52 protein-coding genes and 2 tRNA genes (1 of these 54 cut by a window edge) are annotated in these 56,896 nt (G+C 59.9%); 34 read left to right on the forward strand and 20 right to left on the reverse strand.

What is annotated here, in order from left to right:
* Positions 1-224: transposase (locus ACVWXE_RS03845; protein ID WP_457489628.1), on the reverse strand; the 224-nt coding region annotated here is incomplete at its 3' end.
* 97 nt (positions 225-321) lie between these two features.
* Between ACVWXE_RS03845 and ACVWXE_RS03850 the strand changes: the two genes are divergently transcribed.
* Complete coding sequence (locus ACVWXE_RS03850) at positions 322-1,221, forward strand: DUF7933 domain-containing protein (RefSeq protein WP_457489629.1); 900 nt, start codon at positions 322-324, stop codon at positions 1,219-1,221.
* Here the strand turns inward: ACVWXE_RS03850 and ACVWXE_RS03855 are convergent.
* From ACVWXE_RS03855 to ACVWXE_RS03865, 3 genes are all read right to left on the reverse strand, one after another.
* The gene (locus ACVWXE_RS03855; RefSeq protein WP_457489630.1) at positions 1,218-2,225 is read right to left on the reverse strand and encodes an aspartate-semialdehyde dehydrogenase; all 1,008 of its coding nucleotides are present in this window, start codon (positions 2,223-2,225) and stop codon (positions 1,218-1,220) included. The genes ACVWXE_RS03850 and ACVWXE_RS03855 overlap by 4 nt on opposite strands.
* Positions 2,226-2,259: 34 nt before the next feature.
* Positions 2,260-3,396: a 3-dehydroquinate synthase gene (gene aroB, locus ACVWXE_RS03860; protein ID WP_457489631.1), complete on the reverse strand. Its 1,137-nt coding sequence runs from the start codon at positions 3,394-3,396 to the stop codon at positions 2,260-2,262.
* Between the two features lie 453 nt (positions 3,397-3,849).
* Complete coding sequence (locus ACVWXE_RS03865) at positions 3,850-5,880, reverse strand: tetratricopeptide repeat protein (protein WP_457489632.1); 2,031 nt, start codon at positions 5,878-5,880, stop codon at positions 3,850-3,852.
* A gap of 521 nt (positions 5,881-6,401) precedes the next feature.
* Here ACVWXE_RS03865 and ACVWXE_RS03870 point away from each other — a divergent pair.
* The 3 genes from ACVWXE_RS03870 to ACVWXE_RS03880 are packed head-to-tail and all read left to right on the forward strand — an operon-like array spanning position 6,402 to position 8,973.
* On the forward strand, positions 6,402-7,964 hold the full coding sequence (locus ACVWXE_RS03870) for a hypothetical protein (protein WP_457489633.1): 1,563 nt from the start codon (positions 6,402-6,404) through the stop codon (positions 7,962-7,964).
* The gene (locus ACVWXE_RS03875; protein WP_457489634.1) at positions 7,964-8,386 is read left to right on the forward strand and encodes a thioesterase family protein; all 423 of its coding nucleotides are present in this window, start codon (positions 7,964-7,966) and stop codon (positions 8,384-8,386) included. The genes ACVWXE_RS03870 and ACVWXE_RS03875 overlap by 1 nt, the downstream gene beginning before the upstream one ends.
* Positions 8,365-8,973 (forward strand): hypothetical protein, encoded by a 609-nt coding sequence (locus ACVWXE_RS03880; protein ID WP_457489635.1) that lies wholly within the window; start codon positions 8,365-8,367, stop codon positions 8,971-8,973. The genes ACVWXE_RS03875 and ACVWXE_RS03880 overlap by 22 nt, the downstream gene beginning before the upstream one ends.
* 119 nt (positions 8,974-9,092) lie before the next feature.
* Here the strand turns inward: ACVWXE_RS03880 and ACVWXE_RS03885 are convergent, their stop codons facing one another.
* Positions 9,093-10,154, reverse strand: a complete 1,062-nt coding sequence (locus ACVWXE_RS03885; protein WP_457489636.1) for a carboxypeptidase-like regulatory domain-containing protein — start codon at positions 10,152-10,154, stop codon at positions 9,093-9,095.
* 88 nt (positions 10,155-10,242) lie between these two features.
* Positions 10,243-12,219: a carboxypeptidase regulatory-like domain-containing protein gene (locus ACVWXE_RS03890; protein WP_457489637.1), complete on the reverse strand. Its 1,977-nt coding sequence runs from the start codon at positions 12,217-12,219 to the stop codon at positions 10,243-10,245.
* A gap of 457 nt (positions 12,220-12,676) precedes the next feature.
* Between ACVWXE_RS03890 and rpmJ the strand changes: the two genes are divergently transcribed.
* From rpmJ to ACVWXE_RS03965, 15 genes are all read left to right on the forward strand, one after another.
* The gene (rpmJ, locus tag ACVWXE_RS03895) at positions 12,677-12,793 is read left to right on the forward strand and encodes a 50S ribosomal protein L36 (protein ID WP_011433187.1); all 117 of its coding nucleotides are present in this window, start codon (positions 12,677-12,679) and stop codon (positions 12,791-12,793) included.
* 223 nt (positions 12,794-13,016) lie between these two features.
* Positions 13,017-13,400, forward strand: coding sequence for a 30S ribosomal protein S13 (gene rpsM, locus ACVWXE_RS03900; protein WP_011433188.1), 384 nt, complete (start codon positions 13,017-13,019; stop codon positions 13,398-13,400).
* Positions 13,401-13,484: 84 nt separating this feature from the next.
* Positions 13,485-13,871, forward strand: coding sequence for a 30S ribosomal protein S11 (gene rpsK, locus ACVWXE_RS03905; RefSeq protein WP_011433189.1), 387 nt, complete (start codon positions 13,485-13,487; stop codon positions 13,869-13,871).
* A 150-nt stretch (positions 13,872-14,021) separates the two neighbouring features.
* Positions 14,022-15,029: a DNA-directed RNA polymerase subunit alpha gene (locus ACVWXE_RS03910; protein ID WP_457489638.1), complete on the forward strand. Its 1,008-nt coding sequence runs from the start codon at positions 14,022-14,024 to the stop codon at positions 15,027-15,029.
* Between the two features lie 95 nt (positions 15,030-15,124).
* Positions 15,125-15,475, forward strand: coding sequence for a 50S ribosomal protein L17 (gene rplQ, locus ACVWXE_RS03915; RefSeq protein WP_011433191.1), 351 nt, complete (start codon positions 15,125-15,127; stop codon positions 15,473-15,475).
* Between the two features lie 13 nt (positions 15,476-15,488).
* On the forward strand, positions 15,489-16,346 hold the full coding sequence (truA, locus tag ACVWXE_RS03920; RefSeq protein ID WP_414331177.1) for a tRNA pseudouridine(38-40) synthase TruA: 858 nt from the start codon (positions 15,489-15,491) through the stop codon (positions 16,344-16,346).
* A 45-nt stretch (positions 16,347-16,391) separates the two neighbouring features.
* Positions 16,392-16,847, forward strand: coding sequence for a 50S ribosomal protein L13 (gene rplM / locus ACVWXE_RS03925; protein ID WP_011433193.1), 456 nt, complete (start codon positions 16,392-16,394; stop codon positions 16,845-16,847).
* Entirely contained in the window at positions 16,844-17,254 is a 411-nt protein-coding gene (rpsI, locus tag ACVWXE_RS03930) for a 30S ribosomal protein S9 (protein WP_011433194.1), read from the forward strand. Before rplM ends, rpsI begins: the two co-directional genes overlap by 4 nt.
* 76 nt (positions 17,255-17,330) lie before the next feature.
* On the forward strand, positions 17,331-17,555 hold the full coding sequence (rpmE, locus tag ACVWXE_RS03935; protein WP_011433195.1) for a 50S ribosomal protein L31: 225 nt from the start codon (positions 17,331-17,333) through the stop codon (positions 17,553-17,555).
* A gap of 163 nt (positions 17,556-17,718) precedes the next feature.
* On the forward strand, positions 17,719-18,801 hold the full coding sequence (gene prfA, locus ACVWXE_RS03940) for a peptide chain release factor 1 (protein WP_457489639.1): 1,083 nt from the start codon (positions 17,719-17,721) through the stop codon (positions 18,799-18,801).
* A 102-nt stretch (positions 18,802-18,903) separates the two neighbouring features.
* Complete coding sequence (gene acnB / locus ACVWXE_RS03945) at positions 18,904-21,528, forward strand: bifunctional aconitate hydratase 2/2-methylisocitrate dehydratase (protein WP_457489640.1); 2,625 nt, start codon at positions 18,904-18,906, stop codon at positions 21,526-21,528.
* Positions 21,529-21,595: 67 nt separating this feature from the next.
* The gene (locus tag ACVWXE_RS03950; RefSeq protein WP_011433198.1) at positions 21,596-21,907 is read left to right on the forward strand and encodes a PepSY domain-containing protein; all 312 of its coding nucleotides are present in this window, start codon (positions 21,596-21,598) and stop codon (positions 21,905-21,907) included.
* A gap of 175 nt (positions 21,908-22,082) precedes the next feature.
* Entirely contained in the window at positions 22,083-22,523 is a 441-nt protein-coding gene (locus ACVWXE_RS03955) for an Hsp20/alpha crystallin family protein (RefSeq protein WP_414343518.1), read from the forward strand.
* Positions 22,524-22,768: 245 nt separating this feature from the next.
* Positions 22,769-23,890: an ABC transporter ATP-binding protein gene (locus ACVWXE_RS03960; protein ID WP_457489641.1), complete on the forward strand. Its 1,122-nt coding sequence runs from the start codon at positions 22,769-22,771 to the stop codon at positions 23,888-23,890.
* Positions 23,891-23,942: 52 nt separating this feature from the next.
* Positions 23,943-25,214: a class I SAM-dependent methyltransferase gene (locus tag ACVWXE_RS03965; RefSeq protein ID WP_457489642.1), complete on the forward strand. Its 1,272-nt coding sequence runs from the start codon at positions 23,943-23,945 to the stop codon at positions 25,212-25,214.
* 30 nt (positions 25,215-25,244) lie between these two features.
* Here the strand turns inward: ACVWXE_RS03965 and ACVWXE_RS03970 are convergent, their stop codons facing one another.
* Together ACVWXE_RS03970 and ACVWXE_RS03975 are read right to left on the reverse strand one after the other, a co-directional pair.
* Positions 25,245-26,123 (reverse strand): hypothetical protein, encoded by an 879-nt coding sequence (locus ACVWXE_RS03970; protein ID WP_457489643.1) that lies wholly within the window; start codon positions 26,121-26,123, stop codon positions 25,245-25,247.
* Between the two features lie 31 nt (positions 26,124-26,154).
* Positions 26,155-26,751 (reverse strand): hypothetical protein, encoded by a 597-nt coding sequence (locus ACVWXE_RS03975; protein WP_457489644.1) that lies wholly within the window; start codon positions 26,749-26,751, stop codon positions 26,155-26,157.
* A 138-nt stretch (positions 26,752-26,889) separates the two neighbouring features.
* Between ACVWXE_RS03975 and ACVWXE_RS03980 the strand changes: the two genes are divergently transcribed.
* The 3 genes from ACVWXE_RS03980 to ACVWXE_RS03990 are packed head-to-tail and all read left to right on the forward strand — an operon-like array spanning position 26,890 to position 30,468.
* Complete coding sequence (locus tag ACVWXE_RS03980) at positions 26,890-28,404, forward strand: FkbM family methyltransferase (RefSeq protein WP_457489645.1); 1,515 nt, start codon at positions 26,890-26,892, stop codon at positions 28,402-28,404.
* A 21-nt stretch (positions 28,405-28,425) separates the two neighbouring features.
* Entirely contained in the window at positions 28,426-29,292 is an 867-nt protein-coding gene (locus tag ACVWXE_RS03985; protein ID WP_457489646.1) for an FkbM family methyltransferase, read from the forward strand.
* 21 nt (positions 29,293-29,313) lie between these two features.
* The gene (locus tag ACVWXE_RS03990) at positions 29,314-30,468 is read left to right on the forward strand and encodes a hypothetical protein (RefSeq protein ID WP_457489647.1); all 1,155 of its coding nucleotides are present in this window, start codon (positions 29,314-29,316) and stop codon (positions 30,466-30,468) included.
* On the opposite strand, the gene ACVWXE_RS03995 is transcribed toward ACVWXE_RS03990, so the two are convergent.
* Entirely contained in the window at positions 30,455-33,298 is a 2,844-nt protein-coding gene (locus tag ACVWXE_RS03995; protein ID WP_457489648.1) for a tetratricopeptide repeat protein, read from the reverse strand. The two genes, ACVWXE_RS03990 and ACVWXE_RS03995, sit on opposite strands and share 14 nt — an antisense overlap.
* Positions 33,299-33,386: 88 nt before the next feature.
* On the reverse strand, positions 33,387-34,790 hold the full coding sequence (locus ACVWXE_RS04000; RefSeq protein ID WP_457489649.1) for a hypothetical protein: 1,404 nt from the start codon (positions 34,788-34,790) through the stop codon (positions 33,387-33,389).
* A 387-nt stretch (positions 34,791-35,177) separates the two neighbouring features.
* Here ACVWXE_RS04000 and ACVWXE_RS04005 point away from each other — a divergent pair, with 387 nt between their 5' ends.
* From ACVWXE_RS04005 to gatA, 9 genes are all read left to right on the forward strand, one after another.
* Positions 35,178-36,371 carry an RNA-guided endonuclease InsQ/TnpB family protein gene (locus tag ACVWXE_RS04005; RefSeq protein WP_457489650.1) on the forward strand — a complete coding sequence of 398 codons (1,194 nt, stop codon included), beginning with the start codon at positions 35,178-35,180 and terminating at the stop codon, positions 36,369-36,371.
* A gap of 163 nt (positions 36,372-36,534) precedes the next feature.
* Positions 36,535-36,834, forward strand: a complete 300-nt coding sequence (locus ACVWXE_RS04010; protein ID WP_011433206.1) for a ferredoxin — start codon at positions 36,535-36,537, stop codon at positions 36,832-36,834.
* A gap of 465 nt (positions 36,835-37,299) precedes the next feature.
* Positions 37,300-37,659, forward strand: a complete 360-nt coding sequence (locus tag ACVWXE_RS04015; RefSeq protein ID WP_457489651.1) for a hypothetical protein — start codon at positions 37,300-37,302, stop codon at positions 37,657-37,659.
* 107 nt (positions 37,660-37,766) lie between these two features.
* Positions 37,767-38,084, forward strand: a complete 318-nt coding sequence (locus ACVWXE_RS04020; RefSeq protein ID WP_011433208.1) for a hypothetical protein — start codon at positions 37,767-37,769, stop codon at positions 38,082-38,084.
* Between the two features lie 46 nt (positions 38,085-38,130).
* Complete coding sequence (locus ACVWXE_RS04025) at positions 38,131-38,769, forward strand: Uma2 family endonuclease (RefSeq protein WP_457489652.1); 639 nt, start codon at positions 38,131-38,133, stop codon at positions 38,767-38,769.
* Between the two features lie 299 nt (positions 38,770-39,068).
* Positions 39,069-39,141, forward strand: a tRNA-Ala gene (locus tag ACVWXE_RS04030).
* 102 nt (positions 39,142-39,243) lie between these two features.
* Positions 39,244-39,603 carry a hypothetical protein gene (locus ACVWXE_RS04035; protein ID WP_457489653.1) on the forward strand — a complete coding sequence of 120 codons (360 nt, stop codon included), beginning with the start codon at positions 39,244-39,246 and terminating at the stop codon, positions 39,601-39,603.
* Positions 39,604-39,710: 107 nt separating this feature from the next.
* Positions 39,711-39,986 carry a hypothetical protein gene (locus ACVWXE_RS04040; RefSeq protein ID WP_457489654.1) on the forward strand — a complete coding sequence of 92 codons (276 nt, stop codon included), beginning with the start codon at positions 39,711-39,713 and terminating at the stop codon, positions 39,984-39,986.
* Positions 39,987-40,152: 166 nt separating this feature from the next.
* Complete coding sequence (gene gatA, locus ACVWXE_RS04045) at positions 40,153-41,685, forward strand: Asp-tRNA(Asn)/Glu-tRNA(Gln) amidotransferase subunit GatA (RefSeq protein WP_457489655.1); 1,533 nt, start codon at positions 40,153-40,155, stop codon at positions 41,683-41,685.
* Positions 41,686-41,702: 17 nt separating this feature from the next.
* On the opposite strand, the gene psb28 is transcribed toward gatA, so the two are convergent.
* The 4 genes from psb28 to gyrA form a co-directional block, all read right to left on the reverse strand.
* The gene (gene psb28 / locus ACVWXE_RS04050) at positions 41,703-42,017 is read right to left on the reverse strand and encodes a photosystem II reaction center protein Psb28 (RefSeq protein ID WP_414414133.1); all 315 of its coding nucleotides are present in this window, start codon (positions 42,015-42,017) and stop codon (positions 41,703-41,705) included.
* Between the two features lie 31 nt (positions 42,018-42,048).
* The gene (locus ACVWXE_RS04055; protein ID WP_457489656.1) at positions 42,049-43,248 is read right to left on the reverse strand and encodes a glycerate kinase family protein; all 1,200 of its coding nucleotides are present in this window, start codon (positions 43,246-43,248) and stop codon (positions 42,049-42,051) included.
* 38 nt (positions 43,249-43,286) lie between these two features.
* The gene (locus ACVWXE_RS04060) at positions 43,287-43,658 is read right to left on the reverse strand and encodes a DUF760 domain-containing protein (protein WP_414330541.1); all 372 of its coding nucleotides are present in this window, start codon (positions 43,656-43,658) and stop codon (positions 43,287-43,289) included.
* A gap of 186 nt (positions 43,659-43,844) precedes the next feature.
* Entirely contained in the window at positions 43,845-46,373 is a 2,529-nt protein-coding gene (gene gyrA / locus ACVWXE_RS04065; protein ID WP_457489657.1) for a DNA gyrase subunit A, read from the reverse strand.
* Between the two features lie 409 nt (positions 46,374-46,782).
* Here gyrA and ACVWXE_RS04070 point away from each other — a divergent pair, with 409 nt between their 5' ends.
* From ACVWXE_RS04070 to ACVWXE_RS04080, 3 genes are all read left to right on the forward strand, one after another.
* Positions 46,783-47,091, forward strand: a complete 309-nt coding sequence (locus ACVWXE_RS04070) for a hypothetical protein (RefSeq protein ID WP_457489673.1) — start codon at positions 46,783-46,785, stop codon at positions 47,089-47,091.
* Positions 47,092-47,150: 59 nt separating this feature from the next.
* Positions 47,151-48,857 (forward strand): SulP family inorganic anion transporter, encoded by a 1,707-nt coding sequence (locus tag ACVWXE_RS04075; RefSeq protein WP_457489658.1) that lies wholly within the window; start codon positions 47,151-47,153, stop codon positions 48,855-48,857.
* Positions 48,858-48,926: 69 nt separating this feature from the next.
* Entirely contained in the window at positions 48,927-49,766 is an 840-nt protein-coding gene (locus ACVWXE_RS04080; protein ID WP_457489659.1) for a DUF6671 family protein, read from the forward strand.
* Between the two features lie 127 nt (positions 49,767-49,893).
* Here the strand turns inward: ACVWXE_RS04080 and ACVWXE_RS04085 are convergent, their stop codons facing one another.
* The 6 genes from ACVWXE_RS04085 to groL form a co-directional block, all read right to left on the reverse strand.
* Positions 49,894-51,474: an iron uptake porin gene (locus ACVWXE_RS04085; protein ID WP_457489660.1), complete on the reverse strand. Its 1,581-nt coding sequence runs from the start codon at positions 51,472-51,474 to the stop codon at positions 49,894-49,896.
* A gap of 266 nt (positions 51,475-51,740) precedes the next feature.
* Positions 51,741-52,958, reverse strand: coding sequence for an RNA-guided endonuclease InsQ/TnpB family protein (locus ACVWXE_RS04090; protein ID WP_457489661.1), 1,218 nt, complete (start codon positions 52,956-52,958; stop codon positions 51,741-51,743).
* Positions 52,959-53,070: 112 nt separating this feature from the next.
* Positions 53,071-53,142 (reverse strand) — tRNA-Val (locus ACVWXE_RS04095).
* 40 nt (positions 53,143-53,182) lie between these two features.
* A complete protein-coding gene (locus ACVWXE_RS04100; protein WP_457489662.1) occupies positions 53,183-54,346 on the reverse strand; it encodes a GuaB3 family IMP dehydrogenase-related protein in 1,164 nt (387 codons plus the stop codon).
* A gap of 101 nt (positions 54,347-54,447) precedes the next feature.
* Positions 54,448-55,242 carry a DUF429 domain-containing protein gene (locus tag ACVWXE_RS04105; protein WP_457489663.1) on the reverse strand — a complete coding sequence of 265 codons (795 nt, stop codon included), beginning with the start codon at positions 55,240-55,242 and terminating at the stop codon, positions 54,448-54,450.
* Positions 55,243-55,580: 338 nt separating this feature from the next.
* Positions 55,581-56,896 carry the 3' portion of a chaperonin GroEL gene (gene groL / locus ACVWXE_RS04110; protein WP_457489664.1) on the reverse strand. Its footprint extends 313 nt past the window's final position, so the window shows 1,316 of its 1,629 coding nt (coding positions 314-1,629); its start codon lies beyond the right edge, outside the window — the gene reads right to left on this strand; it ends in the stop codon at positions 55,581-55,583.

Raw genomic sequence — 56,896 nt, forward strand, 5'->3', positions numbered from 1 at the left:
CACACTCCAAAACGACTCCACCGGTGGAATCTTTGATAGATGGTGTACCATTTGCCATATCCTTCTGGGAGGTAGCGCCAAGGAGCACCGGAACGTGCTATCCAAAGAACTGCTTCAATAAACTGTTTACAGTTTGCTTCTTTCCCAATGTTAACTCTCTCTTCTGTCTGTAAAAAAGCCAATATCTTCTGCCATTTGTTTTCATCTAAAAAAACCAACTTCATCCTCTTTCCTCTATAAATTGTTCTCTCTATCCTAACATAAGATCAACACGACCTAGGACTGACCGGCTGCGGTGGAGGCGGAAGCGGTGGGACGACAGTGCCTACACCTACACCGACACTCACACCGACCCCAACTCCAACACCCACCCCAACCCCGACACCTACGCCCACAACGAGTGCCCCGACTTTTAGCAAGGCATTTAGCCCCACCTCGGTAGCTGCCGGCCCTAATGCCACAACAACTCTGACCTACACGATTACCAACACCGCTGCCCTGCCCCTGACTGGTCTAGCTTTTTCCGACACCTTGCCTACCGGTTTGGTCGTTGCCAGTCCCAATAATAACCTGAACAATGGCTGTGGGGGGACGGTGATAGCTCAACCAGCGACCGCTTCCATCTCGTTGGTCAACGGCTCATTGGCAGCCAACGCTAGCTGCACCATCAGCCTGGATCTTCAGGTTACAGCCACGACAGCGGGATCCCTGACCAGCCCCGCGGTAACCCTGAGCAGCAACCAAGCGCCTAATGCCACCGCTGCGGCTATCAACCTAACGGTAACGGTGCCAGCTCCCACCTTTACCATGGCCTTTTCTCCCAACCCGCTTGGCCCAATCGGCCCAGCTCCCGTTACCGGGAATGGAACTCTGACGTTTACAATAACCAACAACGCAGCCATTCCATTGACGGGCTTGGCCTTTAACCACACCTTGCCGGGAGCGCCGTCTTCTGGTTTGCAAGTTGCCGCTGCGGGGATTTTTACACCTTCGTGCGGCTCCCCCACTCTCACAGCCTCGGTGGGTGGGAACACCATTCAATTCACCGGAGGACAAGTGGCTGTCGGCGCAACCTGCACAGTGACCATCCCTGTAAAAACAGCGGTAGCTTTGACACCAGCCGGTACCTATACTTACCCCAACTCCCCGGTGACGTTGAACAGCACTCAGGCTGCCCCTGTTACAGCGGGGCCAGTAACCTGGACAGTTGTAGTGAATTAGTCCTTCAAAAGCAGCTCGGCAATTTGAAGAGCGTTGAGGGCCGCACCTTTGCGGATTTGATCCCCGCATAGCCACAGCTCCAGGGCCTTGGGCTCGGAGATGTCCTGGCGGATGCGGCCCACCGCCACTTCATCCTTGCCGGCCACGTCGATGGGCATGGGAAAGCGGTTCTGCTGCCAATTTTCAATGAGCACCACCCCAGGGGCCTGGGCCAGGATTTGCCGGGCTTTTTCCACAGGGAAGGGCTGTTCAAACTCTAGATTGAGGGCCTCGGCGTGGGTACGCAGCACCGGCACCCGCACACAGGTAGCTGTCAGCCGCAGGTTGGGGGATCCCATAATCTTGCGGGATTCGTTGACCATTTTCATCTCTTCCTGGCAGTAGCCGTTCTCTTGCAGGGGGCTGTTGTGGAGGAAGAGGTTGAAGGCAATGGGGTAAGGGAACACCTGGGGCTGCAACGGCTGCCCCTGGAGGTAGGCGTGGGTTTGTTCTTGAAGTTCCTGCATGGCTCTGGCCCCAGCCCCACTGGCCGATTGATAGGTAGCGGCCACCACGCGGCGCAGGGGGATGTGGCGATGCAGGGGGTAGATGGCCACGCACATTAGGATGGTGGTGCAGTTGGGATTGGCAATGATCCCTTGGTGACGGAAGGCTTCCTGGGGGTTGACCTCCGGCACCACCAGCGGAACATTGGGATCCAGGCGAAAGGCGCTGGAGTTGTCAATCAGCACCGCCCCCGCCTCGACGATGGTTCTGGCCCAGGTTTTGGAGACACCGGCTCCGGCAGAGGCCAGCACCAGATCCAGGCCCCGGAAGGCCGCTTCTGAAACTGGTTCCACCGGGATCCGCTCCCCCTTGAAGGTCAAACAAGTGCCCGCTGAACGGGGCGAGGCCAAAAGCTTGAGGTCGGCTATAGGAAAGTTGCGCTCTTCCAGCAGCATCAGCAGCTCTGCCCCTACTGCCCCTGTTGCTCCCAAAATGGCTACTCGTTGTTGCCGTCCCATGCTTTGCCATCCTCAAGTCCCCTCATTTTAAGGCTCAAGACGCCCCTAAAGCTGGGAGGGTAATGGATTCTACAGCCGCCTGAATGTCTGCCAATTCCACCTGGTCGGTCAGCTCCGCTTGGCCAATCCGGCGGGGCAGAACGAAGCGAATCCGCCCCTGTTTGACTTTCTTGTCGGCCTGCATTGCCTGCAGCACTGCCTCCCAAGGGATCCCGGCCGGCCACCGGCTGGGCAGTCCTGCTTTCTCGATCAGGCGTCGTTGCCGCTCCGCCTCGGCGGCGCTCCACCAACCCAGGCGGCGGGCGATCTCCCCGGCAGCCACCATGCCGATGGCGACAGCTTCTCCGTGCAGATAGCGGCGGTAGCCGGTGGCAGCTTCTAGGGCATGGCCGAGGGTGTGGCCGTAGTTGAGGATGGCCCGCAGGCCCGCTTCTTTCTCGTCCTGCTGCACCACCCAGGCTTTGCACTCGGCACAGCGGCGCAGCAGGTAGTGCAAGTCTGCGGGAGTAAAGTCGGTATAGCGGCTCAGTTGGGGTCGATCTTCCAAAAACTCAAACACATCGGCAGCCTGAATCACGCCATATTTGATCACTTCCGCTAGGGCTGAGGTAAACTCCCGCTGGGGCAGAGTCTGCAATAGCGTTGGATCAATCCACACCAGGCGCGGCTGATAAAACGCCCCGATCAAGTTTTTCCCCTGGGGATGGTTGACGCCGGTCTTGCCGCCGATGGCCGCATCCACCATCGCCAAGAGGGAGGTGGGCACCTGCACAAAAGGGATCCCGCGCAGCCAAGTGGCGGCGGCAAACCCCACTATGTCGCCAATGACCCCCCCTCCTAGAGCCACCAAGGTGGAGGAGCGCTCCAGGCCAAAGGCTAGGGCGGCGTCGTAGATCTTGGCCACCGAGCGCAGGGTTTTGTAGCGTTCGCCGGCAGGCAATAGGCAGAGGTGGGCGGCAAACCCCGCTTGTTGCAGCCCCTGCAGCAACTTCTCGGCAAAGTGTTTGGCAATGCCGGGATGGCTCACCACCAGAGCCTTGCCGGAAAGCCCTCTAGCTCGCATTTGGGATCCCAGCTGGATGAGGCTGTGGCCGCTGGGGCCTTCCGCAGACTGGATGAGGATGTCGTAGGAGCTGTGGGGAAGCTTGACAGGGATCAGATAGGGATCCATGCGTGTCGGTCCTGGGGGGCGGGATCCAGTGTGGCATGTTCTGCTCCCGTCTGCCTGCTGCAGGCATTGTCCTTGGGGTCTGAAAGCCCAGGGGATCCTGCTAGGGGTTGGGGTCAACCGGCTGCGGTTGGGGAGTGAGGGTTTCCAATTCCGGCAGAGCCATTCCCGCCGGGGAGCATGACTCTAGTCAATAATAAGCTCAACTATACTGAAAATAATGTATAAAATATGTTCAGTACGGATTACTACCAGTTGATCTTTCTGTTTACTTTCGAGTCTGCCAACATGGTAGCCAAAGCAAAGCAGAAAATTGGTAGTAAGACGACACGGAAACTGCGCTTTGGGTATTCTACTCAAAGCTTTGCGGGATACCGCCATTCTGTTTGGAAACAAACAGAATGCTATCGCTGCATAGTTGAACAGTGATGTTCAGCAGTGTTCAGCGTAAATGTATCAGGCCGAGTCTTCTTGGGCCAAGTCCTGCAGGGCGGCTTGGGCCGGCTGAAATTGCGGATCCAGCTCCAGACAGCGCTGCAAGCTGGCTTGGGCGGCTGCTCGCTGGCCGGCCCGTAGTTGAATCAGCCCCAGGGTATGCCAAAAGGCGGGCCGCTGCGGATCCAGGTGCGTGGCCTGTTGGGCGTCTGCCAGGGCAGGTTCCAGCTTCCCCAATTTCAAGGCTTCCCAGGCGCGGTTGTTGAGGGCCACAGCATCTTCTGGGGTGAGCTGCAAAACCCGCGAGTAGGCTTGCACAGCTTGTTCGGGATCCTTTAGCTCGCCGTAGAGCAAGCCCAGGGCAAACCAGCCCCAGGGATCCCGTTCGTTGAGGTGGATCATCTGCTGGCAGGCGGCACGGGCTTCTTCCAGCCGGCCCAGGCGCCGCAGGCCGGTGATCTGGCCAAACCAGCAGGCAGAACTGCCGGGACGCTGCTGCACCAAGCGCTGGAAATGCCGTAGGCTGGCCTCATATTGCCCCAGCTCCTGCTGAGCTACCGCCAAGGCATAGCGGGCTGGAAAGTGCTCCGGCTTGATCTTGAGGGCTTCCTCGAAGTGGATACAGGCTTCTTTCAGGTAGCCCAATTTCTGGAAGGCCACACCGCGGGCGTACCAGCTTTTGTAGTTGTCGGCATCGTAGCGCAGAGCGCGTTCTAGGGCCTTGCTGGCCAGCCGATACTGCCCCAAGCGCAGCAGGGCCACCCCCAAGTTGTGCAGGGTTATGGGATCCCGGCGGCGCAGCCGCAGCGAGCGCTTGTAACACTCGACAGCCGAGCGCAGCCGGTGGCAGTGGAAGAGGGCATTGCCTTGGTAGCGCCAAACCCGCGCACTTCTGGGGTTGAGCTTCAAAACCCGCGCAAAACTAGCCGCTGCCGAGCTGGGCCGCCGCAGCCGTCGCAACACGATCCCACGGGCCAGCCAGGTGCGGGGCTGCTTGGGGTTGTGGCGCAGCGCTTTGTTCAGGCTGTTCAGGGCCAGCTTAGACCGCTTCAGTTGCAGCAGGCGGATGCCGCGGTTATGCCAGGCCAGAGCATCTTCCGGGTTGCTCTCCAGCACCTTGTCGTAGTTAACCACCGCCGACTTGTACTGCCCCAGGCGCCCCAGAATCAGGGCCAGGCGCAGCCGGGTTTCTTCGTCGTAGGGGTTGATGCTCAGGGATCCGTTGTAGCTGTCCACCGCCTCGCGGTAGCGGGCCAGCTGCACCAGCACATCCCCACGGCGGCTCCAAGCCAGGGCGAAGTTGGGATCCATGTTCAGAGCCCGGTCGTAGGCGGCCAGGGCTTCCGTCAGGTTGCCGCGGCGACGCCAGTCTTCCCCCCGCTCGAATTGGATGTCGGCACTGTTCCACTGAAACAGCCGCTGAATGAACTGCAAAATGGCGATCTGACGCGCTCCTTCTTCTGGCGTGGCGGAGGGGGTTTCGCCTGTGGCAATGCGCAGGATGGCCATCTGGATGGCCCGCAAAAAGGCCTGAAATCCCCGCACCTCTTCATCTTCCAGGGACTCTTTCCCCTCACGGCGGCGGTATTGCAGCCGGAACCGCTGCAGATCCCCGGGGGCAGGGAAGCTGGGATCCAAAAAGTGCATTAGCTCCAAGGCGCGGTACTCAAACAGCACCGGATCCTCTTCTGAGCCGGTAAAATCCAGCAGGGGCGCCTCTTCCAGGGGGCGGGGTAGCTCAGTGGGGGTGTGCAGCAGCGTCAGCAGGCGCTGGTTTTGTCGTGCCGGGGCATGGGGAAACCCGCTGTACAGCTCATCCCTGGGCCAGGGATCGGCAACAAACTCTGGAGAGGCCACCACTCCCACCCAACGGCATTGTTCGATGGCCAGTTGCAGCTCCAGCTTGCGGTTATCCCCCGGCTGCAGCATCCAGCGGTCAAACCAGACTTTGAACCCCTCGCGATCCAGCCGCTCCGCCAGTTGACGCGCCCACCGGGCTTGCTCTCGGTGGTAGCGCAAGAAAAGGTCGAACTTGTAATGCTCTGAAGACATGAACGCCCGCTCGCTGATCTTCTCCAGCTTATCTTTGCGTTATCGCCACGCGACGCTTTCACAAACGCAAACGCACTAGCGGTGCGGGGCACTGCCCTCCACCGAGTCTGGGGCAAGGAGCAAACCTTATCCCTACGCGACGCTTCTGCGAATGGCGATGATGAGCGGACAACGATAGGCGATAGTTGGTGCAGGGCTTGAAAGGAGCATGCCTCTAACCCCCAAAACCCTGAACTTTGCTGAATTTACTGAGCTTTAGGCGGTTTGGCAAAAGTCATTGAGAGGGATATAGTAGACCAAGTTTCCCCCTGATCCTTGAGTCCACCGCAACGGTTGCCGGGAAGTGAAGGGGGAAAGCGCTCGGGGGGTATTCCTCAGGGCTTTGCGGGATACCGCCTTCCTGTTTGGACTCCGTCCCGCTGACGCGAACAGAGATAGGCAGGATGCGATCGCTTCTTTCCTGAACCATGTTCAGGAGAGTTCAGCGTGAATGTATCAGGGAGCACGTGCTGGGTGGAGTTTTGGCGATTGCGGCCGCGATTGGCTTGGTGGTCTTGCTGTTGGAAGCGATTCGATATCGCCGCTGGGGATCCGTTCGCCGCTGGCAACCGGCAGTGGGGCTGGGCTTGGTGGCCTTGGCGGCGCTGGGGTGCTGGCTGGGTCAGTTGCCGGATCTGATCCCCCTGGCTTTGTTGTTGGGGGGCCTGGTGGGGGTGGGTTTACTGGGGTTGAGTGGCTGCGGTCGGGCCGGGCAAGGGCTGGTGGTGCTGTTGCTCAGTTTGGCGGCCTGGCAAAGTCTGGCTATCGGCTCCCCCGGTCGCATCAGCGTTGCGGAGCAACATGGAATGCTCTTTCTGTGGGGCTGCGGCCTGGGGATGGGCTTGGTGGGGATCCCTTTGCTGGGGGTCTTGGCCGAAACAGAAGCTCTGTCCTTGCTGATGGCGCTGGGCCAGGGGTGGAGCGGCATTGCCGCCATAACCTGGGGATCTCGCCTGCTGGAGATGGGATCCCAGCCGGATCTCCCTTGGCAGGTGCTGTTGCCGGTGGGGCTGGCCGCCCTCAGCTTGGTGGCAGGCACTGTGCCCCTCTTGACCGCCTCAGAAGACTCCCCCGGGCTGCTGTCGGCAGTGGGGCATGGGGTGGGGTGGCTGGTGGCGTTGGCGCTGGCCTTGGCCTTGACCCGCAACGGCCTATACCAGGATCCCTTCTGGGCCTTGCTCTACGGGGTGGGGGTGCTGCTCTCGTGGGCCTTGCTTGCCTTGGAGAACCAGACGGGACAGGGGATCCCTGCGCCGGCAGGGGAACCTGCTCATGTCAGCGGGCCGGAGGCTTCAGCCGGTCGCGTCAGCGTTGCCGAGCAACAAGGACGGCTGCTCTGGCGGGCCTGCGTGGGCCTAACGCTGGTGGGGGGAGGAGCGCTGCTGGCGTTGCGGCTGGGGGGATCCTACGGGGCGGCCCTCTTGGGGCTGGGATGTCTGGCTTTTCCCAGCCGTTGGGGGGCCATGGCCGCTTTGTTTTTGTCGGCCCGCCCTCTGCTGCAAAACCTGTTGCACCAGTTCAACCTGCAGGTTGCCGGGATCGACCTCACCCAGCCCTATGTGTCGGCGGCGCTGTACCTGGGCATGGCGGGCATGGCGCTGGCGGCGCTCCTGCACTGGCTATACGGGCCAGACAAACCCCTGCAGACGGGGATCGCCCTGACGCTGGCCAGCCTGGCTTTGCCGGTGGGGGTGGGCTACTTCATTCACGCTCAGCCGCAAGCGGCCTTCCTATTGGGAGCTTTGATGACTGCTTTGATCCTGGCGGCGCTGCAGCCCATCCTCCTGCAGCAGGAGGGAAGAGGGGCGGAATCTCCAGGGATCCATTCGCGGCAGCGGGACGGAGTCCTTGGTTTGGCTCTGGCCACGCTCGCCATTCTGGGATCCAACCTCAGCCGCGATTGGACGGTAACCGGCTTCCATGCCACCCGCCTGGAACGGGCGCTGGTGCTGGCCGGGGTGGTCGGGATCCTGGCGTTGATTCTCCTGCTCTGGCAAGGCTGGAGCCTGTGGCAATCCAGGAGAATGCGCGCCCCCGCCCGCTGATGAAACCTGTTCCCCTGGGCACCCTCGGCACCTGGCAAGGGATCCTCGGCCCAGAACAAACCGCTGCAGCCCTGGGCAACCCCGGTGTGAAGGTGATCGGATCCCCGGCTTTGTTGACGTTGATCGAGCGGTGCGGCCACAACACCTTGCAGCCCTTCTACGAGCCGGAGGAAGCGGCGGTCGGGATCCGCTTTGCCTTGGAGCATCGGTCGGCAGCGGTGGCGGGGGATCCCTTGCAGGTTCGGGTCGAAGTCGTGGCCGTGGAGGGAAGACGCATTCGGTTTCAGGTGGAGATCACCCAGCAGGAGCGGCTGGTGATGCAGGGATCCTACACCTGCCTGGTGGTCGATTTGCCCCGTTTTCTGGCCCGCTATGGATTGACCGCGGAGGATCCCAGTCGGTGCTCAAGCTGTTCGCGTTAGCGGGACGGAGTCCTTTGGGATTGCTGCTGGCCGTCTTTGTGGGAACTCTCTTGTTCTGGCCTCAACAGCTCATTCTGCGCTACCGCAAACCCTGGCAGGGCCCCCTTGCCTGGATCTGGAAATGGCACGGCTGGGGAGGCTGGGCCGTGCGGGGCAGCCGCCGTGGCTGGGAATGGCGTTGGGGATCCCTGCGCCTTCGCGGCCGTTGGCCGGTACAGCGGGGAGAACGTTGCTCCCCCAGAGATTGGCCCTACCTGTGGAAGCTGGGCAAGCAGCTCCACATCCAATCTTGGCAAGGAGGGGTGGAAATTGGCTTTGCCGATCCGGCTTTGACGGGGCAATGCTTGGGACTAATCGCCGCTCTACCCCCTCAGTTGGCCCAACACCTGCGCTTGACCTTCGCTCGCATCGGTTGGCACGGATGGGGATCCCTGGTGATCCGGTTGCGCGGCTGGCAGGTGCTGGGGCTGGCCTTGAAACTGGGGTGGCTCGCCCTATCGCGCCATCGGAAGGGATCCCCAGCAAAAATAGCCCATGGGACAGCTGGCGTCAGGAGCAAAGCGCTGGGGGGGGAACTGCAGCGCTGATGCGGTCAGGCCGGCTGCAGCGCCGGGCAGCAATTCAACAGAGGCATGACCTACCCGCCTCCCCCTTCGCCCTGGCCGTTGGTAGGGGTGGGGGCAGGTGCTGCAGGGATAATTAAGACCTAGGGAGTCGGTGTGGCAGAGGGGATGCGCAGCTCCACAGCCGTATCCAGGCGAGAGCGTGGGGGTGGGGCTTCTCCCTGAGCCAGTTCTATGTACTGGGCCAGCGGGTGATGCTCCTTCCAGCGGGATCCCACCTCAGCAGCCATTTGGGTGACTTGGATTTGATAAAGCTGAGCCAACTCGGCAGCATTGAGGTTGCCCCGCTCCACCTGATCGCGACTGGCCTCGGCCAGGATATCTACCACCAGGTTGCCTTGCTCATCAAACCGCCACAGTTCCAGGCGGCTGCGGGAACGCAGGCTCAACTCCGTTGGCGAAGCCGGTCGGGTGAGGACATCGACGCGGGCAATGACGATGGCTTCCAGGCCCAGGTAATCGAAAAATTGGCCTACTGCTTCGGGCTTGCGGCGATCCCACTCAAACAGCTCGTAGATGGGCCAGCCCACCTTCTGCAAAATGGGCTGAATGCGACGGTTGTCCAGGGGCACCACCTTCTCGCCGTTGGGGATCAAGCCCAGACGCACCGCCTCTATGGCCAGGCGCTGGCCCAACAGTTGGGTATGCTCCAACCCTCCCACCCCCAAAATGCCAAGGCGACGGCGGGGTTGAGGCCGAATCGGCACCTGCAAAACCACATCCACAGGGGTGGTCAGGCCCGCTTGCAGGAGGATCTCCTGCTCTGCCTTTTCATAGTCGGGGTGCCACACCGTCAACAGCCAACGCCCGGCTGGGGCTTGGTCTAGCTCAAAAGCGCCCCGCTCATCGGTTTGAATCGGCTGATTGGGGTTCTCCATGCCCTCCAACTGCACCTGTGCCCCCGCCACAGGTTGCCCCACGCTGTTGCTCACCTGCCCCACCAGCCGTGCTGTTCCCTGGGGCTGCCCTCTGTTTTGGGAGGGAAACAACGGCGTCAACCGCGGAATGGGGGTGGCCGGAGCCTGAGCCAGCGCTCCTGAAGCCAGTGCCAGCCAGCCGCAGAGGGCCAGACTGCCTGTTCGCGAGAGCGTTGCGTAGCGATAGCTAATCCTGTGCCGGAGAGGATGAAAGAAGAAAAAAGGCATGGCGAAGGTTGCATCCGGTAGTAGCAGTCGGTTCTATTCTGCTCCGCACCCCTGACGCGAACAGGGCAAGATCCTGCTGCAGGGATCCTCACCCCGAAAAGGGGTTGTTGGCTTGCCATTGTTGGACAAACACCGGCACCATGTTGCGCACCTGCAGCCGAAATAGGCCCGCTGCCGCATCTTCAAACATCGGATCCCCGCCCACATCATCCCGCCCATAGGCTTCGTAGTAGCGAGCCCGATCCCCAGGTCGATCCCTCTGCAAGTCCACCACCACCACCACCCCGCGGCTGCGCAACTGGTTGGGGGTGAAATTGGGAATTTCCACCGGCACCGTCGGGGCCACAAAGCGTAAGGCTGTATTCAGCAGAGAGTTGCCCTGGCGGTTGTAGTCCCGCGAGATCTGCATCTGGGTCAAGAGGATATAGCGCAATCCCAGGGCATCCCCGATGGCCTTCAGCTTGGCCAAATCGGAGGTGTAGCGCTCATCCCGATCCAACAAAGTCAGGCCCTGGGTGAGGGGCAGAAGCGGCTCAAACCGGGGATCCGGCCCCAGAGGCCCCTTCAAGAGCAGTACCGGTCGCTGGGGCTGCAACTCCTTCAGGGCCATGCTGAGGTGGCGGGCCAGCTCATCCGAGTAAACGGGTTCATCCGGCAAAAGGCCAATGCCCTCCGGCTGGCGGGTCGGTTCCCCTGGCGGCAGGCGAATATCCTGAGTGGAGACAAAGCCGGCCCGGACTTCCACCTGGGTGCTGGTCAGCGGAAAACCCGGCACCTCCACATCTACCAAATACAGGCCGGCCGGCAGTTCCGGCAGCACATAAGTGCCGTCGGCAGCAATGCGGACGGTTTGCCTGGGTTGGGTTGGCGTGGCGGCCAGGTGCAAAACCCCGGTCTGAACGGGTTGGCCGGCAATATCCAGCACCCGCCCGGTCACCACACCGCGGTTGCCTGGAGAGGGGACTCCCCCGTTCAGGACCTCTGTCCCGCCGTCGCCAACTTGAGCCTGAATATCCTGCAAACGGCGCAAAGCTGGGATCCCTGCTGCCACCACCCACAGATCCCGCTCCCCCAACATCACCAGACCCGTCGGCTGTCCCTGCAGCCGCAGCGAGGCCACCAATCGCCCCGTCTGTAAATCCACCAGCTGCAGGCGGTCGCTATCGCGGGAGGTCACGTAAGCCCAACGTCCATCAGGGGAAAGGGCCAGCCGCGTCGGTCGCCAATCCAGGCCAACCCGCTGCAGGGCCTCGCCGCTGCGGCTCAGATCCAGCACCGTCAGGTCTTGGCTGCCCGAGTTGAGCACCACCAAGCGTTGCCGTTCGGCATCCAAAGCCATCGCTTCCGGAGTATTGCCGCCGCGCCAACGGGCCAACAACTCCCCGTTGTCTGGGTTGACCACCAGCAAACTGAGGGGATCCTCCCCGGCTAGACCCACAAACAGGGATCCCCGCTCCGCATCATAGGCCAGCGCCAAGGGGGGGCCGGGCATCGGCAAATTGCGGGCTTGCGGCTGCTCTGAGGGATCGCTTTGCGCACCGCTGCTGCGAAGGGGAGCAGCCATCACCGCCAAACTCTGGGCAGAGGGCAGGGAGGCAAAAACCCGCCCTGTGGCCGCATCCACGGCAATATCCAAAACTCCCGCCGGCAACCCATAGGCCTGAATCAGCTCCCCCGTCAGCAGATCGAGGGCCACCAGCCCAGGGGCATTGGGGCCAGAGGCATAGACCACCTGCCGCGCCTCATCCACCCGCACCACACTGGGGGCAAACCCCACCGCCGCCTGCCACAAGGGATCCCCGCTGGCCCCATCCAGCAGAGTCACCGCCTGCTCCTCCAACAGCCCAACCGCGACCCAGCCCCGATCCGGTACCCCATCGATGCGATCGGCAGAGCTGCGCAAGGGCAAAAGCCAATCCCCCTCTGTCCTCAGGCCGTTCCCGTCCGTCGAAAAGTTCTCCACCGCAGAGGAGGAGCCTGCCTCCGGCGAAGGGATCCCTTGCCCCAACACAGGGGATCCCAGCCCCAGCACGCTGCTCAGCACAACCAGCCATTGCCACCGCATGGCCTTCTCCACCCCACAGTCGCGCCTACTTTGACTCAGGAGCATGCCTCTAACCCCCAAAACCCTGAACTTTGCTGAATTTACTGAGCTTTAAGCGGTTTGGCAAAAGTCATTGAGAGGGATATAGTAGACCAAGTTTCCCCCTGATCCTTGAGTCCACCGCAACGGTTGCCGGGAAGTGAAGGGGGAAAGCGCTCGGGGGGTATTCCTCAGGGCTTTGCGGGATACCGCCTTCCTGTTTGGACTCCGTCCCGCTGACGCGAACAGAGATAGGCAGGATGCGATCGCTTCTTTCCTGAACCATGTTCAGGAGAGTTCAGCGTGAATGTATCAGATCCTCGCCCAACCAGTATAGCCAACCCGACTGTCCGCTCGCTGTCAGCAAACCCAAACACATTTTGACAGGTTGCCCAGACGAACATAGAATGGATATTCGCTGGTTTTGTCAGGATCAACCATGAAGGTACGGCCTTCCGTCCGTCGGATCTGCGAAAAATGCCGGGTCATCCGCCGCCACGGTCGGGTGATGGTCATTTGTTCTTCCAACCCGAAGCACAAGCAGCGGCAGGGCTAGAGGGTCGATGGTGGGTGGGTTCAGCCTGCAACGGGAGACAGAGGCAAAGGCTTCCGACACAACCGAGCAAAACGTTGGCCAGATCTCTCGGCGAGCATAGATCCCAAGACCGGCATCTCTACAGCAACATTTCTCTGAATGAGGATCCCATCTCAGGCAGGCAACTCAATCCTTACTGGGCAAGTGTGTTCGAGTTGGTTTGATTTGAAAGGTACCCCTGACTATGGCACGGATTGCGGGAGTTGACATCCCCCGAGAAAAGCGAGTGGAGATTGCCCTCACCTACATTTACGGCATTGGGCTAACCCGCTCCCGCCAGATTTTGGCGAAGACCGGTATCAATCCGGATACTCGTACCCGCGACCTCACCGACGCTGAGGTGGCCGCCCTGCGAACGGTGGTGGAGGGCGAATACCAGGTAGAAGGGGATCTGCGCCGCCAGGAGGCGATGAACATCAAGCGGCTGATCGACATCGGCACCTATCGAGGTCGTCGCCATCGCCTGGGTCTGCCCGTGCGTGGTCAGCGCACCCGCACCAACGCCCGCACCCGCAAGGGGGTCAGGAAAACGGTGGCCGGCAAGAAGAAAGCTCCTGCCAAGAAGTAGTCGCTCGGCTTTGCGCGGAAGGCAAAACTCTTCCACCATCCCGAATCCCAACCCCAAACAGTCGATTGCAAGGACACCTGGATCATGGCTCGGCAGCAACGGCGCGGACGTAAAGTCAAAAAGAACATCCCCAATGGGGTGGCCTACATTCAGTCCACCTTCAACAACACCATCGTCACCATCACGGATCCCAATGGCGATGTGGTGTCTTGGGCCTCGGCAGGTTCTACGGGCTTCAAAGGGGCCAAAAAGGGCACTCCCTTCGCCGCCCAAATGGCAGCAGAAAGTGCGGCGCGTCAAGCCATGGAGAACGGCATGCGCCAGATCGAAGTGATGGTCAGCGGGCCGGGAGCCGGTCGGGAAACCGCCATTCGCGCTCTACAGGCAACGGGCCTGGAAATTACTCTGATTCGAGATATTACTCCCATTCCCCACAACGGTTGCCGTCCTCCCAAGCGGCGGCGTGTCTAAAGGATCCCGCGTTGAGGGCTGGTCGAGCGTCTGTAGGGGGTTTTCTCCAGAGCTACGCCATGCCCCAGCGAAGGTCTGCCCAAGCGTGAGATGACCTCGAAGTTTCATCAGTTCTCCAAACGGATATCGAGCCAGACGGACGGGGCCACCATGACGATTCAAACCAGCCGAACCCTCTCCCACTCTCTGGGCAGCAGAGCGAGCTCAAGCGCTGTTGCCTACCAGACCGAGTGTGTTGAATCTCATCGGGATGATAACGGCGTTCACTACGGCAAATTTGCTCTGGGGCCACTGGAGCGCGGCCAAGGGATCACGGTGGGCAACGCTTTGCGGCGGGTGTTGCTCTCCAATCTAGAAGGGACGGCGGTGACTGCTGTACGCATTGCCGGGGTGACCCACGAGTTTTCCACGGTGCCGGGGGTGCGGGAAGACGTGATGGAGATCCTTCTAAACATGAAGGAGCTGGTGCTGCGCTCCAGTTCCCCCGAGACTCAGGTGGGCCGCTTGGTGGCTCAGGGGCCAGGGGAAGTTACTGCTGAGAAGCTGCAATTGCCCAGCGACGTGGAGGTGATCAACCCCCGTCACCACATTGCCACCCTGGCGGAAGGGGCGATTTTGGAAATGGAGTTCATGATTGGCCGGGGACATGGCTACCGCGCCGTCGATTACTCCGACAGCAAAGCGATGGCGATTGATTTTCTGCAGATCGACTCTGTCTTCATGCCGGTGCGCAAGGTGAACTACGCCGTGGAAGCAGCTCGGGTGGGCCAATTCCTGGAAAAAGATCGGCTAGTATTGGAAATCTGGACCAACGGCAGCCTCACCCCGCAAGAGGCCCTCAGCCAAGCGGCCCGCATTTTGGTGGGCTTGTTCGCACCGCTGCAGGAGGTCAGCTTCGATGCTCCTGTGCCGCCCCAGCCAGCCGAGGACAACCAAAAAAACCAGATCCCCATCGAGGAGCTACAGCTCTCGGTACGGGCCTACAACTGTCTGAAGCGAGCTCAGATCAACACGGTGGCCGATCTGCTGCTCTATACCGAGGAAGATCTGCTGGAGATCAAAAACTTTGGCCAGAAGTCTGCCGAAGAGGTGGTGCAGGCTTTGAAAGCCCGCTTTGGTCTGACACTGCCCCGCACCCGCGAAAAAGGCAAGGCCTAGAGTTTAGGTTCCGTCTCAAGCATCTGCACCGCTAGCACAACCGCGTCAAAACGCAAGGATCCCCGAAGAGTGTAGGACGCAAGACAGAGGTTACCATGCGCCACCGCCGTCGTACCCCCCACCTCAATAAGCCCGCCGACCAGCGCAAGGCCCTGATGCGGGCGCTGACCACGGCTCTGCTGCGGGAAGGGCGGATCACCACCACCAAAGCCCGCGCCAAAGCCATTCGGGCCACCACCGAGAAGATGATCACCCTGGCCAAAGAGGGATCCCTGGCGGCGCGGCGACAGGCGCTGGCCTACATCTACGACAAGGAGCTGGTGCGCTCCCTGTTTGAGCAGGCTCCTGAGCGCTACCGGGATCGGCCCGGTGGCTATACCCGCATCTTGCGCACCGTGCATCGGCGGGGGGATGGAGCAGAAATGGCGGTCATCGAGCTGGTGTAGCGGAAAGGGATCCATGCCGTACCGTCGCATTGCCCTGAGAATTCAGTACCTCGGCAGCAGGTTCTATGGCTGGCAGCGCCAGGCAGCCCGCCGTACCGTGCAAGGGGTGCTGGAGGAGGCGATTGCGTCGCGGGCGGGGCATCCGGTAACCCTCTATGGGGCCGGTCGCACCGATACGGGGGTTCATGCTGCAGGCCAGGTGGCCCACTTCGACACCACCTCCGGCATCCCTGCGGCGGAGTGGTCGAGGGTGCTGAACGACTGTCTGCCGGAAGATGTGGTAGTGCTGGCTTCTGCTCAAGTGCCTGACTCCTGGCACGCCCGCTTTTCGGCTCGCTGGCGCCGTTACCGCTACCTCATTCTGAATCGGGAGCGACCGGATGTGTTCTGGCGCCTCTTTAGCTGGCAAGTGCGTTGGCCTCTGCAGGTGGAGCCGATGGCGGAAGCCCTGAATTCCCTGCTGGGGGAGCACAGCTTGGAAGCCTTCCGGCGGCGGGGATCGGATCGGCCCCACTCGCGGGTACAGGTGCAGGAGGTGCTCTGCCAGCGGCTGGGGGACTTGATCAGCATCGAGGTGCAGGCCAGCGGCTTCCTCTACCGGATGATGCGGCTCTTGGTGGGATCCCTAGAGGTGGTGGGCCGGGGCCAGCTCAGCCCGGCACAGTTTGTCCACCTGTGGCAACACAACGACTGGAGCCAGATGCGCACCCGCTACAGCGCTCCTCCGCAAGGGCTGTGCCTGACGGATGTGGGCTATGCTGCGGATCCCTTCGGTCAACAGTTCGCCCACTCGCCGCCCTTTTGGGCCTTGCCCACAGAGCCTCCCTCCGCCCTCCGGTCGCCGGCTGCGTTGGCCCATTCCTGCGGTTGATCTGGGCGATCTCCAAGCTTGTCCTGATATGTTTCCTTGACTGCCATGAACAAAACTCCCCTTCCCAACCCCGAGACTCTGGCGCCCCGCTGGTATCTGGTGGATGCTGCCAATCAGCGCCTGGGCCGCTTGGCCGCCGCTGTGGCCACCCTCTTGCGGGGTAAGCACAAACCGGACTTCACCCCTCACCTGGATACGGGGGACTATGTAATTGTGATCAACGCTGAGAAAGTGGTGGTCACCGGCAAAAAGCGCACCCAAAAGCTCTACCGCCGCCACTCCGGCCGTCCCGGCGGCATGAAAGTGGAAACCTTTGCCCAACTGCAGGCGCGGCTGCCGGAGCGGGTGGTGGAAAAAGCGGTCAAGGGAATGTTGCCCCACACCCGTTTGGGCCGGCGGCAATTCACCAAGCTGAAGGTTTATGTCGGGCCAAACCACCCTCATGAGGCCCAGCAACCCCAGGTTTATCCCCTCAACACGATCCCAGGAGCCAAAGCATGACTCAAGCGAGCAGCCAACGAGCCGTTTATTGGGGAACCGGACGCCGCAAAACCGCCGTTGCCCGCGTGCGTTTGGTGCCCGGCACGGGCAAAATCATCATCAACGACAGGCCGGGAGACCAGTATCTGCAGTATCAAGAAGCCCTGCTGGCCAGTGTGAAGGGGCCGCTGGAGATCCTTGGTCTGGAAAACTCCTACGATATCCTAGTGCGAGCCCATGGCGGCGGTGTTCACGGCCAGGCGGATGCGATCAAGCTGGGGGTGGCGCGCGCCCTCTGCGAGGTGGATCCGGCCAATCGCGGCCCTTTGAAAGTAGAGGGTTATCTGAAACGGGATCCGCGCGCCGTGGAGCGGAAGAAATACGGCCTGCGCAAGGCCCGCAAGGCTCCCCAGTACTCGAAGCGCTAGGGATCCCTGCCGTTGTTTTTAGAGGAAGATGTTGATAGACAAGGGTATAGAAACAGGCCCAGAGGAGGAAAGGGTTATGCCCAAGAAAGGATTGCACCCGCAGTGGTATCCAGAAGCCAAAGTCATCTGCAACGGCGAAGTGGTGATGACGGTGGGATCCACCAAGCCGGAGCTCAAGGTGGATGTTTGGTCGGGCAACCATCCCTTTTTCACTGGCAGCCAGAAGATCATCGACAGCGAAGGCCGGGTGGAGAAGTTCATGCGCAAATACGGCATGAGCGGTGGCAAAAAGGCCAAGTAACCGAGTTTGCTGGATCTTCCCGGACTTGTAGACAAGCCTTCCCCCTCCAAAGCGATGGGCACTGTTTCGCTGTTGCTATGCAACGCTAATGTGAACGTGGCCTCAACCCCGCCAGAGGCGGGACAGGTGGTGCAGAGCGCTTTTCCCCACTACTACTGGATCCATGGCTTCTGCTCAACTGATCGATCAGCTTAAAAACGTCGAAGCCACCTTTCAGGAGCTGACGGTGCGTTTGGCAGATCCCGACGTGGCCACCGATCCGGCTGAGCTGCAGCGGATTGCCAAGGCCCGCTCCTCCTTGGAGGCGACTGTCCAAGCCTTTCACGACTGGCAAAAGCTGAATCGTGAGCTGAGGCAGACGGAAGAGCTCTTGCGGGAATCGGCCTCTGACCCAGAGCTGGAGGCGATGGCGAGAGCAGAACTGGAGCAACTGCGGGCCCGCCAGGAGCAATTGGAAGAGAAGCTTACCCTGCTGCTGCTGCCCCGGGATCCCAACGACGAGAAAAACATTATGTTGGAGATTCGCGCCGGCACCGGTGGGGAGGAGGCGGCGCTGTGGGCGGCGGATCTGGCCCGCATGTACACCCGCTACGCCGAAAAGCTGGGCTGGTCGGTGCGTCTGGCGAGCCTCTCGGAAGGAGAGCTGGGGGGCTACAAAGAGGCGATCCTGGAGATTCAAGGGGATCAGGTGTACAGCAAGCTCAAGTTTGAAGCCGGCGTGCATCGGGTGCAGCGGGTGCCCGTCACCGAAGCGCAAGGCCGTGTCCACACCTCGACGGCCACGGTGGCGGTGATGCCAGAGGTGGACGAGGTGGAGGTGGTCATCGACCCGAAAGACATCGAAATCAAAACGGCACGTTCCGGGGGGGCAGGCGGCCAAAACGTGAACAAGGTGGAGACGGCGGTGGATCTTCTCCACAAGCCCACCGGGATCCGGGTGTTTTGTACCGAGGAGCGTTCCCAACTGCAGAACCGCCAGCGGGCCATGCAGATTTTGCGGGCCAAACTCTACGAGATGAAGCTGCAGGAGCAACAGGCCTCCATTAGCTCTGCTCGGCGCATGCAGGTGGGAACGGGATCCCGCTCGGAAAAAATTCGCACCTACAACTACAAGGACAACCGCGTTACCGACCACCGCCTCAACCAGAATTTCCCTCTGCAGCCCATCTTGGATGGGGAGCTGGACGACTTGATCCAGGCTTGTATTGGCCTTTACCAAAAAGAGCTGTTGGCGGAGCTATCCTAGGCCAAACTGAGTTACCGCCAGCGAATGGGATCCCTTCTCGAGGACCTTTCCTCTGCCGAGCTAGCGGTAGAATAAATACCCACGTCGAGTGCCTAAACCCCCATGCTGGCCGAATACCGCCAACACGCCGCTGCCCGCGAGGCCCAAGGGATCCCGCCGCTGCCCTTAAACGCTGCCCAGACCAGCCAGGTGTGCGAGCTGCTGAAGGCCCCGCCTGCCGGCGAAGAGGCCTTTTTGTTGCACCTCTTAACAGAGCGCGTCCCGCCGGGGGTCGATGAAGCCGCCTATGTGAAAGCGGGCTTTTTGGCCGCTGTGGCCAAGGAGGAGGTTGAATCCCCGTTGATCACTCCCCTGCGGGCGGTGGAGCTCTTGGGCACCATGCTGGGGGGCTACAACGTCCAGGTTTTGCTGGATCTGTTGCGGGATCCCCGGAGTGAGATTGCAGCGGCAGCAGCCCGCGCCCTCAGCCACACCCTGCTGGTTTTCGATGCCTTTCACGACGTGCTGGAGCTGAGCCAGTCCGGCAATGCCTATGCCCAACAGGTGATCGAGTCCTGGGCCAAGGGCGAATGGTTTACCGCCAAAGCTCCCCTGGCCGCAGCAATCACTGTAACAGTGTTCAAGGTTGCCGGCGAGATCAACACCGATGACCTTTCCCCCGCCGCCCACGCCACCACCCGCCCGGATATCCCCCTCCACGCCCAAGCCATGCTGGAGTCCCGCGCTCCAGGATCCCTGGTTACCATTGCCGAGCTGAAGCGCCGCGGCCATCCCGTTGCCTTTGTGGGGGATGTGGTAGGCACCGGCTCCTCCCGCAAATCCGCCCTCAACTCGCTGCTCTGGCACATCGGCCACGACATTCCCCATGTGCCCAACAAGCGGGCTGGGGGGGTGATCCTGGGGGGCACCATTGCGCCCATCTTCTTCAACACCGCCGAAGATGCCGGGGCCTTGCCCATCCAGTGCGATGTCTCCCGCCTGGAAACCGGCATGGTGGTTACCATTTGCCCCTACGAAGGCGTGATCCGCTCTGAGGCCGGCCAGGTTCTCTCCACCTTTTCCCTGCGGCCCGTGACCCTCCCCGACGAAGTGCGGGCGGGGGGACGTATTCCCCTGTTGATTGGCCGTGCCCTCACCGACAAAACCCGCCAAGCCTTGGGTTTGCCTCCCTCGACCTTGTTTATTCGCCCCACTCCACCGGCAGACACCGGCAAAGGCTATACCCTAGCGCAAAAAATCGTGGGCAAAGCCTGTGGGCTGCCAGGCGTGCGCCCGGGCACCAGTTGTGAGCCCCTCATTACCACGGTGGGATCCCAGGACACCACCGGCCCCATGACCCGCGATGAGCTGAAGGAGCTGGCCTGTCTGGGCTTCAACGCCGACCTAGTGCTGCAGAGCTTCTGCCACACCGCCGCCTATCCCAAGCCGGTGGACATCCAGATCCACAAAGAGCTGCCCGACTTTTTCGCTTCCCGCGGGGGCGTTGTCCTGCGTCCCGGCGATGGCATTATCCACTCCTGGCTCAACCGCATGCTCCTGCCGGATACCGTCGGCACCGGGGGCGACTCCCACACCCGCTTCCCCTTGGGGATCTCCTTCCCGGCGGGATCCGGTCTGGTGGCCTTTGCCGCCGCCATGGGGGTGATGCCCTTGGACATGCCGGAATCGGTGCTGGTGCGCTTTAAGGGGGAACTGCAGCCGGGGATCACCCTGCGGGACATTGTCCATGCCATCCCCTACGTGGCCATTCAGAGGGGGCTGCTCACCGTTGAGAAAAAAGGCAAGAAAAACGTCTTTGCCGGGCGCATCATGGAGATCGAGGGCCTGCCGCATCTGAAGGTGGAGCAGGCCTTCGAGTTTACCGATGCCTCGGCAGAGCGCAACTGTGCCGGCTGTACCATCCAGCTGAGCCTCGAGACGGTCTCAGAATATCTGCGCTCCAACGTGGTGCTGCTGAAAAACATGATTGCCCGCGGCTACCAGGATGCGAGAACCTTGCTGCGGCGCATCGCCAAAATGGAAGCCTGGCTGGCCAGCCCCACCCTCCTGGAGGCGGATGCCGACGCTGAATACGCCGAAGTCATCGAAATCGACCTCAGCACCATCACCGAGCCAATTGTCTGTGCCCCCAACGATCCCGACAAGGTGATGACCCTGAGCGAAGTCCATGCCCAACACGCCGCCGGCAACCCCGATACGCCGATCAAGATTGACGAAGTTTTCATCGGCTCCTGCATGACCAACATCGGCCACTACCGCGCCGCCGCCAAAATCCTGGAAGGCCAAGGGCGGGCCAAGGTGCGCCAATTCTGGATCTGTCCGCCCACCCGCATGGATGAGGCACAACTGCGCTCGGAAGGCGTATACGGCATCTTTGCTGCCGCCGGGGCCAGAACGGAAATGCCGGGATGCAGCTTGTGTATGGGCAACCAAGCCCGCGTGGAAGACGGGGCCACCGTCATGTCCACCTCCACCCGCAACTTCAACAACCGCATGGGCAAAGACGCGCGGGTTTATCTGGGATCCGCCGAGCTGGCCGCCGCCTGCGCCCTTTTGGGCCGGATCCCCACCCCTGAGGAGTACCGAGAGATCGTCTCCACCAAGATCCAGCCCTTTGCCGGCGAGCTGTACCGCTACCTCAACTTCCACGAGATCCCTGGCTTTGAGGACGAAGGACGGGTCATCCCGCGGCAGCACGTGGAGGAGCTGTCCAGGAGCCGTTCTTGAGCGAGAATAGGGGCTAGCTGCCCTGATAGCATGGCAGGGATCGCCCCATTGCCCTGGAGAAAGCTCAATGGCCCTGAATCCAAAGAGGATCCGCCGCATCCACCGCACCCTTGCCCCCATCCTGGCCTTGCCTTTGGTGGTAACGGTGCTAACGGGATCCCTCTATCAAATTGCCCGCCTCAACCAAAACTTCGACTACTACTGGCTGATCCAAATCCACAAAGGGCAGTGGGGCCCCCTCGACCTGCAAGCGGTTTACCCGTTCTTAAACGGACTGGGGCTGCTGGTGATGGTGGCCACCGGCCTCAGTATGTGGTTACCCACAAAACTCCATCGCCGCCCCAAACATACGGAGTCCCAGAGGGTTTTGGATGGATAAACCTGTAGGGTAAACACCTAAGAAACATTCCAGAAAACCCTACATTTCCCGGAACGGATTTGACTAAACTAGAAGCATAGAGGTTTTGCTTGCACCTCTAAAGTTGAGCCCCAAAAGCTAAGCTCCAAACTCGAACTGGAAGTCAAAAAAGCAAAGTAACAGAGGAGGATGCTCTATGGCTCTTGTCCGCTGGGATCCATTTCGTGAAATTGACGAAATTCAACGGGAAATGAACCGGATGTTCGACCGGCTGATCCCTCGCACCACCGAGGCCGACGGCTTTGCCTTCATGCCGGCAGTGGAGATGCACGATGATCCCGAAACCATTACCCTGAAGCTGGAGCTGCCCGGCTTGAACCCCAACGACTTGGATATCCAAGCGACAGCCGAAGCGGTCTCCATCACCGGGGAACGGCGATTTGAGAAGCGCTCTGAAGACAAAGGGGTAACCCGGACTGAATTCCGTTACGGGCGCTTCCAACGGGTGATCCCGCTGCCGAGCCGGATCAAACACGATCAGGTGAAAGCCGAATACAAAGATGGGATCCTCACCCTGACTCTGCCCAAAGCGGACTCTGAAAAAGCCCAAGTGGTCAAAGTGAGCGTTGTCTCCTGATAGGCCGAGAGGTTGGGCAGTTTCCCAATGGGAAAAAGGATCTCCTAGAGGTAGGCGATGAGCCTACCTTTTTTTAATCTTTCTTGCGTTTTGGTTTTTCAGCTTGCGCTCATTTCAAGCAGGAATAAATCGGGTTCGCTGCAGGGATCCCCAGCCTTCCCTAGCGAACTCAACTCAACTCGATTTGACTTTTGCCCGCCGCTTTGGATAGGGTTTGAGTGCGCAACGGAGCCAAGGTTGAGAGCATGGCCAGCGTTACCTACGAACACGTTACCAAGCGCTACAGAGACACCACCGCCGTCCATGACCTGAACATCACCGTCGAAGACGGGGAATTTCTCGTCTTTGTCGGCCCCTCCGGCTGCGGCAAAACCACCTCCCTGCGCATGCTGGCCGGCTTGGAAGAAGTGAGCGCCGGCTCCATCTACATTGGCGATCGACGGGTGAACGATGTCCCCCCCAAGGATCGGGATATCGCCATGGTCTTCCAATCCTATGCCCTCTACCCCCACATGACCGTGGCCGAGAACATGGCCTTTGGCCTCAAGCTGCGCGGCCTGCCACGGGCGGAGATCGAAAGCCGGGTTAGGGGGGTGGCCAAGCGCCTTGGGATCGAACACCTGCTCAACCGCAAGCCCAAGGAACTTTCGGGTGGGCAACGGCAGCGGGTTGCCGTCGGGCGGGCCATCGTGCGCAATCCGGCGGTGTTTTTGATGGATGAGCCCCTCTCCAACTTGGATGCCAAGCTGCGGGTACAGGCGCGGGCCGAGATCAGCAAGTTGCACATGCAACTGGGCACCACCTTTATCTACGTTACCCACGACCAGGTGGAGGCCATGACCATGGGCAACCGCATCGCCGTCATGAAGGATGGCCGCCTGCAGCAGGTGGATACCCCCCACACCCTCTACACCCGCCCGGCCAACCTGTTTGTGGCCGGGTTCATCGGCAGCCCCGCCATGAATTTCTTCCAGGCCAAGCTGCGGGAGCAGGAGGGCACCCTCTGGATCGATACCGGCGCCTTCCGCGTGGCCATCCCGCCCCACCAGGCAGAGCCCTATTGGCAATACGTCGGCAAGTCGGTCATCTTCGGCATCCGCCCGGAAAACATCCACGATCCCCACTACCAACCCCCAGGGATCCAACCTGCCCCGGTGCGGGCTAAGGTCTCGGTAACGGAGCTGGTGGGCCATGAAGTAATCCTCTATCTCAGCACCAGCGACCGAGAAGGGATCCTGGCCGAGCAGGAGTTTGTGGCCCGCGTGGATCCCCGTACCCAGCTGCGCGTCAACCAGTGGGCGGAAGTGATCTTCGACATGGAGCGCTTCCACCTGTTCGATCCCGAAACCGAGCAGCGCCTAGGTTAAACCCTGGAATCGCTTTAGAATCCTAATCAGTCCTACAGAGGCAGGGATCCCTATGCCGGAGCAATCGACGTCCCGCTTGGTTCAGGCGCAGTTTGACGAATTTCCCTACCCGAATGTCCCGATTGAGCAGACGGTTACGGATAACTTCGCGCTGTTTGCCAACAGCCTCACCACCGCTTACTATCGCCGCAACCGCAAGGTGGTCAAACCCGAGGGCAAAGTGATGCTCAACGCCGGCTGTGGCTCCGGCTGGGAGACCCTCGTGCTGGCCACGGCCAATCCGGGTGCCACCTTCGTCGGGGTGGACATCTCGGCAGAATCCCTGAAAATGGCCCGGCAGCGCTTTGAGTTTCACCAGATTCCAGACGTGCGCTTCGAGGTGATGGACATCACCGACCTGAGGGCCTTGGGGGAGCAGTTCGATTTCATCGCCTGCAATGACGTGCTCTACCTGCTGGACGATCCGGTGGCGGGGCTGAAAGGCATGTGCCAGGTGCTCAAACCGGACGGCATCATCCGCACCAATGTCCACAGCCTTTACCAGCGCCAGTTTATTTTCAACATGCAGGATGCCATGGAGCTGCTGGGGGTGATGGATGAGCCGGCTGCCAAAGCCGTTCCCATCCTCAGGGAGCTGATGGATGCCCTTCACGAGGGCAGCTTCGTCAAAAGCCACTGGCAGGGGGATGCCATCAAAACCACCAATGGGATCCTGGCCAACTTCCTGCTGCGCAGCGACAAAGGCTTTACGGTGCCCCAGGTGTTTGAGATGCTGCGCCAGGCCGGGCTGGAGTTCATCAGCATGGTCAATTGGCAGCAGTGGAAGCTGGAGCGGGTCCTCACCAAGCCCGTTCCCTACGCTCTGCGGCAAATCAAAAAGCTCAACCAGGAGGAGCTGCTGCACTTTATCGAGTTAATCTTTCCTAACCTGACCCGCCTGATCGACTTCTGGTGTGGCCACCCCACCGGGGCGACTTCTCCTCAACCCTTCAGCAACGAGGAATGGAGAAATGGCTCGGTACACGCCCATCCCCTGCTGCTGAGGCTCAATGCCAAAGCTGCCTTTGAGAATGCCATCCGCGACAATGGCCCGGTCAACATCAACGGCTGGCCCGGCTCCGAGGGCAACATCACCATCGATCCCTTCTCGGTGCGCTGGTTGATCGATGTTTTTGGAGAAGAGCCTGTTCCTGTACAGGCCCTGGCGGCCAAGGCGCTAGATCTCATGGATTGGACCCCCGAAGAGGCCTTTAACCAAGTGGTGGCCAATCTCAAGTTCCTGGAAGAGCGGCTGGTGGTGCTGTTGCACTCGCCCCTGCGTTAACAGGACTTGCTCCCTCAGGAGCTGTCCCACCTAAGGCTGGGATCCGGATCCCTCTGAGTCTGCTTTTGAGTCTGCTTTGAGTACCCTGATTTGCTCGGCCCGAATGGCTGCCGGGATCCCCCCTTCCGCATCGACGTTGACGGCGAACCGAACGGTGCCTTCCATTTCCACCGCATCGCCTGGGCGCAGATCCAGCCAGCTGGCAGAGCGGCCAAGGCGAGTCACTTGCACCTCCTCAGCGGGAACCACCGAGACCCACGTGCCCGCGTAGCGCTCCAAGCTGGGGCTGACTTTTTCCAAGTTGACCCCAATCCAGCCCTCCTTGCGGTTGAGCAGCCGCACCGTCCCAGTTAGTTGGAAAGGCTGTGCTTCTTCCGCTAACTTGATTGGCTCGTAGAGAACCTCTGTATTTAAAGGCTGCAGCCGAGCCAACTCCACCCGCCACCCTTGAGCCTGGCGATAGAGGGTAACCTCCATAACTGCGCGCAGCCGACCCTCCGGCAAAGGCTCGTAGAAGCCCAACTGAGAGCGAAAAGGGCGAAACCGGGGATCCTCCCGATCCGGCTCTGTTAAAAATCGTTGCAGCTCCTCGGCAGTGAACTGGAAACGCAAAGTCGGCACCACCGCTTCTGGCTTTAGGATCGAGTCCACCCGGAAAATGGCCGTATTGCCCACCTCTTGGATAGGGGTGAGGGTAGCTTCCTCCGCCGAGGGCCACGATTGATCCAAGGCTCCAGGAGGGATCCCTTTTAGCAGCCGCGGAGTGAGCAGGGCTTCTGCGGTGGCAAAATCGCGGGCATTGGCCGCCTGGACGAACGCCTGCAGCGTTTCTTCAGCCGTTTTGGCCTGCCAACAGCCCCCCAGAGGCAGCAAAGCCAGCACCAGGAAAAACCACGCTCTCACATCCACACCCTCCCCAATCTCCCTGCAGGTAACAGTCCTAGGGGTTCTCGGTTGGAGATGCAGAATTTTCACCGGGATCCGCTGCTTCTGTCTCTTCTGGGTTTTCCGACTGGGATCCCGAAGCAGCAGGTGGCTTATCCGGCTGCCACACCTCAATCCGCCAGCCGCGATCTTGCTGGTAGAGGGTGATCTTGACGCGGGAGGTTACCGTCTCTCCCTCCAGGCGCATCCCCACCAACTGGGGGGCCAACTGCTGATAGGTGGGATCCGCCAGATCCGGCTGGGTCAAATACTTGCGCAACGTCAAGGGATCCAGCCCCAGGCGCTGGGCCGCATCCTCCAGCGAGTCGGTGCCCTCCACCCAGACATAGGCCGTCTTCCCGCTCACCTCTTGGTTGCGCACCTGCACGTTCTCCCCCACCATGCCCCAAATCGAAGGCAGGGATCCCGGCCGGAGGGCATTGCTGAAGCGCTCCGTCAGGTAGCTGTCTGCCGTGCCCCAGTCCCCCTTCTCGGCAGCAGCGATGAAAGTGCTCACCACCTGGTCAGGAGTTTGCACAGGAGCTGCCTGCGTACAGGCGATCCCTCCTGCCAAGGCGGCAGCAGCAATCCAGACGGGGAAACGGCGTACCATGAACATCCCTCAACCACAAGCGGCATCGCTCTCCTAGGCTACCAGACTTTTTCCATCTTCTCCTCTGCCTGTTTACGGAAGACCCAGTGCAGCTCCGGCAAGGTGGTAGGATAATTCAGCAGCTTAGTTAGCGAAGCCATGGGGATCCCCACCACTGCCGATGAATGTAACGAGCTGGGCATCTCTCACTGCTTGAAGGCCCAGCAAGCCAAAACCTCGCGGGAGCGACGTGCAGCCTGGGCCCTGGCTTTGGCAGCTTGGCGGCAGGGTTTGGATCTCGATCCCAATCATCTCCCCTGTCAGTTTAATCGCCTCCATGCCCTTTTGGCCTTGGGAAGCGGCTACACGGCCCTCCAAGAGGGAAAAGAGCTGCTCTCCCGGCTTTTGACCCAGCGTTACCTAGAAGATCCCAGCTTGGGCCTAACCGGATCCCAGCCCAGGCTGGCTTGGGATCCCCCCCGCTTGGCTTTCGCCGGCAAAAAGGCCCGCCGCTCTTCTAAGGCCGCTTCTGCTTCCCGCCTTGGCCCCCGCGAGCGCTACCTCCACACTCTAGCCCGTTGGCTAGCCCACAACAGCGGAGTCGTTTACCGACCGGAGCCATTGCCCTACTGGCGGCTGGCTGCAGCCATTGACCCAGAGGACTTAGAGGCCCAGATGGTGGTTGCCATGAATGCGGCGGCCCAAGCGCAGCCGGAAGGGCCTTTTTTGCTGCAGAAAATAGCGGATCACTTCCCTGGCCAAAAAGATCGGGCCATGCAAGTGCTGCAACTGGCTCTAGATCGCTACATTCCGCGGCAGGATCCCTCCAAGGCGGAGTCGGATTCAGCAGAGCAAGAGTTAGAAACGCCTCCTAACGGAGATCCAGCCTCGGAGGCGGTGGCCAGTATGGAAATTTGGACTCAGTATGAGGGGTACAAGCTAAGGCTAGAGCCAGATCTTAAAAGCATTGCAACCTTTGTCCTCCTGGCTCAAGATCGCTGGTTTGAAAGTGAAATCGAGCTGTGTCGGCAAATCCTCAAGCCGGGCATGAACGCCATTGACGTTGGGGCCAACGTTGGCGTTTATACTTTTCTATTTGCCCGCTGTGTGGGCAAAACTGGGAAAGTCTATGCCATTGAACCTACGCCGGGATGTGTGCAGTGCTTGCAGGCAACTGTTGCCCAGAACAAGCTCGATCAAACTGTGCAGGTTGTCGAAGCAGCCGTAGGCGAAGAGTCTCGCGAGGTTTATCTAGTTTGCAAAGGGGCCAGCGTTTTCAACCGCATCGTCACGGATCCCATGTCGGTTGTGGAAGAAACCCGTCCGGTGCAGCAAATTACCTTAGACGAGCTGTGGATCTCAGAGGGCAGCCCCGACATTGATTTACTCGAAGTCGATGTGGAAGGGGCAGAAGTTCCCGTTTTGAAGGGGGGGAGAAAGCTGATCGAGACCTGTACCCCGCTGATCCTGTTTGAAAACCGACATGTCGACCAGTTTTCAGGTTTGGAGTCGGCGAAGCTTCTCGCCGAATTGGGTTATCTCATTTATGTCTATAACCCAGTGATCCAAGATCTCAGCATTGTTCAGGCCTCTGTCCAACTGCCAACTGCGCTAAACTTGGTTGCTGTGCATCCCCGTCGCTTTTCTGTTGTCAGCAAAGCCGGTCTAATCTAGCCGTTTCTGTGGAGTAGAACAATGCCTTTCCCGATTAGCGAGATCCTCGACAAAGACATGCCTTTTATCCGAATTGCAGAAGTGGGGGCGATGTTTCTCGTCGGCGATATCGACAAGCTGGTTCAGGAAGGGCATGCCCAAGTGATAGGATTTGAGCCCCAAAAAGAAGAATGCGAAAAGCTCAACGCCAGAGCCCTAGCCGAGGCTCCTCGCGCCGACAAAGTGAAGCGGCAGTACTTTCCCTATTTCATTGGGGATGGATCCCGTCGCAAGTTTTATTTCACCAATGCCGGCTACACCTCCTCTCTTTACGAGCCCGATCAGGAGCTGGCCCAGCATTTTGAGAACTTGGCGGAAGTTTGTCGGGTAACTCGGGTCGAGGAAGTCCAGACTACTCGGCTAGATGACATTCCAGAACTGGGCGAAGTGGACTTTCTGAAGATGGATGTTCAGGGAGCCGAGCTGGATGTCATCCGGGGTGCTAGGAAAACTCTGCAAAATGTTACTGTCATCCAAACAGAAGTGGAGTACATCCCTCTCTACAAAGGCCAACCTCTTTTCAGCGACGTAGATATTGCCCTTAGGGAAGAAGGCTTTCTCCTCCACGGCATGGCCAGCAACCTTGGCGCCTGCCTCAAGCCCTTTTCAGCCAGAACCTATCGCCCTTACACCCAAGTGTTGTGGTGCGACTATGTTTACGTCAAAAACTTTATGCACCTGGATCGGCTCTCCCCGCGGCAGCGGCTGGCAATGGCGGTGGTTTTGCATGAGGTTTACCTGTCCTACGATCTGGTAGCTTTCATCCTGGGCGTCCATGACCAAATTGCCCAAACCCGTTACAAAGACTTCTACCTGGCCAGGATGTTTGCCGCTCTCAATGTCTCTTAAATTGCTCAGACGAGGTGGGGGATGATCGTCATCGACGGGGTTATCTGGCAGTCGGAAGGGTTTTCTCGCTCTCCACTTTTGGATCAGTCCTACCTGTGGCTGAGCCTCATTGAAGAGTGGGTCAAGGCCAAGAAGGCAACGAAGTTTGTGGTGCTCACCCGCGGGCAAACTTGGTTGCCACCGGGAACTTTTTTTTCCGAGATCCCCCGCTTTGCTTTTGCAGAGGCAGATGAGGATCGCACCGGCCTGCAGAGCGCCTGCGACCAGCTCAAGGCCAGGCTGTTTCTCTCCACCGGCTACACCACCCCCATTTCCACCCCTTCCATCGCCTTCATCTACGACCTAGAAGCAGAGGCCGGCAGCCAATTTCACTCGGAATACATCGAGAAGAAAAATGCCATCCTGGCTGCTTCCCACTACGTTTTCTTCTCCGATGAAGTGCTTGCTGGCTTCCGAACCCACTACCCCGGGATCCCTCCCGAGCAGATGTCGCTAGTCTACCCGGCCATTGAAGGCTGGGCCAAGCCGGCTGCTCCCGATGCCATGGCCGAGTTTCGCCGCAAGTTTCAGTTGACTCGCCCTTTTTTCTTGGCCGTCTTGCCCGAACAGCTGGCTGATTACCGTGGCATCCAGGCTGTCAGCCAAGCTTGGGAGATCCTGCAGGGCCAAAGGCTCTCCCGCACCGAGCTGGTCTTTGCCTTTCCCAGTCCTCTGAAGGTGGATCCTGTCAAAGCGCAACTGCCCCAACGAGAAGGCCTTCGCTACCTCAGCCTGAGCAATCCAGAGTTGGCCTGCGCCTATTCCTCGGCTCTGGCGCTGGTTTTCCACTCCACCTTTCGGCCCAGCAGCCCCCTTGAGGCGATGGCCTGCGGCTGCCCCGTGGTGCATTACCGGGATGAGCAGCCAAATGCCTCCGGCTCGGAGTCGGCAACTGCCTCTGGAGAGAAAAAAGATAAGGATCCCTTGCAAAACCCGACAGCCCTGCTCTGCCAAGGCTCGGTGCGGGAACTGGCAGAAGCCCTGCAGCGCATCCAGAGCTACCCGGTACGCTCTCCCCTCATTGCCAAGGGGTTGGAACAGGCCAAGGAGCTGAGCTGGGCAACAGTGGCCGCCAAGCTGTGGGACATTTTCGAGCAGGTGGCTCCTTCGGAATCCGAGGAACCTACTGGCCGCTGACCACCAGGTTTTTCCACATCTGCCAATAGGCCCGCTCCAGGGCGCGGGCATGGCTTTGTGGATCCCGCAGGGGCGATTTCTCCATCATGCCTCGCAGGCTGTGGCGCAAATGGCGCAGCCGCTCCAGATCACTGGCCAAGTTCACGGCAATTTCCACGTACTCTTCCGGCGTTTGGGCCACTAGCTCCGGCAGCCCCACGTTGGTGAGGATGGAGACCCCCACGCGGCAGACATGAGCGTTGCCCGCCAAGACCACCACCGGCGCGCCGCCCCAGAGGGTTTCACAGGTGGTGGTGGTGCCGTTGTAGGGGAAAGGATCTAGGCCAATGTCAATCTCGCTGTAGATCTGGAGGTGCTCTGGAATGCTGCGGCGATCTCCCACCAGATGCACCCGCTGCCGCTCCACCCCGTGCCGCTCAAAGTGCCCCCAGAAGATCTCGCAGACGCTGCTGTCGGTGTAGCGCATGTTTTTGAGCAGGATGCGGGCATTGGGCAGCCGCTTGAGGATCTCCGCCCACACTGCCACCACGTTGGGGGTAATTTTGGTGGGGTTGTTGCAGCAGCCAAAGGTAATGTAGCCGGCAGACAGAGCCGGCAGCTCGGAAACCGGCGGAAAGATATCTATAGGGTTGTAGCAGAGAAAGCTTTTAGGCAGGCGCATCAACTTTTCTGTGTGGTACCTTTCCGTCATGCCCGGCGGGTCGGCGTAGGCATCGGTGATGCGGTAGTCCACCAAGGTCAGGCCGGTGGTGTTGGGGTAGCCCAGATAGGTGGCCTGGATGGGGGCAGGTTTGAGGGCCAGCACGCCCAAGCGGTTGTAGGCCGTATGGCCGGCCAAATCCACCAAAATGTCGATCTTGTCCTCGTGGATGAGGTCGGCCACCTCCACATCGGAGCGGATCTTGTGGATATCTCGCCAGGCATCGGCCTTTTCCTTCATCCGCTCGGTCACAATGTCCGAATACGGCCCGTTGGAATAGCAGTAGATCTGGAAGCGCTCGTGGTCGTGGTGGTTATAGACATGCTCAAAAAACATGCTCACGGAGTGCAGCTTAAAGTCTCCGGAGATGTAGCCGATGCGCAGAGGCCGCTTCAGATCCCGATCCCGGTGGTAGGGCCGCCGCAGATGGGCCACCGAGGCTTGGGTGGCATCCCCCCACTTCTTGTGCTCCCGCAGGGTCTCTTCGGGATCGAAATCGGGGGCGTAGTGCAGGCCCATGAGGATGTTGCCGTGGAAAGCGATCACCCCCGGAGCCAGCTTGGCCGACTTGCGGTAGGCTTTGATGGCCTCCTCGTGGCGGCATTGCTGGAGGAAGGTGCCTGCCAACCCTGCATAGGTGGAAGGATCCTCGGGGTTGATCTCCAGGGCGCGCTGGAAAGATTCCAGTGCCTCGGTTAGGCGGTTCAGCTCTTTGTAAACGGATCCCAGGGCCCGGTGAACATCCAGGAAGTCCGGCTTGAGGCGGGCGGCCTCCTGCAAAACCGGCAGGGCCTCTTCGTTGCGGTGCTGGCTTTGCAACAACAGCCCCAAGTTGCAGTAGGCTTCTCCCAGTTCTGGGTCGTGCACCAGCGCCTGCCGATATTGGATCTCTTCTTTTTCCGGCTCGTTCAAGTGCCGATAGGCCAGGCCCAGGTTGTTGTAGGCCAGGGCAAAATCGGGCTTGTGCTCCAGGGCCGCTTCCAGCAAGGGGATGGCCTCCTTAAACCTTAGTTGATCCAGCAGCAGGCAGCCGGCCTCGAAGTAGGCTTCGGCAAAGTCGGGCCGCACGCCCAGAGCGCGGCTGAGGTGGGCCATGCTATCGGCCATGCCGCAAGGGAACACCTTGCGCAACCCCCGATCCGACAAAAAACCCGCCAAGCCCCGGTAAGCTTCGGCATATTCAGGCTGCAGGCCAAGGGCCACATGGTAGTAGTCCAGCGCCCGCTGCGGCTGCTTCAGCTTGCGATAGGCTGTGGCCAGGTTGAAGTAAACCCGCGGGCGATCCGGCTGCAGCGCCAAAGCCGCCCGATAGGCTTCGATGGCCGCCTCCGGCTGTCCCTGCTCCAGCAGGGCGGTGCCCAGGTTGATGTGAGCTTCCACCAAGTGCCCATCCAGGGCCAGCGCCTGACGGAAAGCAGCAATAGCTTCCTCCCAGTTCCCTTGCTCTGCCAAGGCCAAGCCCAGGCCATTGTGCAAGGCCGCTTGCTGCGGATCCTGCTCCAGGAGCTGGCGATAGAGCTCAACAGAACGCTCCAACTGCCCCGCCTCGCGGCAGAGCTCGGCCAGTTCTTGCGCCCGCTCTGGGGTAAACTCTAGCGCCAGCGCCTGCTCTAGATGGTCGATGGCCGTTGCCGGCCACCCCTTCTGTCGGTAGATCTGGGCCAGCTCCGTCAGGATCTGGGCATCCTGGGGCTGCAGGGCCAGGGCCCGCCGGTAATACAGCTCAGCCTGGTCGTACTGGCCCAGCTGGAAGTGGCAGAGGCCCAGGTTGAAGAGGGCCTGCAGGTAATCGGGCTGCAGCGCCACCGCTTGGCTGTAGCATCCGATGGCTGCTTCCCGCTTGCCCAGCGCTTGATATACAGCGCCCAAGTTGCTGTGAAAAGCTGCCTGCTCTGGCCGCAGCTGCGTGGCCTTGGCCATGTGGGCCGCGGCTTCCTCAAGGCGGCCCGTCTGGTAGCAGAGGATGCCCAGAAAATGCAGAGCCTCCGGTTGGTCGGGCTGGAGAGCCAGCACCTGGCGGTAGGCCGCCTCCGCCTGCTGCAGCTCCCCTGCCTGGTGGTGGCGGATGGCCACTTCCAAAGTAGCTATCAGCGCATCGGGTGTCACTTGGCCTGGATCCCTAGATTTCATAACCTCTAATCCTACACCCATCTGAGTTCCGCGAGAAAAAAACGGGCCTGAACTTTCAGGCCCGCCGAGGGGTTAAACAGCCTGCCGACTAGCGCGGGACAGTGAAGGTGATGTCCAGCCGTGGCCCGCGAGCCGTGGTGATAGGGCCAGCACCCGTACCCGTAGCCGGCTCTTTGTCGAACTCGGCGCGGCAGGTGCCCGTAGCCCCCTGGCTAATCTCGAAACCAGCCGCGTTAGCTGGCGTCCCCGCCGTGCTGGTGCTGGTGCTGAAGCTGGTCGAGAAGCTGGAGGATAAGGTCTGGTTGGGGATAACCAGGGTCAGGTTGACAGGGACTGACAGGAAAGTGGTGGTGGCAGTGTCGCCGTTAGCACCAGCTGGTGTGCCTGGGAATATAAAGGTTGTGTTGAAACCCAGGTTACCCAGCTGGCCACTTTGGTTGATCGTCGTGCTGATGGTGGGCAAGAAGGCCGAGAAGGTGCTGCCCGCCGCACTGAAGCTCACCGTGATGGGGTTGGTGGCCAGCAGCGTAATCGTAGCAGTGGCTGGGCTGGTAGTGTTAACTTGGTAGGTAGATTGGTTGGCTGGTGCGCTTCCTTGAACCACAACCAAAATGGGACCAAACACCTGGAAGGCAAGAGCGCCACTGGCCGTGCCACTGTCCGAGCTGGAGACAGAGGTGGAAACCGACGCGAACACAGAGGTAGCCTGGTTGTTCCACACCTCCTTGGCACACTGCAGCCGCACCTGGTAGAAGCGCGGGCCTGGCGCCGACACCGCCCGCTGTACTCCAGGCCCCACATCCGCCAGCCGCGGCCCCGCCGACGCATCGTTCCCCAGCACGTTGCCGGTGAAGCTCAAAGCCACAAAGCCAGAAGTCGCCGGCGCAAAGAAGTCGCTGGACACCACGTTGTCAACCGCGCCCAGCCGCACTTCTTGGAACACCACACTGTTGGCCGCTAGGTTGTGGGGAGTGACATCCAGGAAGAAGAAGCCCCGCCCCCGCTCGCCAGTAATACCAGGAATGGTGGTCGAGTCGTTGGAGGGCAACTGCACCAGCGTCAACTGCGCCCCCTGCACAATCGCGTTGCGGGGAATGGCGTCGGGAATGGGGAAGGAAAGCACCGCCCGGAAGTCAGAGTAGGTGGCCAGCGGCAGGTTCTCGGCTGTGCCGGAGCGGCGGATGCCAAAGCCAACGGGAATGACAATGGGGTTGGAGAAGACTAGTCCCCCCGGAGTGAGAGCGGCCAGTTGGGTGGGCAGAGCGCTGATGGGCCCAGCAGTGGTGGGAGTGGGAGCAGGAACAGGGGTTGGAGGTGGTGGCGGCGGAGCCGGGGGAGCCGGTGGGGGTGGTGGGGGCGGCACGGGTGTGACGGTGCTGGTGCTGCTTTCTTCGCCGCAACCGGTGAGCAGCAGGGGCAGCAGCACCACTGTGGAAGCCAGAGACAGAGACCCGAGTGACTTCAGGAGCCACTTGTGCATTGTTCCGTTCATTGTTCTCCTCTTAACCAAAAAAGTGGGGTTCGGCTGAACACTTCCCTTAACTTACCCGATCAACTCGCCCAGGGCAAGCCAGGCCGTAGGAAAGAGCCAATCGAGGAAAGACGCACACGCGCTTGGATAAGCGGCTCGTCTGTTTACTCTGCTTATCATACAAGTCAATCAGCTCGCTTTGGCAAGTACTGCCGATTTTTTTTGGACAAGATCAAAGGTGACGTGGGTCACAGACACCGGGCAGGGTCCCGGGAAGGAGTCGGGTGGCGGCTTCTGGGAGCAAAGCAGGTGGAGCCACCGGAAGAGCAGTCAGCTAGAAATCGCAGGAGCCCCGCACTGCACCCGTAGGGTCAGTGTCGGGAGGAATGCGGAAGTTATGATAGAACCATGATCCAAGTCCTGACCGTCTCCTGCAAGCTCAAGGTGTCCCAGTCGCAAGCCGCCAAATTGGACGCGACGATGGAGGCTTTTGGCCAAGCCTTGAACTGGGTCAACCAGAACACGCCGGAGAAGATCGTCAACGCGGTCAAACTGCAATCCCTTTGCTACTACGAGATTCGAGCCCGGTTCGGCTTGTCCAGTAACTTGGCTCAACAGGTGTGCAGACGGGTGGCAGGCGCTCGCAAAGTGGCGAGACAGCGCAACCGTCCGGTTAAAGAGTTCAAGCGTAGGTTCGTTACCTACGATGCACGTATCTTTTCATTCCGCGAGAAAGACTGGACGGTGTCGCTGACCACGGTGGAAGGGAGAGAACGCTTTGAACTAGCCATTGGCAACTACCAGCGTGGGATGCTGGCTGGCTCTAACCCCAAATCGGCCACCCTAGTCCAGCGGAAGGATGGCTCCTACTCCATCCAGATTTGCGTAGAGAAAAACCCGCCCAAGCAACAAGATACCGACAAGGTGATCGGGGTGGACTTTGGAAGGACAGATATTGCCCATACGTCAGAGGGGGACAACTGGAATGGACAGCAGTTGAACAGAGTCCGAGACCACTACTCCAAGCTGAGGGCGGCACTCCAACGCAAAGCCAGTAAGGGCACACGCAGTTCGCGGCGCAGATGCCGTCAACTGCTGCAACGGCTGTCTGGCAAGGAGAGACGCTTTCAAGTGTGGGTCAATCATCGCATCTCCAAAGCTATTGTCTCTAGGGCAAAAGCCACAAACAGTGCTATCGCTCTGGAAGACCTGACAGGGATCCGGGAAAGGGTCAATCAACAGCCACGCAGCAAAACCGAAAGGCGCAGGGCCAACAGTTGGGCGTTCTACCAGCTACGCCAGTTTCTGGAATACAAGGCGAGAGTTGCAGGGGTTTCTCTGATTCTTGTTCCGCCTGCCTACACGTCGCAGACCTGCCACAAGTGTTTACACATCCATCCCGATCCTGCGCAATCCTACCGCAGTGGTAAGTCGTTCAAGTGTGGGCACTGTGGATGGGAAGGGGATGCGGATTTGAATGGTGCGAATGTGATTGCGCTCTTGGGGGCTGCCGTAAACCAGCCTAGAGGTTCGGGCCTGTATTGTTCTCTGGTAGGGCAGAGCAGGCTCAGGGCTACTGAAAGCCCGCTCCGTACCGCTTAGCGGTCGGAGCCGGGTAGTTTACAATCCTTGCCCGGCATGGCTTTTGCGGATCCACCTGGAAAAAACCGGAAGATTTGCCTATTTCCTCACAAAAGGATGCTTGATCCGGGGCAGAAGGGTGGCAGGATGAGGAGTGGATGTTTTTTCTGGAGACACACCCAGGATGGCTACCTACAAGGTCACTCTGATCAACGAGGAGCAAGGCTTGAACGTCACCATCGATGTGCCGGACGATGAGTACATTTTGGACGTGGCGGAAGAGCAAGGGATCGAGCTGCCCTATTCCTGCCGCGCCGGTGCCTGTTCGACCTGTGCCGGCAAGCTGGTGAGCGGCACGGTGGATCAAAGCGATCAGTCCTTCCTGGATGATGATCAGATCGAGCAGGGCTATGTGCTGACCTGTGTGGCTTACCCTACCTCCGACTGCACCATCATCACCCACCAAGAAGAAGCCCTTTACTGATCGAGCTTGAATTTCCGTCCTCAACCCCAGCCCCTCTTCCAAAGAGAGAGGGGTTTTTGTTTTGGGTGGCCCAAGGGGGTGTTCGAGCGCTCCGCGCTGCTGAGGCCCTCACCCAGAGGGAGAGGAGCATGCCTCTAACCCCCAAAACCCTGAACTTTGCTGAATTTACTGAGCTTTAGGCGGTTTGGCAAAAGTCATTGAGAGGGATATAGTAGACCAAGTTTCCCCCTGATCCTTGAGTCCACCGCAACGGTTGCCGGGAAGTGAAGGGGGAAAGCGCTCGGGGGGTATTCCTCAGGGCTTTGCGGGATACCGCCTTCCTGTTTGGACTCCGTCCCGCTGACGCGAACAGAGATAGGCAGGATGCGATCGCTTCTTTCCTGAACCATGTTCAGGGGAGTTCAGCGTGAATGTATCAGAATTGGCAGTGGTAGGATTTCCTTATTCTGTAGTGCTTCAGCAACCATGACCCCTGAGCAAGAGCAGTGGCTGATTCAAGCCATCCAGGAGCTACAAGCCTCCCAGAGAGAATTGCAAGCCTCCCAAAGAGAATTGCAGGCCGCTCAGCAGGAGCTGCGTCTTGTCCAACAAAACCAGCAGGTTTTGATTCAAGAGCTGCGGGAAGGACAGGCGATGCTGGCCCAGTTTTTTCGCGAGTCAATGGATCGGTTTGATGAGCGCACCCGGGCTATTGAACGGCGCACGGAAGCTGTGGAACGGCGCACAGAAGCACTGGAACGGCGCACTGACGAGATGGCCCGAGAGATGCGGGAGATCCGGCAAGAGATTCGGGATCTGCGCCGCGATTTTCTGGAACGGCGTTAGCTTCCATCCAACCCTGGCCCAAGCGCTCACAGCCCCTTTCCCAGGGAGAAATGCAGGGTGATAGGATTTTTTTATTCTTCTGTATTCTTCTGTAGCCCTCGCCGACCATGACCCCTGAGCAAGAGCAGTGGCTGATTCGCGCCATCCAAGAGTTGCAAGCTGCCCAGCAGGAGCTGCGTCTTGTCCAACAAAACCAGCAGGTTTTGATTCAAGAGCTGCGGGAAGGACAGGCGATGCTGGCCCAGTTTTTTCGCGAGTCAATGGATCGGTTTGATGAGCGCACCCGGGCTATTGAACGGCGCACGGAAGCTGTGGAACGGCGCACAGAAGCACTGGAACGGCGCACCGACCAGATGGCGGAAGAGATGAGGGAGATCCGGCAGGAGATTCGGGATCTGCGCCGCGATTTTTTGGAACGGCGGTAGTGGCCCTCACCCCCAGCCCCTCTCCCTCAGGGAGAGGGGAGCTAGGATGGTGGCAGAGCAGTTTCTGGAGGCGGCTGTGGCTTGGACGAGGGGATCCGTTTCTGCACCATCAAGAGCTCGCCTGAGTTTGGCGGAATACCTTGCTTATTCGGATGGCAGTGATACCCGCTATGAGCTGGTGGCAGGGGAGTTGGTGCCCATGGCTCTTCCAACCGGACGGCATGTGCAGATTCAAAACTTTCTCAGCCGAGTTTTCGAGGCAGAGATTGCACGGCAGCAGTTGCCCTGGACAACGATACAGGGAGGCTTGGGGATCCAGTCTCCGCGGGGCAATCGGTGGGATTCGGTGCGGATTCCCGATGGGGTGGTGCTGCCTTTGGAGCAATGGCAGGAGATGGGATCCCGGGAGGCGTTGATTCGCCTAGAGGATCCGCCGCCGCTACTGGTGGTGGAGGTGGTGAGTGAGTCGAGCCGGGCAGCAGACTATCGGGCCAAGCAAGCAGAGTATTGCGTTTTGGGGATCGGCGAGTATTGGGTTGTGGATCCGCTGGAAGAAAAAGTAAGCCTGCTGCTGCTCCACAAAGGCTGGTACGATGTGCTGGAGCTGCAAGGATCCGAGCGGCTGCCCTCGAAGGTTTTTGTGGGGCTGGAGTTACAGGCGGGGGAGCATGACTCTAGTCAATAATAAGCTCAACTATACTGAAAATAATGTATAATATGTTCAGTACGGATTACTACCAGTTGATCTTTCTGTTTACTTTCGAGTCTGCCAACATGGTAGCCAAAGCAAATCAGAAAATTGGTAGTAAGACGACACGGAAACTGCGCTTTGGGTATTCTACTCAAAGCTTTGCGGGATACCGCCATTCTGTTTGGAAACAAACAGAATGCTATCGCTGCATAGTTGAACAGTGATGTTCAGCAGTGTTCAGCGTAAATGTATCAGATCTTGGCTGCGGATTCGGGTTATTCTGGTAAAGCTACGGGGAGTTAGCTCAGTTGGTAGAGCGCTGCGATCGCACCGCAGAGGTCAGGGATTCGAGTTCCCTACTCTCCATTGAGGTTTTGGATTTGGATCCCTTGCCCCCGATCCCTCTCCCAGGAGGAGAGAAGAGTTAGTGGTGGTAGGATTTCCTTATTCTGTAGTGTTTCAGTAACCATGACGCCCGAGCAAGAACAGTGGCTGATTCAAGCCATCCAAGAGTTGCAAGCCTCCCAAAGAGAGTTGCAAGCCTCCCAAAGAGAGCTGCAAGCCTCCCAAAAAGAATTGCAAGCTGCCCAGCAGGAGCTGCGTCTTGTCCAGCAAAACCAGCAGGTTTTGATTCAAGAGCTGCGGGAGGGACAGGCGATGCTGGCGCAGTTCTTTCGCGAGTCAATGGATCGGTTTGACGAGCGTACTCGGGCCATCGAACGCCGCACAGAAGCACTGGAACGGCGCACCGACCAGATGGCGGAGGAGATGAGAGAGATCCGGCAAGAGATTCGGGATCTGCGCCGCGATTTTTTGGAACGGCGGTAGCTTGGGCCCAAGCGCTCTGCGTTGCTAGTGTAACCATCCCCGGATCCTTCTCCCAGGAGGAGATTTAGGGTGGTAGGATTTCCTTGTTCTGTAGCGCCTTGGTAACCATGACACCTGAGCAAGAGCAGTGGCTGATTCGGGCCGTCCAGGAGTTGCAAGCTGCCCAGCAAAACCAGCAGGTTTTGATCCAAGAGCTGCGGGAAGGGCAGGCGATGCTGGCGCAGTTTTTCCGCGAGGCGCTGGATCGCTTTGACGAGCGTACTCGGGCCATCGAACGCCGCACAGAAGCACTGGAACGGCGCACCGACCAGATGGCGGAGGAGATGAGAGAGATCCGGCAAGAGATTCGGGATCTGCGCCGCGACTTTTTGGAACGGCGGTAACTTGGGCCCAAGCGCTCTGCATTGCCGACGCCCTCACCCCCAGCCCCTCTCTCTCAGGGAGAGGGGAAATTGGCGGGATTTTGGGTAGGAAGGGATCCCACCTAGATTAATCTAGAGGAACTTTGTCTGGCCTCACTGGCATTTGCCCTTCCCCACGAGTTTGCCTATGTCTGTCATCCGTGCCCTCCACAGGCAGTTGGTAACCAAAGAGCGCTCTGCCGAAGAGATCGCCCGCGAGTACCTGGAGCGCCTGGCCCAACTGGAGCCGCAGCTTAAAAGCTTTATTACTGTGACCGAGGAACTGGCTCTGCAACAGGCCAGGGCGGTGGACGCCCGCATTCGGGCCGGGGAGGCGATCGGCCCTTTGGCCGGGATCCCGCTTGCCGTGAAAGACAACCTCTGCACCCAAGGGATCCGCACCACCTGCGCTTCCCGGATGCTGGAGGGGTTCATTCCCCCCTATGAATCAACGGTGACGGCGCGGCTGGCGGCTGCGGGCATGGTGACGGTGGGCAAGACCAACCTAGACGAGTTTGCCATGGGCAGCTCCACGGAAAACTCCGCCTTTCAGCGCACCGCCAATCCCTGGGATCTGACGCGGGTGCCAGGGGGATCCTCTGGGGGATCGGCGGCGGCGGTGGCTGCCGACCAAGCGGTGGTGGCCCTGGGCTCAGATACGGGGGGATCCATCCGCCAACCGGCAGCTTTTTGTGGGGTGGTGGGCCTCAAGCCCACCTACGGGCTGGTGTCCCGCTACGGGCTGGTGGCCTTTGCTTCGTCTTTGGATCAGGTGGGGCCGTTTGGGCGCACGGTGGAGGATGTGGCCTTGCTGCTGCAGGGGATCGCCGGCCATGACCCGATGGACTCCACCAGCCTGAAGGTGGATATCCCGGACTATAGCCAGGCTCTGATCCCGGACATCAAGGGGTTCAAAATCGGGGTGATCCGCGACTTGCTGGGGGAAGGATGCGGCGAGGAGACCCGCGCTGCCGTGCAAGCGGCCATTCAACATCTGCAGGAGCTGGGGGCGGAGATCCTGGAGATCGACTGCCCCAGTTTTCGCTATGGCCTAGCCACCTATTACATCATCGCCCCTTCGGAAGCCTCTGCCAACTTGGCCCGCTACGACGGGGTAAAGTACGGCCTGCGGGAACCTGCCGACTCGCTGCTGGCCATGTATGGCAAGACCCGCGCCCACGGCTTTGGGCCAGAAGTCAAGCGGCGCATCATGATCGGCACCTATGCCCTCTCCTCGGGGTACTACGACGCCTACTACCTCAAGGCTCAGAAGGTGCGCACCCTCATCAAGCAGGACTTCCTCAAGGCTTTCGAGAAGGTGGATGTGCTGGTCAGCCCCACCACCCCCACCCCAGCCTTCAAGCTCGGCGAGCGGGAGGATCCCCTCAGCATGTACCTGTGCGACCTGATGACGATCCCGGTGAACTTGGCGGGATTGCCGGGATTGAGCCTGCCCTGCGGGTTTGCCGATGGCCTGCCCATTGGCCTGCAAATTGTGGGCAACGCCCTACAGGAGAGCAAGGTGCTGCGGGTGGCCTATGCCTATGAGCAAAGCACCGACTGGCACAAGCGACGGCCCCCGCTAGGGCAGCCCTCAGTTGAAGAGGGCCAGGGATCCGATCCCGGCCAACCTCAAGCCAAGCGCAGATCCGGCAAAAGGAGCAAAAAATCCAAGGGCTGAGGAGGGAGAGGTGGAAACTAGGCCATGCCCATCTGGTTGGCCGCCGAAAAGCGCTCCATAAAGCGCAGGAAGCGATCCCACTCTGCCTCGGTTTCCATGTCGTAGGTCACTTCCAGGGCTTTGAATTCCCCATTCAAGAACTTGGCCCTGATGTTGCGGGTGGTCAGCTCCCCTTCCTCATCGATCATCCGCATGCCGAGGATGTTTTGCGTATCGGATTTCAGCTCCTCGAAGCGGAAAATCGCGGATCCCCGGTTGCCGGTCTTGGATTTCAGCACTCGCACCTGGGTGGGCACCTCTTGGATGCCGGGGGAGAACTCGATACTGGCCATGATGTCCTACGAAACACGATGATTTAAGCCATTATAACCGGCCAATCCCCGCATCCTGCTCCAGAAAATCTCTCAGCTCCTGGGCCGTCATCTGCTCCAGGTGATGGCCGGCCTGCCGTTGGGCTTCTGCCACATCGGGGATCCGGTCGCACAGGGCGCCAACCCGAAGGGGAAGAGGCTGGGCTGCCAACCCAGCGCGCGCTGCCGGAGTCACCTGGCCACAGAGGATGAGCAGGGGTTTTTGGGCTTGGATAGCCTGCTCCAGCACGGCCCCCACCACCTTTCCCATCGTGCTTTGTTCGTCGAGGCAGCCCTCTCCGGTGACGACCAGATGGCAGCGGCGGATGCGCTCCGGCAGGGCCAATTGCTGGGCCAGCAAGCGGATCCCCGACTCCAGAGTGGCCCCCAGAAAAGCCACCAGACCTGCTCCTAAGCCGCCTGCGGCTCCGGCCCCCGGGATCCCGGCCACTGCCCGGCCCAGGTCTCGCTCCACCATCGTTGCCCAATGGGCCAAGGCTTGCTCCAACTGCTGCACTTGCGGGGGGGTAGCCCCTTTCTGGGGCGCAAAGACGGCGGCGGCTCCCCACGGGCCGGTGAGGGGATTCTGCACATCGCAGAGGCCGCGGACCCGTTTCCCCTGCCAAACAGGCTGTTCGGGGGGCTCGATGCGCGCCAGCCGGGCCAGCTCCGCCCCACCCCAGCCGATGGGATCCCCAGCTCCATCCAACAGGCGATAGCCTAAGGCCTGCGCCATGCCCGCCCCTCCATCCACGGTGGCGGATCCCCCTAGCCCTATCCAGATCTCGGCAATAGGCTCCCGGCAGACGGCCCACAACAGCTCCCCCAAGCCGTAGGTGGTGGTGCGGGTGGGATCCCGCCGCTCCGGTGGCACCAAGGTCAGGCCAGCCACCTGGGCCAGCTCCAACAGGGCCAGCTCTCCTGCCACCCCGTACTCCGCCCACACGGGATCCCCCAGGGGGCCGGTGACCCACAGACCCTTTTTCTCTCCCCCCAGCGTCGGCAGCAATACCTCTAGGGTGCCCTCTCCCCCATCGGCCAAGGGGAGCCGCTCCACCTCGGCCTCCGGCAGCACCTGTTGGATCCCGCGGGCCATGCTCTCTGCCGCCGCCGTGGCTGTTAGGGATCCCTTAAAACTATCCGGGCAAACCAAAATCCGCCGCGGTGGGCTGCTGAACTGGGATCCCTTTGCCTGGAAACCCGCATCCAGCATGGAACCTCCTCGGCGGCGCTAAAAGGTGGATTGCAAGCCTAGCCCTCCTCCTCTGCTGGCGAAGGCTGATCCGCGCTGGCAGGCTGGGAGGCACTGCCCAAAGATTGCTCCAGGGCTAGGCGCTGCTCCATGACCCGCAGGAAATAGCCGCCCATCATCGCGCCGGAGAGCATTTTGGCCAAGCTCTCGCGGTTGGTAATGATCTGAACTCCGAATTGATCGGAGGGCAAGCTCCCCACCAAGCTGCGGATGTTGTGGCCCAAGATCTCCAGCACTTCTGGGGAAGAATTGCGGGCAATATCCTGAAAGACGCTGGGATCCTGAGATTGCAGGTATTGCCAGAGCCGGTTGTCGGGGCTCGGAGTTTGCAATGCCTCAAAACCAGGGATGAAGTTCAACGGGCTCGCCATGGAGTAACCAAGCTCCACAAACACAGCAGATGCCATCCCAACTGGGCTGCTCGGCCTGATCCCCCAGGCCTTTGCTGTTCCCGGAATTTGGGCTATCCCAAAGGTAACACCCCATCCTCACCCTCTCCGGTACGGGATCCCACCCTTCTGCGGCGGCAAATGCCGTACCTAAGTAACGGCCGGGGATCAAGCGCTGGCTTCTGAGGTCTCCTCCTCGGCAACCAAGGCAGCGGGTACCACTGTAACTCCCACAATGCTGTCTTCCGGATCCAGGCGCTGCACCAGCACCCCGGTCGCCTCGCGGGACTGGGTGGGAATGGCCTTGGCCAACTGGCGCATGACAATGCCCCTGGCGGTTACCAACAGGATCTCGTCTTCGGCATTGACGATGCGCAGGGCCGCCAGCTCGTCCGACGCCTGGCGGAACTTGGTGGCGATCACCCCCTTGCCGCCGCGGTTTTGCTGGCGGAAATTGTCGATGGCCGAGCGCTTGCCCCGCCCTTCTTTGGTGATCACCAGCACCCAAGGGTTAGCCAGCTTCTCCCCCTCTCGCTCGGCAGCCATCACCGATTCGGCAGAGATAATATCCATGCTGACGATGTCATCGCCGGCGTTGAGGGTAATGGCCCGCACGCCCCGAGTGGCCCGTCCCAGAGGGCGCAGTTGCTCGTCATCCGCCCGGAAGCGAATGGACATGCCTTGGCGGGTTGCCATGACCACATCGTCGCTGGAGCGGGCGCGGCGTACCCAGCGCAGTTCGTCGTTTTCTTCCAGAGAGATGGCGATCAGGCCGTTGGAGCGTACATTGGCAAAGGCGCTGAGGGCCGTTTTTTTGATGTAGCCCCCGCGGGTGAGCATCACCAGATATTCGTCGTCGCTGAACTGGCTCACCGGCACCATGGACGTAACCCGCTCTTCCCGGGTGATCGGCAGCAACTGAACGATGGCGCTGCCGCGGGCGGCGCGGCTCCCCTGGGGGATCTGGTGGGCGGGCAGGGTATAGACTACGCCTCGATTGGTGAAAAAGAGGATGGTGTCGTGGCTGCGACAGGCAAAAAACTGTTCGATGGCATCGTCTTCTTTGATGCGGGCGCCGGCTTTGCCGCGGGTGGCTCGCCCCTGCACCTGGAACTCCTCAAGGCCCATGCGCTTGATATAGCCCTGCTCGGTTAGAAAGATAACCGTCTCCCGATTTTCGATCAGATCATCCGTTCCCAGCTCCCCATCCTCCAAACAGAGGCGGGAACGGCGCGGGCTGGCAAAGCGGGCTTTGAGCTGCTGCAGCTCTTCGCTGATGATCTGCATCACCCGTTCTCGGCGGGCCAGAATATCCCGCAGGTCGGCAATTTGCCTCACCAAGTCTTCGTGCTCGGCCTGGATTTTTTCCGCTTCCAGGGCGGTGAGGCGGCGCAGCTGCATCTGCAGGATCCCGTCGGCTTGGGCTTCACTCAGGCCCAACACCGCCTGCAATTCCTCTCGGGCTGTGGCGGTATCGGCGGCTCCCCGAATGAGGGCAATCACCCGATCCAACTGCCCCAAAGCCAAGAGATAGCCCTGCAGCAGGTGATCCCGCTCTTCGGCTTTTTGCAGCTCGTAGCGGGTGCGCCGCTCGATCACCTCTTCCCGAAAATCCAGAAAAGCCTGCAGCGCGTCCCGCAGGGTCAGGGTGCGCGGCTCGCCGTTGAGGATGGCCAGCATGTTAACCCCAAAGTTGGCCTGCAGGGGGGTTTGCTTGTAGAGGTTGTTGAGCACCACCTGCGGCTGGGCATCCCGCTTTAGCTCGATCACCACCCGCATGCCGCTGCGGTCGCTCTCGTCGCGGATGTCGGCAATGCCTTCCAGTTTTTTCTCGTTGACCAGCTCGGCGATCTTCTCAATCATGGCTGCCTTGTTGGTTTGGTAGGGCAGCTCGGTGATGATGATGGCATCCCGAACCGGTCGGCCCCGCTGCTCGATCGTCTCCACCCTGGCCACCCCCCGCAGGGTGATGGAGCCGCGCCCGGTGGTGTAGGCTTCGCGGATGCCCTCCTGGCCCATGATCAGCGCCCCGGTGGGGAAGTCGGGGGCCGGGATCCACTGCATCAACTCCAGGCTGGTCAGGTTGGGGTTGTGGATGAGGGCGATCAGGCCGTCCACCAATTCGCCCAAGTTGTGGGGCGGGATGTTGGTGGCCATGCCCACGGCAATGCCGGAAGAGCCGTTTAAGAGCAGTTGCGGGATCCGCGCCGGCAGCACCAGGGGTTCTTGCTGGGATCCGTCGTAGTTGCCGACAAAATCGACAGTGTTGGCGTCAATATCCTGCAGCAGGGCTTCTTGGGCAAAGGCAGTCAGCCGACACTCGGTATAGCGCATGGCTGCCGGCGGATCGTTGTCCACAGAGCCGAAGTTGCCATGCCCATCCACCAGCCGCTCCCGCATGGAGAAATCTTGAGCCATGCGCACCAGCGCATCATAGACGGCCTGATCCCCATGGGGATGGTATTTTCCAATTACATCCCCCACCACGCGGGCACACTTGCGGAAGGGGCGATCCGCCGTCAGGCCCAACTCGTGCATAGCGTAGAGAATGCGGCGGTGCACCGGCTTCAGGCCATCCCGCGCATCTGGCAAAGCCCTCCCGACGATCACGCTCATGGCGTATTCCAGGTAGGACTGCGACATCTCCCGCTGCAGGTCGGTGGAGATGATGCGCGCCGTCGATTCGTTGTCGCTCATGGGGTTGGGTTATCGTTGAGGGATCCCAGTCGGCCTTGGCGCAGTGGGTTCATGGAAGTTTATCGAGAAGCCAACCTTGGCCGTGGCAGAGTAAACTACCCGACCCTGACTGCTTCGCAGTACGGGGCGGGCTTTCGGTAGCCCTGCAGTTAGTAAACTAACCACGAGCCTCTGGGCTGGTTTACGGGCAGCCCCAATCGACCGTTACCAGTGCCCTAAACAGCCGTTTCTGGTGTCCGCAGAATTATTATAGCATTCCTCCCGACACTGACCCTACGGGTACAGTGCGGGGCTCCTGCGCTAGTAAGCTGAAGGTGATTGAATTGAGCAGAAAGCTTTTGTATTCCCAGTCTACCATTCGCCCTTTGTGAAGGCTGGCTGACTTCCAGTAGGAGAGGCTCGGTGGTTCATCGGCGGCCCTCTCTACAGCCTCATGGATCGAGATTTACAGGTGGGCCAAGCGGAGCTGATCATTACCCTGACCGGCATCGACGACACCTTTTCCCAAACCATCCATGCTCGCCACTCCTACTTGGCCGATGAGATTCTCTGGAACCACCGATTTGCCGATATTCTCCACCTGGACAGCAATGGGCATCGCTATGTGGACTACTCTCACTTTCACACAACTCTACCGGCTCAAGCCCCATGCCTCACTCTGAGTGGGATCCAGATAGGGATCCCTGAGGGAAATCATAGAAGAAAACCTATCATCTAGCGTGATCTCTATAGTAACGTTCAATGATAGGCTGCCCATAGCGTGGAGGGCTTTGGGGCATGCTGAGCCAAGCGAAAGAACAACAGTCCGGCAACAGGAGATTTCTGGATTGGCACCGACGTCTGAGCCTAGACAACTGGCGCGGGGATCTCTTCGGCGGGCTGACGACGGCGATTGTTTCCTTGCCGATGGCCTTGGCCTTTGGGGTGGCTTCGGGGGCAGGGCCGGTGGCGGGCTTGTACGGAGCAGTATGCGTGGGCTTTTTTGCGGCTCTGTTTGGGGGTACGCCCACGCTCATCTCCGAACCCACCGGGCCGATGACTGTGATGATGACGGCAGTGGTTGCTAATGTTACAGCCCGCTATCCGGAGCAGGGGCTGGGGCCGGCCTTCACCGTGGTGATGCTGGGGGGCTTATTTCAGATCCTGTTTGGATCCCTGAAACTGGGCAAGTACATCACCCTCATGCCCTACAGCGTTATCTCCGGCTTTATGTCCGGGATCGGCTGGATCATGATTTTGCTGCAGATCCCGCCGCTGCTGGGCCACGCCAGCCAGGGGGGAGTGATTGGGGCGGTGCAGAACCTGCCGACCTACCTGCTCAACCTCAAGATGCCAGAGCTGGGGCTGGGGTTGCTGACGCTTGCCATCCTTTTTGGCTATCCCAAGCCCTGGCGACGGGTGGTGCCGCCGCAGTTGGTGGCTTTGGTGTTGGGAACGCTGGCGGCCAGCTTGTTTATGGCCGATTGGGATTTGCGGCGCATTGGCCCCATCCCCACCGGTTTGCCGCAGTTGCAGTGGCCGCAGTTGCCCTTTGCTTCTCTAGCTAACCTGGTGCTGGATGGAGTGGTGCTGGGGATGCTGGGCTGCATCGATACCCTCTTGACGGCAGTCATTGCCGATAACCTCACCCGCACCCGCCACGACTCCGACCAAGAGCTGATCGGGCAGGGGATCGCTAACTTGGTGTCCGGCTTCATGGGAGGGCTGCCGGGAGCAGGGGCAACCATGGGCACGGTGGTCAATATCCAGTCGGGGGGACGTACCCCTCTGGCGGGCGTCACCCGCGCCCTCATTCTGTTGATGGTGGTGCTGTTTGCAGCTCCCCTCACGCAAGGGATCCCAATGGCGGTGCTGGCAGGGATCGCCTTTAAGGTGGGGGTGGATATCCTCGACTGGAGCTTCCTCAAGCGGGCCCACCGCCTTTCCCTCAAAGGGGCAGCCATCATGTACGGAGTGATGTTCATGACGGTGTTTGTGGATCTCATCGCTGCAGTGGGAGTGGGAGTGTTTGTGGCCAACTTGCTCACTATCCAACGCCTCAGCGAGATCCACTCCGAAGAGGTGAAAGCCATTACCGATGCCGATGATGCGGTGGATCTCACTCCCCGTGAGAGGGAATTGCTGCGCCAGGGATGCGGGCAGGTGTTGCTGTTTTACCTGAGCGGGCCGATGATCTTCGGGGTTTCCCAAGCCATTTCCCGCCAACATCAGGCGGTGGCCTCCTGCCAAGCGCTGGTGGTGGATCTATCAGATGTGCCGATGCTGGGAGTTTCGGCGACGCTATCCTTGGAAAATGCCATCCGCGAGGCCCTGGATCGGGGCAAACAGGTGTGGATTGTCGGAGCTAGAGGTCGGATCCGGCAGCGCCTAGAAAGCCTGCATCTGCCACTGTCCCCAGAGCGGTTTGTGGACAGCCGTGAGGTGGCCTTGGCCGAGGCTGTTGCCCAGTTGGGCTTGCCGCTCGAGGCCAGTCCCCTGGTTTGAGTAACCCCAATTGGCCTGAGCCACAAAGCTGCGGGATCCGTTTGCCAGATCTAGGTTAAGTCTGAGTCTATGCAATGGAAGGGTCGGGTCGCCTACTTGGCAACCATGCATCGCAAAGAGCAGGTCATCGGCCCTCTCTTGGCCGAACATTTGGGGATCCAAGTTCAAGTAGTAGCTTTCGACACCGACCAACTGGGCACCTTCTCGCGGGAGCGGCCCCGACCGGGGGATCCCCTACAGACTCTGCGCCTGAAGATTGCAAGGGCTTTGCAGGATCATCCTGAAGCTCTGGGCTTGGCCAGCGAGGGATCCTTTGGCCCCCACCCCCAGATCCCTTGGATCCCTTGGAATCAGGAGTGGGTCATGCTCAGGGTTTTTGAACCCGGCGCGGAGCCCTTGGAGCTGGTCGGCTATGCAGAGAGCACCCAAACCAATTTCAGCCATCGCTGGGTACACAGCTTTGCAGAGGCGCTGGACTTTGCCCAGAAAGCGGGTTTTCCCCAGCACGCCCTGATTGCCCTCGACCGGCCAGAAAAGCCCCAGGTTATCCACAAAGGAATCCAAGACGAAGCAACCCTGAAGCAGGTGGTGGGGGAGCTGCTGGCTCGGCAGGGTGGCCTGCATCTGGAAACCGACATGCGGGCCCTGTACAACCCAACCCGGCTCCAAGTCATCGCAGCCGCCACCCAAAACCTAATCGCCAAAGCCCAAAGCCTGTGCCCGGCCTGCGGCACTCCCGGCTACTGGCGGATCCGCTCGGTCTCTGGACTGCCCTGCGGTCAATGTGGCGCCCCCACCCCCGTGGCCAAGGCTTGGGTATATGGCTGTGCTCGCTGTTCCCACACCCACACCGAGCCTGTGGCAGAGCCCTGGGCGGATCCCGCTCAGTGTGCCTTTTGTAATCCCTAGCTTTGTCCCAAGCTTGACGTCAAGCCCAGGCTTTCATCCCCCCAGAGGGGCTGATGTAAGAAAATAGGGATCCAACCCAGTGGATCCCTACTTAGCAACTTGGATGTCAGCGCAGGGATTTTAAGAACTAGAAAGTAAACACAGCTCGCAAAGCCCCCACGCCAATGGTTGGGTCGTTGTCTCCGGGTCTGCCGCCATTGGGGTTGCTCACAAAGTAGGCAGCAGGCGTTAGAGTAATGTACTCGTTGACCGGGAAGCTGTAGTAGACGTCCACAACGAAGGGGCGAGTATCCCACACTCCGTCGTTGTCTGTGGTCACGATTGGCTGCCCAAATACAATCCCGCCTGTGGCACCCTCCACAAAGAGGTCAGGGAAAACAAAGCCAAAGAGGAAACCATTAAAGTTTTCCTCACCCGGATCCACAGTGCCAGCCGGTACCACGTTGGGCAAGTTGTAATCCACATTGCCAGCCGTAAACCAGCCAGACAAGGTAATTCGAGGGCTAAGCTCCCAGTTGGCTGCGACTGTAAAGGCGTTTACCCGCGCAGAGACATCGACCTGCGTTCCTCTTACTGGTCCACGGAAGAGACTTTTACCCGTGGCCAGGAAGGTGGGGCCGTCATTTGCTTGCTGCAGGTAGGTGGAAGCAAACTGAAGGTAAAACTCCAAGCCCTCGGTTGGCAAGAAGCCCAGCTCGACGGTGTGAGCGCTATCATCACCTGTCAAGCCACTGTCGCCAAAGCCTCTCCCCAAGGCTTGCCCTCTTCTGGTGCTGTAGGCGTAGGCTAAACGAAACTGGTCGCTCAAACGGAAGCGAAAACCAAATAGGGTTCCGCTGGGCACATCTGCCGTAGATTTGGGAGCATCGGCAAAGTCCGACAGGGCATCAAAGGGCGTGCTGTACTGCAGAACGCTCCCCACTCCCGTACCCGTAATGCCCGTGTAGATAGTAGCAGCGCGGTCGAAAGCAGGGAATTGATAAACCAGCTGGGCCAGGGTGAAAGTGCCACCGCCACCACCGCCAAAGCCAAGGCCGGGATCCCCCTCAAAGAACTCAGTCACAGCATCGCGAGCTTGGAGACGAATGCGCAGGCGATCGCGACCCACAAAAGAAGCATCGAAGTTCAAGCGTACCCGATAGGGAAGAGTCATGTTGGCTTGGTTTTGCTCTGCCACTACCTTCCCATCAACAACTCTGTCTTCCGTGAGAGCGCTGCCTACAACAGCAGCGATGACTTGGGCATTCAACTTGGTAACCGGGTTGAAGACCTTCCCTTTCAAATCAGTAACATCGGCTTCCAGGGCATCCACCCGCCCGCGCAGGGCTGCCAGCTCAGCAGCAAATTCCTCTTGCAAGCGCTGCAGAGTGGCCAAGTCTTCCTTGGAGACTTTGTCGGCCAAACCGGCTGCAATCAACTCATTGATGCGATCCAAGCAGGCGTTCATACCGGCGGCAAACTCAAAGCGAGTCATAGCCCGGTTGCCGCGGAAGGTGCGGTCAGGGTAGCCGGCAATACAACCGTAGCGCTCCACCAAGGATTGCAGGGCTTGGAAGGCCCAGTCGGTGGGCTGCACATCCGAAAGCTCAGAGATGGAGGTGACCGGCCCGGTAGCTTGGGCATAAGCCACTCCAGGGGTCAGGATCGCTGCTGCACCCAGAGTGCCGGCCAGCAGCGTTTTCCAGTAGTTCGCGTGTTTCGCGGGCATGTTTCTCTCCTTGTTCTTTTCCTCACACCTTTTTGGCTGTAGAAGTGTCCTCATAGAAGCGACAAACTGCCTACCTCAATAACGAGCCTGGCAATCGCGGACTCTGGGAAGACATGATACAGCCGAAGTCCACATCGTCTACCACTTTACACACTTTCTGCGCGAGACTCAATGCGAGACCCAACTGCGGTAGATGATCGAGGCTCGATATCCACTACTCTACCTCAGGGATCCGGCTCTGGCTAGCGGGTGTATCTCAAAGTAAACTACCCGACTCTGACTGCTTCGCAGTACAGGGCGGGCTTTCGGTAGCCCTGCAGTTGGCAAGCCAACCACGGACCTCTAGGCTGGTTTACAGCAGCCCCCAAAAGCGCAATCACATTCGCACCATTCAAATCCGCATCCCCTTCCCATCCACAGTGTCCACACTTAAACTTCTTTCCACTGCGATAGGATTGCGTAGGATCGGGATGGATGTGCAAACACCGGTGGCAGGTCTGCGACGTGTAGGCAGGCGGAACCAGCACCACAGGTACTCCGGCAATGGCGGCCTTGTAGACCACGAACATCCTAAGCTGGTAGAACGCCCAGTTATTGGTTCTGCGGCGCTCAGCTTTGCTGCGTGGCTGTTGATTGACCCTTTCCCGGATCCCTGTCAAGTCTTCCAGAGCAATAGCGCTGTTTGTCGCCTTTGCCCTAGAGACAATAGCTTTGGAGATGCGATGATTGACCCACGCCTGAAAGCGCCTCTCCTTGCCAGACAGCCGTTGCAACAGTTCTCTGCATCTGCGCCGCGAACTGCGGGTGCCCTTACTGGCTTTGCGTTGGAGTACCGCCCTCAACCGCGAGTGATGGTCTCGGACTTTGTTCAACTGCTGTCCATTCCAGTTATCCCCTTCTGACGTATGAGCAATATCCGTCCTTCCCAAATCCACCCCCAGCACTCTGCCCGTGCGTTGCGGTGGGGATGGCTCCGCTTCCACACAGATCTGAATAGAGTAGGAACCGTCTTTGCGCTTGACCAGAGTGGCGGATTTGGGGTTGGAGCCTGCCAACTGTTCTCTCTGGTAGCGGCCAATCGCCAGCTCAAAGCGCTCCCGACCCTCCACCGTGGTCAGCGACACCGTCCAGTCTTTCTCGCGAAACGAAAAGATACGGGCATCGTAGGTCGCAAAGCCTCTCTTGAACGCTTTGACCGGACGGTTTTTCTGTTGGGCAACTTTACGGGCACCGGCCAGCCGTCTGCAGACCTGCTGGTCGCGTAAGCGGGACGTAGTCCTTGCCAAGTTACTGGACAAGCCAAACCGAGCGCGAATCTGGTAATAGCAAAGGGACTGGAGTTTGACTGCGTTGACTACTTTTTCTGGTGTGTTTTGGTTGACCCAGTTCAACGCCTGCACAAAGGCATCCATTGTCGCATCCAACTTTGCGGCTTGCGACTGGGACACCTTGAGCTTGCAGGGGACGGTCAGGACTTGGGTCATGGTTCTATCATAACTTCCGCATTCCTCCCGACACTGACCCTACGGGTACAGTGCGGGGCTCCTGCGATTTCTAGCTGAGACAGAGCTCTCAAGCTGCAAGCTCCGGTGGGGATGGGCGGTACCGGACTCGAACCAGTGACATCCTGCTTGTAAGGCAGGCGCTCTACCGCTGAGCTAACCGCCCTGGGGGATCCCAGTCCACCGAGTTTAGCATTCCCAAAGAACTATTTCCCCATGCCCAGGCTTTGCGCCTTCTGGTACACCTTCCCCTCGGTCAGGAGGGAGGGGGCGATGCAGATCTCCACCTGCTGCATTTCTCGGAGATTGGCAGCCCCCAGGGTGGCCATGCTAGTGCGCAGAGCACCCCAGAGGTTGTGGGTGCCGTCGTCCAGGCGGGCGGGGCCGCACAAGATCTCTTCCAGGGTGCCGGTGGATCCCACGCGGATGCGGGTGCCGCGGGGCAAAACGGGGCTGGGGGTGGCCATGCCCCAGTGAAAGCCGCGACCGGGGGCCTCATAGGCGCGGGCCAAGGGGGATCCGATCATCACTGCATCGGCTCCACAAGCGATGGCCTTGCAAATGTCGCCACCGGTCACCAATCCGCCATCGGCAATCACAGGGACATAGGTGCCGGTTTCCGCCAAAAACTGCTCCCGTGCAGCGGCACAGTCGGCAATCGCTGTAGCCTGTGGTACCCCCACCCCCAACACGCCGCGGGAGGTACAGGCAGCCCCCGGGCCGATCCCCACCAAGACACCGGCAGCTCCGGCCTGCATCAGCTCCAAGGCAACATCGTAGGTAACGCAGTTGCCCACCACAACAGGAATGGGCATCGACCGGCAAAATTGGGCCAGATCCAGCAGTTCCATGCCTTCGGGAACCTTGTGGTGAACGGAAACCACCGTGGCCTGAACGAAAAACAGATCCCCCCCGGCTTCAGCCACCAGGGGGCCGTATTGGGCGGCGTGGGCGGGCACGCAGCTAGCGGCGGCAATGGCGCCAGCAGCTTTGATCTGGCGGATGCGTTCTTGGATTAGCTCTGGCTTCACCGGCTCGCTGTAGAGGCGCTGCATTAGGGGCACAAACTCGTCTTTGCCCACCGACGCAATCTGATCCAAAATCTCATCGGGATCGGCGTAGCGGGTTTGGATCCCATCCAGGTTCAACACCCCGAAGGCCCCCAGCTCCGAGAGCAAAATGGCCATTCGCACATCCACCACGCCATCCATGGCGCTGGCGATGATGGGGATTTGCCGTTGGATCCCTCCCAGGGTGAAGTGGGTATCCACCAGGCTGGGATCCAGCGTTCGTCTGCCTGGGGCCAGCGCGATTTCATCCAGCCCGTAAGCGCGTCTTGCCTGCCGATTGCGGCCCAGTTGCACGTCCATTTTTCCCCTGTTCTGCGGATCCTTGTTCTTATCATGCCGCCAAGGAGGGATCCAAGGCCAGCGAGAGTCTTGTTCTCTTGGCTGCGATCCCGGAGCGGGTCTCAATCCGCCCCAAAGGTTCGAGGGGGCAAGGGCGTGAAAATGTGCCCTTCTTGCAGGTTGCCGAAACTGCGGCAGCGCTCGGATCCCCAGCGGAACCCGTAGAGGGCGATGTAAGCACACATCAAGGCATCCACTTGATCTTCGTAGTTTTTGAGCCGACGGCTCTTGAGGGATCCCACCTCCACTTGGAGCAGCTCTTCGTGATCCTGGAGAGCCGGGTCAGCGGCAGCCAGAGAGCGCAGATGATGCTGGTAAAGTTGCCAAGCTTGTTGCCGTTCTGGCCAGGTGCGTCGGGGGCGGGCCTTGTATTTCAGGGTGCGGCTGAGGCCGAAGAGACTGACCAAGGCGCTGTGGGGGAAGACCTCGGTCACTTGGCGGGTAAGTTTTCCTCGCTCGATGCTGGCCTGCTCCCGAAAGCCATAACTGGCTAGGGCTTGCACCAAGGCTTCCCCTCTCACCTGGCCGTTTTTTTCTAGAAGCCGGCGGTTGGCCGGGTGGGCCCCGGCTGCATAGGCGCGAAACACCCGGTTCAGTTCGGCCTCGGCCCGTCGCTGTCCGCTGAGGTTGGGGACGCGCAGGGGGGCATCCACCGCCACCAAGCAGGGATCTTCGCCCGCCTGAGCTTGAATGTAGTCCAGGATCTCCTCATCCGTTTGGAGAATGCGGCTATCGACCAGATGGCCTGTCAAGTTTTGCCTGCCGGGATCCCCGAGCTGGACTCGCAGCGTGGCCAGACCGGAAGGGTTGCGGGTTGACCAGGCCAGATCCAGGCCAATGCAGATCAACTGAGCCACACCGCCTTCCCCTTCTCTTCAAGTTGGACAGAATCAGAGTCGTTATCAAAAAACCAGTTTGAGGCAGTTCCCGATTGCATGGCTCCGGCGCCCTCACCCCCAGCCCCTCTCCCAAAGGTAGAGGGGGATCAACGTCACAGACAGTTGCGCTGCTGTTGCATGGGTATTGGGAATGATCCCGCCAGCTCGCCTGTCTTGATAAAAAATAAAAATCCATAAAAAAGGGATCCCACCAGGGGATCCCGAAAGATTCATCCAAGATGCCTGGCCAGGAAGCGAAGTGCCCATGGGCTCTTCGGTGAGCCTCAGGGATCCGCCTCCCTGTGGCAATCAACAGATCAGTAGTCGTAGTCACTCATGCCGCTGCTTGCCGGCGTGTTGGTTTTGGGCTCGGGCTTGTCCACCACGATTGCTTCGGTGGTCAGCACCATCCCCGCAATGGAAGCGGCGTTTTGCAGGGCGGAACGGGTAACCTTGGCCGGGTCTACAATGCCCGCTTCGAACATATCCACGAAGGCGTCGTTCTGGGCATCGTAGCCGGTGTTGAAGGGCTTGTCTTTCACCCGCTCCAGCACAATGGAGCCGTTTTGGCCGGCGTTCTCAGCAATGCGGCGCAGCGGAGCGCCCAGAGCGCGGGCGACCAGGTTGGCCCCCACCAGTTCATCGCCGGACAGGTTGGCTTGCGCCCACTCGGTTACCACCGGGATCAGGTGTGCCAAGGTGGTACCGCCGCCGGGAACGATCCCTTCTTCTACCGCCGCTTTGGTGGCGTTGATGGCATCTTCCAGGCGCAACTTGCGGTCTTTCATCTCGGTTTCAGTGGCCGCGCCCACTTTGATCACTGCCACACCGCCGGAGAGCTTGGCCAGGCGCTCTTGCAGTTTTTCTTTGTCGTAGGTGGAGTCGGTTTCCTCAATTTGACGGCGAATTTGCTCGCAACGAGCTTTCACGGCCGCTTCGTTGCCTTCCGCCACGATGGTGGTATTGTCTTTGGTTACCGTGACGCGACGGGCAGTGCCGAAGGAATCGAGGCGAGCGTTCTCCAGCTTCAGGCCGCGCTCTTCGCTGATCACCTCACCGCCGGTCAGGATGGCGATGTCTTCCAGCATGGCCTTGCGGCGATCCCCAAAGCCAGGCGCTTTCACCGCCACCACGCTCAGCACACCCCGCAGCTTGTTCACCACCAGGGTGGCCAGCGCTTCTTTCTCAATGTCTTCGGCGATGATCAGCAGGGGACGACCGGCGCGAGCCACTTGCTCCAAAACCGGTACCAGGTCTTGAACCAGGGTGATCTTCTTGTCGGTGATGAGGATGTAGGGGTTTTCCAGAACCGCCTCCATCCGCTCGGTGTCGGTGACGAAGTAAGGGGAGATGTAGCCCTTGTCGAAGCGCATCCCTTCCGTCACTTCCAGCTCGGTGGTCATGGACTTGCCTTCTTCCAGGGAGATCACCCCTTCGCGGCCCACTTTGTCCATGGCTTCGGCAATCATGCGGCCCACCTCTTCATCGTTACCGGCGGAAATGGCCGCCACCTGGGCAATGGCTTTGGAATCTTCCACCGGGCGGGCATGCTCGGCGATCTTGTCGACCAAGAACTTCACCGCCTTGTCGATCCCTCGCTTCAGGGCAATTGGGTTGGCGCCGGCAGCCACGT

It is taken from the genome of Thermostichus sp. MS-CIW-41 (assembly GCF_054058915.1).

Coding starts and splice junctions, on each gene's coding strand:
- ACVWXE_RS03855 (WP_457489630.1), bottom strand. CDS start 2,225: ATGGGACGGCAACAACGAGTAGCCATTTTGGGAGCAACAGGGGCAGTA.
- aroB (WP_457489631.1), bottom strand. CDS start 3,396: ATGGATCCCTATCTGATCCCTGTCAAGCTTCCCCACAGCTCCTACGAC.
- ACVWXE_RS03865 (WP_457489632.1), bottom strand. CDS start 5,880: ATGTCTTCAGAGCATTACAAGTTCGACCTTTTCTTGCGCTACCACCGA.
- ACVWXE_RS03875 (WP_457489634.1), top strand. CDS start 7,964: ATGAAACCTGTTCCCCTGGGCACCCTCGGCACCTGGCAAGGGATCCTC.
- ACVWXE_RS03885 (WP_457489636.1), bottom strand. CDS start 10,154: ATGCCTTTTTTCTTCTTTCATCCTCTCCGGCACAGGATTAGCTATCGC.
- ACVWXE_RS03890 (WP_457489637.1), bottom strand. CDS start 12,219: ATGCGGTGGCAATGGCTGGTTGTGCTGAGCAGCGTGCTGGGGCTGGGA.
- rpmJ (WP_011433187.1), top strand. CDS start 12,677: ATGAAGGTACGGCCTTCCGTCCGTCGGATCTGCGAAAAATGCCGGGTC.
- rpsM (WP_011433188.1), top strand. CDS start 13,017: ATGGCACGGATTGCGGGAGTTGACATCCCCCGAGAAAAGCGAGTGGAG.
- rpsK (WP_011433189.1), top strand. CDS start 13,485: ATGGCTCGGCAGCAACGGCGCGGACGTAAAGTCAAAAAGAACATCCCC.
- ACVWXE_RS03910 (WP_457489638.1), top strand. CDS start 14,022: ATGACGATTCAAACCAGCCGAACCCTCTCCCACTCTCTGGGCAGCAGA.
- rplQ (WP_011433191.1), top strand. CDS start 15,125: ATGCGCCACCGCCGTCGTACCCCCCACCTCAATAAGCCCGCCGACCAG.
- truA (WP_414331177.1), top strand. CDS start 15,489: ATGCCGTACCGTCGCATTGCCCTGAGAATTCAGTACCTCGGCAGCAGG.
- rplM (WP_011433193.1), top strand. CDS start 16,392: ATGAACAAAACTCCCCTTCCCAACCCCGAGACTCTGGCGCCCCGCTGG.
- rpsI (WP_011433194.1), top strand. CDS start 16,844: ATGACTCAAGCGAGCAGCCAACGAGCCGTTTATTGGGGAACCGGACGC.
- rpmE (WP_011433195.1), top strand. CDS start 17,331: ATGCCCAAGAAAGGATTGCACCCGCAGTGGTATCCAGAAGCCAAAGTC.
- prfA (WP_457489639.1), top strand. CDS start 17,719: ATGGCTTCTGCTCAACTGATCGATCAGCTTAAAAACGTCGAAGCCACC.
- acnB (WP_457489640.1), top strand. CDS start 18,904: ATGCTGGCCGAATACCGCCAACACGCCGCTGCCCGCGAGGCCCAAGGG.
- ACVWXE_RS03950 (WP_011433198.1), top strand. CDS start 21,596: ATGGCCCTGAATCCAAAGAGGATCCGCCGCATCCACCGCACCCTTGCC.
- ACVWXE_RS03955 (WP_414343518.1), top strand. CDS start 22,083: ATGGCTCTTGTCCGCTGGGATCCATTTCGTGAAATTGACGAAATTCAA.
- ACVWXE_RS03960 (WP_457489641.1), top strand. CDS start 22,769: ATGGCCAGCGTTACCTACGAACACGTTACCAAGCGCTACAGAGACACC.
- ACVWXE_RS03965 (WP_457489642.1), top strand. CDS start 23,943: ATGCCGGAGCAATCGACGTCCCGCTTGGTTCAGGCGCAGTTTGACGAA.
- ACVWXE_RS03975 (WP_457489644.1), bottom strand. CDS start 26,751: ATGGTACGCCGTTTCCCCGTCTGGATTGCTGCTGCCGCCTTGGCAGGA.
- ACVWXE_RS03980 (WP_457489645.1), top strand. CDS start 26,890: ATGGGGATCCCCACCACTGCCGATGAATGTAACGAGCTGGGCATCTCT.
- ACVWXE_RS03985 (WP_457489646.1), top strand. CDS start 28,426: ATGCCTTTCCCGATTAGCGAGATCCTCGACAAAGACATGCCTTTTATC.
- ACVWXE_RS03990 (WP_457489647.1), top strand. CDS start 29,314: ATGATCGTCATCGACGGGGTTATCTGGCAGTCGGAAGGGTTTTCTCGC.
- ACVWXE_RS03995 (WP_457489648.1), bottom strand. CDS start 33,298: ATGAAATCTAGGGATCCAGGCCAAGTGACACCCGATGCGCTGATAGCT.
- ACVWXE_RS04000 (WP_457489649.1), bottom strand. CDS start 34,790: ATGAACGGAACAATGCACAAGTGGCTCCTGAAGTCACTCGGGTCTCTG.
- ACVWXE_RS04005 (WP_457489650.1), top strand. CDS start 35,178: ATGATCCAAGTCCTGACCGTCTCCTGCAAGCTCAAGGTGTCCCAGTCG.
- ACVWXE_RS04010 (WP_011433206.1), top strand. CDS start 36,535: ATGGCTACCTACAAGGTCACTCTGATCAACGAGGAGCAAGGCTTGAAC.
- ACVWXE_RS04015 (WP_457489651.1), top strand. CDS start 37,300: ATGACCCCTGAGCAAGAGCAGTGGCTGATTCAAGCCATCCAGGAGCTA.
- ACVWXE_RS04020 (WP_011433208.1), top strand. CDS start 37,767: ATGACCCCTGAGCAAGAGCAGTGGCTGATTCGCGCCATCCAAGAGTTG.
- ACVWXE_RS04025 (WP_457489652.1), top strand. CDS start 38,131: ATGGTGGCAGAGCAGTTTCTGGAGGCGGCTGTGGCTTGGACGAGGGGA.
- ACVWXE_RS04035 (WP_457489653.1), top strand. CDS start 39,244: ATGACGCCCGAGCAAGAACAGTGGCTGATTCAAGCCATCCAAGAGTTG.
- ACVWXE_RS04040 (WP_457489654.1), top strand. CDS start 39,711: ATGACACCTGAGCAAGAGCAGTGGCTGATTCGGGCCGTCCAGGAGTTG.
- gatA (WP_457489655.1), top strand. CDS start 40,153: ATGTCTGTCATCCGTGCCCTCCACAGGCAGTTGGTAACCAAAGAGCGC.
- psb28 (WP_414414133.1), bottom strand. CDS start 42,017: ATGGCCAGTATCGAGTTCTCCCCCGGCATCCAAGAGGTGCCCACCCAG.
- ACVWXE_RS04055 (WP_457489656.1), bottom strand. CDS start 43,248: ATGCTGGATGCGGGTTTCCAGGCAAAGGGATCCCAGTTCAGCAGCCCA.
- ACVWXE_RS04060 (WP_414330541.1), bottom strand. CDS start 43,658: ATGGCGAGCCCGTTGAACTTCATCCCTGGTTTTGAGGCATTGCAAACT.
- gyrA (WP_457489657.1), bottom strand. CDS start 46,373: ATGAGCGACAACGAATCGACGGCGCGCATCATCTCCACCGACCTGCAG.
- ACVWXE_RS04075 (WP_457489658.1), top strand. CDS start 47,151: ATGCTGAGCCAAGCGAAAGAACAACAGTCCGGCAACAGGAGATTTCTG.
- ACVWXE_RS04080 (WP_457489659.1), top strand. CDS start 48,927: ATGCAATGGAAGGGTCGGGTCGCCTACTTGGCAACCATGCATCGCAAA.
- ACVWXE_RS04085 (WP_457489660.1), bottom strand. CDS start 51,474: ATGCCCGCGAAACACGCGAACTACTGGAAAACGCTGCTGGCCGGCACT.
- ACVWXE_RS04090 (WP_457489661.1), bottom strand. CDS start 52,958: ATGACCCAAGTCCTGACCGTCCCCTGCAAGCTCAAGGTGTCCCAGTCG.
- ACVWXE_RS04100 (WP_457489662.1), bottom strand. CDS start 54,346: ATGGACGTGCAACTGGGCCGCAATCGGCAGGCAAGACGCGCTTACGGG.